This is a genomic window from Nocardia lijiangensis NBRC 108240 (assembly GCF_001613045.1).
Lineage (GTDB): Bacteria > Actinomycetota > Actinomycetes > Mycobacteriales > Mycobacteriaceae > Nocardia > Nocardia lijiangensis.
Genome location: NZ_BDBP01000039.1, coordinates 1 through 57,671 on the forward strand (window position 1 = coordinate 1; position 57,671 = coordinate 57,671).

Genomic DNA, 57,671 nt, shown 5'->3' on the forward strand with positions numbered 1-57,671 from the left:
CCGCCGCGCCCGCCAAGGCTCCGGCGGCTCCGGCCGCCGCGTCGCAGCTGGCGCACCTGCGCGGAACAGTCCAGAAGGCCAGCCGGATCCGGCAGATCACCGCCACCAAGACCCGCGAATCGCTGCAGACCACCGCGCAGCTGACCCAGGTCCACGAGGCCGACGTCACCAAGATCGCGGCGCTGCGTGCGCAGGCCAAGCGCGCGTTCAAGGACCGCGAGGGCGTCAACCTGACGTTCCTGCCGTTCTTCGCCAAGGCGGTCGTCGAGGCGCTCGGCGTGCACCCGAACGTCAACGCCTCCTACGACGAGGGCACCAAGGAGATCACCTACCACGCCTCGGTGCACCTCGGCATCGCCGTCGACACCGAGCAGGGCCTGCTCTCCCCGGTCATCCACAACGCCAGCGACCTGTCGCTGGCCGGTCTGGCCCGCGCCATCGCCGACATCGCCGATCGGGCCCGCAACGGCGGCCTGAAGCCGGACGAGCTGGCGGGCGGCACCTTCACCATCACCAACATCGGCAGCCAGGGTGCGCTGTTCGACACCCCGATCCTGGTTCCGCCGCAGGCGGGCATGCTCGGCACCGGCGCGATCGTCAAGCGCCCGGTGGTGGTGACCGACGAGACCGGCAACGAGTCGATCGGCGTGCGCTCCATGTGCTACCTGCCGCTCACCTACGATCACCGGCTCATCGACGGCGCGGACGCCGGTCGCTTCCTGACCACGATCCGCCACCGCCTCGAAGAGGCCGCGTTCGAGGCCGATCTGGGTCTGTAACCCGGGGAAGGTTCGTCCCGCATGAAGGTCGTGATCGCCGGTTCGTCCGGGCTGATCGGGACGGCGCTCGTCGCGGCATTGCGCCGCGACGGGCACGAGGTGGCCCGTCTGGTGCGCCGTCCCGCCGCCGCCCGCGACGAATTCGTCTGGAATCCCGCCCGCGCCGAGCTCGACGAGCGGGCGCTGCGCGGGGCCGACGCGGTGGTCAACCTGTGCGGGGCGAGCCTCGGCAGGCGCCGCTGGAACGGCAGCTTCAAGCAGGAGCTGCGCGACAGCCGCATCACCCCGACCGACGTCCTCGCCAACAGGGTGGCCGCCGCGGGCGTGCCGGTGCTGGTCAACGCCAGCGGCGTGCACTACTACGGCGGCGCCACCGGCGACCGCGTTGTCGACGAATCCTCCCCCGCCGGTTCGGGTTTCCTGGCCACGCTGTGCCGTGACTGGGAAGCCGCGACCGGCCCCGCCAGCGCCGCGGGCGTGCGCACGGTGCTGGTACGCAGCGCCGTCGTGCTGTCCCAGCACGGCGGGATGCTCGGCATGCTGCACCCGCTGTACTCGCTGGGACTCGGCGGGCGGCTGGGCACCGGCCGCCAGTACACGCCGTGGATCTCGATGGACGACGAGATCGGCGCGATCGTCTTCGCGCTCACCAACGACAGCGTGTCCGGTCCGATCAACGCGGTCGGCCCGGCCCCGGTCACCAACGCCGAGTTCAACCGCGCCCTCGGCCGCGCGCTGCACCGCCCCACCCCGCTGGTGCTGCCCGCGTTCGCCCTGCGCGCGCTCGTCGGAGAATTCGCCGACGAAGCCATCCTGCGCGGGCCGAGGGCCATCCCCACGGCCCTCGAAGACGCTGGCTACCCCTTCCGCCACCCCACGATCGGCTCCGCCTTGGCCGCGACAATCGGCCGCGATTCCGACGACAGGTGAGCCATTCCGCACCGCCACGTGACGTTCGCGGGGCCGTGAGCAAAGCCCATTCGTTGACGCCAACTATGGGCAGCTCACGAACCACAGCCATTCGCTGACCGGCCCGGACAGGCGGCGCTGCGAGGTCGCTCAACCGCCGCGGCCCCCGATGCCCAGCACACAGGTGACCGATCCCGCATTGCCGCGTCTCCCACGACGCGCAATGATCGAATGTCGAACACCGACCGAAGGCCGCGTCGGCAAACACCGCGCACAACGCACAGCGCGGGCGATGCCGACCTCCTTCGCAGAACCACGGAGAACCTCGTTGACCGCCATGGACACCCGCCACGCCACCGTCATCCGCGACGCGCGCGAAGGTGACCTGCCCGCGATCCTCGACATCCACAACGCCAACATCGCCACCTCCACCGCCATCTGGGACATCGACGAAGTCGGCATCGACGAGCGCCAGACCTGGTTCCGCACCCGCACCGCCGCGGGTATGCCGATCCTCGTCGCCGAGATCGAGGGAGAGGTCGCCGGATACGCCAGCTACGGCCAGTGGCGGCCGAAGGTGGGATACCGCTACTCCGTGGAGAACTCCGTCTACATCGCCGACCGCTTCCAGCGCCGCGGCCTGGCCAGCGCCCTGCTCACCGAATTGATCGACCGCGCCGCGACATCCGGCCGCGTGCACGCCATGATCGCCGCCATCGAATCCGGCAACACCGGTTCGATCGTGCTGCACGAACGGTTCGGATTCATGGTGGTCGGCCAACTGCCCGAAGTAGGCCACAAATTCGGCCGATGGATGGACCTGACATTGATGCAGTTGACGCTGCCGGTCGACGCGCGGGACTGACCCGGTTCGACATTTCCAGCCCCCATCGCCACAACGACATGCCGCAACCATGTGGCATCCACCACACCAACCCGCTGTCGGCGACGCTCCCCCTGGGCGTACCGTCAGGGGCGTGAACGACACGCGCACCACCTGGTCCGCCCGCTTCGATCGCACCCCGATCGTCGTCGAGGATCTCGGTCTCATCGACTACCACGCCGCCTGGGACCTGCAGCGAACCATCGCCGCCGACCGCGCCGAAGGCACCGGCTCCGATCACCTGCTGATGCTCGAACACCCCTCCGTGTTCACGGCGGGCCGCCGCACCGAAGACGAGGACCTGCCCATCGACGGCAGCCCCGTGGTCCAGGTCGATCGCGGCGGGAAAATCACCTGGCACGGCCCCGGTCAACTCGTCGGCTACCCGATCATCCGGCTGGCCGAGCCCGTCGACGTCGTTCACTACGTCCGCCGCCTTGAGGAAGCGCTGATCTCCGTCTGCCTCGGCCTCGGCGTGAACTGTGGCCGCATCGAGGGCCGCTCGGGCGTCTGGCTGCCCGCCAACGACCTCTACCCCGAACGCAAGATTGCCGCCATCGGCGTGCGCGTGCAGCGTGGCGTTGCCCTGCACGGCATCTCGTTGAATTGCAATTCCGCCATGGACGGCTTCCAAGCCATCATCCCGTGCGGCATCCGCGACGCGGGCGTCACCACCCTCACTGGCGAACTCGGCCGCGAAGTGACGGTCGCCGAGGTCAAGCCGCTGGTCGCCGACGCGATCGTGCGCGCACTCGACGGCGAGCTTCCCGTCAGCGACCACGACCTCCCCCGGACCGCCTACAGCCCGATCACCGGCGCCGAGGGCTCGGCGAATTCGGCCAAGGCCACCGACGGCACACCCGGTACGACCGAGGCAGCCGCAGCGAAGGCCGTGGACAGCACGGGAACCAGCAGCGCCTCCGCACCTACCGACATCGCGGTCCCGAGCACCCCGGCAGCGGCCGACACCCAAGGCGTAAGGTCGATCAAGTGACCTCAGTCGACACCCCGACACCGCACAGCGCGTCCGCACCCAACGGCCGCAAACTCCTACGCATCGAAGCCCGCAACGCGGAAACCCCCATCGAGCGCAAACCCAAGTGGATCCGCACCCGCGCCACCATGGGCCCCGAGTACACCGAACTCAAGGGCCTGGTGAAGCGCGAGGGTCTGCACACCGTGTGCGAAGAAGCGGGCTGCCCCAACATCTTCGAATGCTGGGAAGACCGCGAGGCCACCTTCCTCATCGGCGGCGAACAATGCACCCGCCGCTGCGACTTCTGCCAGATCGACACCGGCAAACCCGCCGCCCTCGACCGCGACGAACCCCGCCGCGTCGCCGAAAGCGTCCAGGCCATGGGCCTGCGCTACTCCACCATCACCGGCGTCGCCCGCGACGACCTGGAAGACGGCGGCGCCTGGCTCTACGCCGAAACCGTCCGCGCCATCAAGGCTTTGAACCCCAACACCGGCGTCGAACTCCTCATCCCCGACTTCAACGCCGACCCCGACCAGCTCGCGGAGGTCTTCTCCTCGCGCCCGGAGGTCCTGGCGCACAACCTCGAAACGGTCCCGCGCATCTTCAAGCGCATCCGCCCGGCCTTCCGCTACGAGCGCTCCCTCGCGGTCCTCACCGCAGCCCGCGAAGCCGGTCTGGTCACCAAGTCCAACCTCATCCTCGGCATGGGTGAAACGCCGGAGGAGGTCACCCAAGCCATGCGCGACCTCCACGAGGCGGGCTGCGACATCCTCACCATCACCCAATACCTCCGCCCCTCCCCGAGGCACCACCCCGTCGACCGCTGGGTCAAGCCGGAAGAGTTCGTGGAGCACTCGAAGATGGCCGAGGAAATCGGCTTCGCCGGAATCATGGCAGGCCCCCTGGTCCGCTCCTCCTACCGAGCAGGCCGCCTCTACGCCCAAGCCATGAGCCACCATGGCCGCGAAATCCCTTCGGCCATGGCCCATCTCACCGAGGAAGGCACGGCCTCCCAGGAAGCCTCCTCCGTCCTCGCCCGCTTCGGAAGCGAAGGTACTTAGACCTTCCCCTGTCCGCGGGGTGAAGCTCAGCCGTGGCTAGCGAAGTAGTGGACAGGCCCTGTGGTCGGCACACGTCGGTCGACATAGCAGGTACCGCAGCCTTGAGCCACGCAAGACAGGTACACAAACCGGTGACGTGCAACCGATCCAGCGCGTCCGGTGGCGCGGGTGAACAGCTCACCGACGCCGCGTGTCCTTGATACGCCGAATCCGTGTCAGCGCGCGGCTATTGCACGCGTACTTCTGGTGCACCGTTGGCCGTAAACCACTCCTCCAGTTGCTGGCCCGCGAGAAGTCGATCATGCTCCACCAGTACCGGTCCCCACACGACCCCCTCGGCGCCCGCGACCTTTGCACCCGACAGTCGTGCTTCGGTCAAGCGGGTCGGAGAAGGGCCGAAGTGACATCCGCGGAGGTCTGCACCGCTGAGATCGCACTCTCGCAGGTTGGCGGAGCTCAGTTCGCACTCCTGCAGATCGGCCCGACGCAGATCGGATTTCACCAAGCTTGCCCGAAACAGGTTCGCGCCAGTCAGTTTGAGACCTTCTCCTTCGCAACCGTCGGCTTCAGCCTTGTGCAGATTTGCCCCAGCGAGGTTCGCGTTTCGCAGGTTGGCACCGAGTAACGTAGCCCGGTCGAGGTCGGCGCCCGCAAAATTCACACCTTCTAGGTCGGCAACCGCGAGGTAAGCGTCCGAGAGATCGAGGTCGGTCAGATCTGCACCTCGAAAGTCCAACCCCGCACCGCCGAGCGCGCCGCGGGCGCCATCTTCGGCCGAGACGCGAATCCGAAGGTACTCGGCCAAAGCGGCGCATGCGTCCCCATCGACCGGCCATGCTCGAACTTCATAGGAACGCTGCCTGAATTGCTCCACCACGGCTCCACCTTACACGCGATCAGTTTCCATGGATCACCACTTTGCCAGCCCATTCGGGGTGTCTGGCAACAACTTGTTCAACACTCTGCAATCCGGCTGTCGACAAGTTCTGCGGATCGATCATTACCGATTCGCCAGTGGCCAATTCATCCGCGACCATTTTCTCGAAGTCGGCCTCATTATAAGCTCCCCGCATCGTTGGAGGCATCGGTTGGCCAGCTTTTGGTCCAGCCGATGCCGGGAACGTATCGGTCGGTTGCTTCATATCCCAATGCTTTCCGTCACCGTCAACGAAATCGCCGGTATCCTTGCCGTTCACCATCGGCGCTCGTGTCACGGGAGGCGTCAACTGGCCATTTCGCTCCATAGCGAGCGCAACCTCCGCTTCGCGCCTGGACTTGTCCGAGATATTGCCGCCATGTGCTGGATCCTTCGCCATCTCTTCCAAGCGCGCCTTGTACTCCGGCGTTCCCGGTGTATTACTGGCATTCGCTCTGGTGTTCTTGTCTTTGCTCCTGAATCGTTCGAGCAGTTTGGCTTTGAGGTCCTTGATGCGTTGAATAGAGCTTTTGGATCGAGGAGTGGCACGGGTGACGGTTACGGAACTCCTGAGTTTTTTGGTTCTGAGGAGTGTGCGAATGAGGTCGACGAATCTATCGAGAGATTTGGCGGTTTTAGCGACTACGACGGCAGCGCCGAGGCCCAGGGTGACACTGGACGCGACGATGCCGATAATGGCGTTTTCGACCACTTCCCGCGCCATCGACTTGACCATGTCTTCGAGGAGTTTCACCAAATCGGCGCGCAGGTCGTCGAGAGCTAGCTTCTGGTCCTCGCAGGCTTTGGCGAGTTCGCCGTAGACGCCGATGAGGTCTTCGGCGGCGGCTTTCAACTCGCGCAGGTCTTCGTCGAAGAAGTTCACTTCAGGAGAAGTGACTTGCTCGAACATCGCGGCGGCGCGTTCGAGTTGGCCTGGGATGGCGGTGACAGTCGCATTGGTGGCCAACCCGTTCCACACGTTCTGGGATTTGACGAGCTTTTCGGTGTTGCCGTCGGGGACGGGTATACCGACCTTTGCCGCCAGCTCGAGCCCATCGTCGATCAGCCCCCGGCCTTCGCCACCCGCTGACGGTGGAACAAGCAGGCTAGTGAGTTCTTGCGGGGTGAGAGTGAACGACGGGTTGAGGTTCGGTTGGGTGGGTTCGGGTTGCCCGCTTTTGGGATCGTGATCGGCGAAGGCGTAGTTGTAGCCCGCGGCTTTGAGGACCTGGGCGTAACCGTCAATGGCGGTCACCAGGTCGATGGACATGGCGTAGGCGTCTTTAGCTTGCTGGTCGTAGGATTCGCCCCATTGCTTGCCTTCGCCGACGCTGCCGGACATCAGGGCGGTGTCCCCGAACGACCGCATTGCGGTTTTGAACGCGTTGAACAAGTCGGAGGCGGCTTTGGCGCAGAGGTCGGCGGCGTCGTAATAGGTTTGGGTAGGGACGTTGAGAACGGTCCCGGTCACGGCTGCCCGCCGGTTCCTCGGCCCAGCATTTCGAGGTTTGTAGTGACAGCCGCGTTGTAGCGGTCGCGGGCGGCGATCGCGGCAGCGCGCATCGCTTCGATACCTTCGGCGACATCCCGAGCTCCGGTCAACCATTGCGTGAACGCGTCGTTGGCGGCGGTCGCTGACGGACCGGTCCAGCTCGATTGCAGCGCCGACGTGCGTTGCTGGATGCCGGTGAGGCTCTCGGTGAGGAACCCGACAAAACCTGCCAGGCGGGCGGTGATGTCGTCCAGTTCGTTCAGATCGACCCGAAATGATTCACTCATGCGATGTTTCCCTCCCCATGAATCTCACGGCAGATCAAGTGAGTTGGTGTTCGCCGCGCGCGAGGCGTCGAGCTCGGTGTGGGCGTTGGCGACCACACCGAGGAGCTCGGCCAGCGCGGTCAATGAGTCCAGAACGGTTTCGGCGCCTTGACGTGTTTCCTCCCAGCCCGCACCGAACGCAGTCGCAGAGGAGCCGGTCCAGTTCTCCAGCAACGTAGTGATTTCCGTGTCGAGGGCACGAACCCCAGCGACCAACTCCTGGGCAGTCAACTGCACATACCGGCCAGCATCTGTCACCTCGGCCGGAACGACGTCGAACGACCCATCCCACGCATTCGGCTCAGCCACGACCACCCCCTGTACAGACAAGATCTTGTCGAAGCTACACCATCTTCGCAGGTCACTGCTATCCAGTTGACACCCAAAGCGATCGCTTAGTACTCCAGCCAGACTTCGTGGCCTGTGGTGACGGTGCCGGCGGTCGTTGGGGCTGCTGGTAGTGGGGCGGCCACCGCGTGATCAGGTTGTGTTTGTGTGGGACACAACTGGATTGGCGGTGGCCGCGGCTGACGTCTTAGACCCTGATCGGTGGCGGGCCGAGTTCGAGGACCTGGCTGTGCGGGTCGGGAGACGGTTCGCTACCGTCATCGCTAACGATCAACGCACCGACGAACCGGCACCAGAAGGACTGATCGCCCTCAGCCGCAACGAGATTCGGCATCACCCAAGCCATTCGCGACCTGCATGAGGCGGGCTGCGACATCCTCACCATCACGCAGTACCTCCGCCCGTCCCCGAGGCATCATCCGGTCGACCGCTGGGTCAAGCCGGAAGAGTTCGTGGAGCACTCGAAGATGGCCGAGGAAATCGGCTTCGCCGGAATCATGGCAGGCCCCCTGGTCCGCTCCTCCTACCGAGCAGGCCGCCTCTACGCCCAAGCCATGAGCCACCACGGCCGCGAAATCCCCTCGGCCATGGCCCATCTCGCCGAGGAAGGCACCGCCTCCCAGGAAGCGTCCTCCGTGCTCGCTCGCTTCGGGAGTTGATTCCCGACCGTCACGTTGACGCATAGCCCGGTTCGCTGATCAACGATTCAGCGGCTGGACCGCAACTCTGTCCGACGGCGTCTGCCGCCAACTGCTGCGGCGCACGGTCGCCGGGGTACCGTCCCTGCGCTGTCCACGCAACGGACATCGAACGGAGTGGTCGTCTGCCGGAGGGAGCACCATCCCGACATTCATCGGGATTCGTTCAGCTCACACATGGCGGTCCGAGCCCGAGCGTCCGGGACCAGCCCAACTATTCGCTCGACCGTGAAAAGAACCGGGCGACAAGGGCCTACCACGCGAACGGCGCCATCGGGGCGAGGCCCAGATCGGCGAGCGCGGCCGCGCCGGAGGCGGCATGGTCACCGCCGGCGAGCAAGCGGGTCCGCGCCGACTGGTAGCGGCAACCGGCGGCGTCGAACGCATCCGCTGTCGCGAGGAGTCGCTGCCGGTCGCGAGCGAGTAGCGCGTCGGCTCGGTCCACGATGGCGACGGCGACGGGGTTCCCGGCCACGATGGTCCTGGCCTCGATCACGCGGTCGCCTGCGTCAGGACTCCCAGCGAGTACGGCGGCTTCGGCCCGAAGTGCCACATACCAGTGAAGCCAGATCCACGTGACCCATCTCCACACCTCCCCTGGCTCCGGCGACATCCGGTGCAGCGCCTCCTCCGCCTGCCCGCGATGGAGCATGGCCAGCGTGTCGAAGACCGCGCCGTAGCCATGGGTGCGCCACGGTGAGGCGCCGATTCGGCGCAGGACCGCTTCCCATTCGTTGCGGGTGTCGTGGTCGTCGCGCAGGTCGTGGATCATCGCCACACCGGCCACCGCCGGACCGAGAATCTCCCTGGCGGGGCTGCCCGCGCGCTCCCACGCTTCGAGGAACCGGACACTGTGGGTGAGTATCTCGCCGACGTTGCCCACCAACGCCTCGACCACCAGCAGCCAGCTGGTGGCACGATGGCCGACCTCGGCCAGCAACGGGTGCTCCGCAAGTTGCCGCGCCCACCGGCGGGCGCCCGGCAGGTCGCCCGCACCGAGGCCGGCCTCGGCGGCTTCGCCGAGCGCTTCGATCAGCTCGTGGGTGGCGGCCGGAGTGGGCGATGCGGACTCCAGCAGCGTGATTCGCTGCCGCGCCGTGGCCGCGGCAGCGAACGTATCACCGGCCCAGCTCTGGGCGCCGGCGAGCGTGTCGAGTGCGGCGGATTCGGCGAGTGGGTCGCCGGTGCGGCGCGCCAGCTCGACCGCGCGTTCGGCGCACGCGATCGCCGGTACGGCATCGGCGGCGGGAAGCTGGGCGGTGAGAGCCTCGGTAAGCACCCGCCCCGCCTCGGCCAGCGCCACCGCCGCCAGCGCGGCGGGGTCGTCGCCCGCCAGCTGCCTCGCCTCCGTGATGAGTGCGCTCGCCTCCTCCGGTGGCAGGGTGCGAACGAACTTGCTGGAGAAGCGGTATGCGTTGGCGGCGGCGGTCGCCAGGTCGCGGGCGGCCCCGGCGGTGTCGCCTGACCGGTGGGCGGCGTCGGCGGCCGCACGGTTCAGGCGATACATATCGTCGCCGCGCATCTGGCATCCGGCCGCGGCGGCGGCGTGACGCAGCATCGAGGCGGCGGCCATGTCGTCCGCGAGCACGGCCGCCTGCTCGTAGCGCATCTGGGATTCGCCGATCAGGTTACGGCTGAAAAGCAGATCTGCCAGGTGCCGGGCGAGCCGGTGCGCGTCCGTGCGCTGCTCCGGCCGCTCGGCCGCCCAGCTCATCGCGGCGCGGAAGTCGTCGGCCACCGCGTCGAACCGTGCGCGCCTTCCCTCTCCCACCTCCGCCAGGTTCGCGGCCTCGACCAGGCACCAGCGCACGTGCCGAGACCGGGTGTCGACCAGCTCACCGGCCTCGGCGAGTTGCTCCATCCCGTACTGCCGGATGGTTTCCAGCGCCCGGTATTCGGTCCCGCTCGCCGAGGCCGTCACCACCAGCAGGCTCTGCTCGGCGAGCCGAGCCAATCCGTCTGCCACCACGCCTTTCTCGGACTCGACCACCTGCGCCGCCGCCCCGATGCCGAACGACTTCATGAACACCGACACTCGGCGCAGCAGCATTCGATCGTCCGGCTCCAGCAAAGCATGACTCCAGTCCAGCGCCGCCCGCACCGAGCGGTGCCGGTCTTCGGCGCGGGAGCCGCCCGCGAGCATCCGCAGTTGGTCGGACAGCCCGGCTTCGAGGCCGTCCAGCCCCAGTGTGGTCCAGCGGGCGGCGGCCAGCTCGATCGCCAGCGCCACCCCATCCAGCCGCTCGCAGAACACGGCGACCTGGTCGCGCAGTGCGTGATTCGGCGGCCAGCCGCTCGCCGCAGCACGGTCCATGAACAACGCGACCGCATCCGAATCGCCCGCGCCCGCCAGCGACATCGGCGCGACCGGGTACACCCGCTCGAACGGCACCATCAGCCGGGCCCGGCTGGTCGCCAGCACCGTCACCCCGGGACAGGTCGCGAGCAGCCGTTCGACAAACAGCGCGACCCCATCGCGCACATGCTCGCAGTTGTCCAGCACCAGCAAGGCGCGCCGGTCGGCCAGCGCCGCAAGCACCGACTCGTCCATGCCACGACCCGGCTGCTCCCCGAGGCCGAGCGCGAGCGCGACCGTACCGGCGACCACGCGCATGTCCTGGTTCGTCACCGGTACCAGATCGACGAACCACACCCCATCGGGATACGCACCGGCCGCGTCCGCGACGACCGCCAACGCGAGCCGGGTCTTGCCCACTCCGCCTGGGCCGACCGCGGTCACCTGGCGATGCTGCTCGAGCATCGCCAGCAACTCGGCGCGCTCGCGCGTCCGTCCGATGAACGACGTCAGCGGCGTCGGCAGCACCGGAGCCGTCCACGACCGACCGGCACCGGCCGACTTCGAGGCGTACTGGGCGAGCGCCCGCCGATCCGGAACCTCCAGCTTGCGCAACAGCGAGGACACGTGGCTCTCCACGGTGCGCACCGAGATGAACAGCCGAGCACCGATCTCGGCGTTGCTCAGATGCTCCCCCACCAGCGCCAGCACCTCGGCTTCCCGCGTCGAGATCTCCACCGTTGCCGTCATGACCCTCAATCTTCCATCGCTGTGTCGTGATCCTAGGCCCTGCCTAGAAGTTCGGCCGGATGCATCCGTGGCTGAGGCGCCGGATGGGACTTCGAGACAGGGCCTGGTCCGCGGTCGGTCCGTGGTGGCTGTCCGTGATCCGTGGACGGTTCCGTGGTCGCCACGGATGTGGTTAGGGGCCGCCGGAAGAGAAGCTGTGAATACGTCCGGTTCACCAATCGGCACAACGCATTCAGGAGTGATCATGACCAGCTCTTCCACCCAGGGAATCAAGACCGTGCTGCATCCGGTGTCCGACCTGGCGGCCGCAAAGACGGTGTACACCGCACTGCTCGGCGTCGCGCCGCACACCGACTCGCCCTACTACGTCGGCTTCGAGGCCGAGGGCCAGCACATCGGACTGGTCCCGGACGGCGGACCACAGAGCATGACCACCCCGGTGGCCTACTGGCACGTACCGGACATCGACGCCAAGCTGGCCGACCTGACCGCCGCGGGCGCCACCGTGAAAGAGGCCCCGCGCGAGGTCGGCGGTGGCCGCCGGGTCGCCACCGTCACCGACAACGACGGCAACGTCCTCGGCCTCATTCAGGACCGCTGAGTACGGACCACCGAACCACCATCAGCCACACCCCACCGCCCTGCGCATCCAGGGCACCCACCACAGACACCTACAAACCGAAGGAACTGCCATGACCTCCATCGACTACATCACCCTCGAAACCCCTGAGCCCGGCGCCGCGGAGATCTACGACGCCGCCTTCGGTTTGGGCGACATGGTGCGAGTCCGCACCGCGGCGGCGCCGACGACCGGCTTCCGTGGATTCATCATGTCGCTGGTGGTGTCCCAGCCCAGCACCGTCGACAGCCTCGTCGGCACCGCGCTCGACGCCGGCTTCACGACGCTGAAGCCGGCGAAGAAGAGCTTCTGGGGATACGGCGGCGTCCTCCAGGCCCCCGACGGGGCGATCTGGAAGATCGCCACCTCGCAGAAGAAGAACACCCTCCCCGCCACCCGCGCGGTCGACGACGTCGTGCTGCTGCTGGGCGTCGACGACGTCAAGGCCAGCAAGCAGTTCTACATCGACCACGGCCTGACCGTCGGGAAGAGCTTCGGCAGCAAGTACGTCGAGTTCACCGCCCCGGACTCGCCGGTCAAGCTGGCGCTCTACGGCCGCCGCGCCGCCGCCAAGGACGCGGGTGTCTCGCCGGACGGCACCGGATCCCACCGGATCGTCATCGGCACCAAGGCCGGGATGTTCACCGACCCCGACGGGTTCGCCTGGGAGACCGTCTGACGTCCCGGGTCGACGGCCCCGACTACACCGGTCCCCCCATCGAGACCATCGCTATCAACCACTGACACAGAAGGATTCCGGCTGATGACCACCACGAAGACCAAGTCCGCGGTCGCGTTCACCGACGAAGAACGCACCGCGATGAAAGAGCACGCCCAAGAGCTGAAGACAGCCGCCCGCCGCGGTTCCCGCGCCACCAAGGCCGACGGCGAGCAGGACGTGCTCGCGAAGATCGCCGAAATGACCGAATCCGATCGCGTCCTCGCCGAACGAATCCACGCCGTCATCACCGCGAGCGCACCGGACCTGACGCCGAAACTCTGGTACGGCATGCCCTCCTACGCCAAGAACGGCAAGGTCGTCTGCTTCTTCCGCAGCGCGGAAAAATTCAAGTCGCGCTACGCCACACTCGGTTTCGAAGACAAGGCGAACCTCGACGACGGCACCATGTGGGCGACATCGTTCGCGCTGACGGCGTTGACCGCCGACGACGAAGCGATGATCGGCGAGCTGGTGAGGAAAGCGGCCCGCTGAGCGCCATCGGCCTGCCACCGTCTCCGGTGGCAGGCCGGCCCGCGCTTCCACCAACGGCCCAGCCGTTTCGGGCAACGATCGAGCTTCTGCTTCCTCACCCAGGACACCAACCTGAAGACCGGCAAACGCCCACCTGCCGGCTACCTCCCGGAGGTCGAGAAAAAGCACCCCGGAGCCCTTGCGTCGCAATGGATCCCGATGGAGCCGAACCTCTGGCAGGTGGACCGGTATCGCGACTTCCTGGAAGCTCGCCGCCAATTGCTGGCCGGCTCGGCACAGCGGTTCCTCGAGCAGCTGCGCACCGGGACAGCGTCCGGCGAGACACTCCGCCAGCCCGTCCACGTCGAGCCCGAAACGACGGATGACCCCCGGGTCGTTCGAATGACGACGCCGTGCTCCGCGATTACCGTATTGCGGTCCGGCTCAGCGATGCTCGGCCGCGCGGGTGAATCGCGCGCCCCATTCCTGCACGCGGTCCACGAGCACCGCTGGGCTCAGCACGCGGAACTCGGCGCCCACGGCTCCCAAGGCCAGTAGCGGCCAATGCAGTTCGTCGGCGGTGAGGTCGATGCGGGTGCGGTTGTCCGGGAGAGCGGTGACGGTGCACCACCGGCCGATGCGGGAGCGGACGAGGTCAGCGGGCGCTTCGATTTCGGCGGAGACCTCGTAGGACGGTCGGAGGGAGCCGATTCCGTTGCGGACGAAGGTGGCGGCGTCGGGGGCGGGGAGATCACGGGGGCGGAAGCGGGCGCCGGTGGGGAGGGAGCCGGTGATGCGATCGACGCGGAAGCTGCGCCAACCGTGGCGGGTGAGGTCGTAGGCGACCAGATACCAGCGGCGACCGAGGGAGACCAGGCGGTGGGGTTCGACCTCGCGGTCAGTGGCGGCGTTGCCGGCGGCGGTGTAGGTGAAGCGCAGGCGTTCCTCCGCGCGGCAGGCCATCGCGAGGTCGGTGAGGACGGCCGGGTCGACGTCGGCGAGCGGGACGGTCCAGCCGGTGGAGACGGTCATGGCGCGCAGGGCGTCGACGCGGCGGCGCAGGCGGGTCGGCAGGACAGTGACCACCTTGGCCAGGGCGCGGATCGACGGTTCGGCCAGACCGTCGACGGCACCCTGGGAACCAGCCTGAAGACAGACGGTCAACGCGACGGCTTCATCGTCGTCGACGACGAGCGGGGGCAGCGCGGCGCCCGCGGCGAGCTGGTAACCCCCGTCGACGCCGGGGCGGGCATCGACGGGGTAGCCGAGGTCGCGCAGGCGGTCGATATCGCGGCGCAGGGTGCGGGCGGAGACGTCCAGGCGCTCAGCCAGTTCCGTACCCGGCCAGTAGCGATGGGTCTGCAGCAGCGACAGCAGTCGCAACGTGCGCGCACTCGTATCAGCCATGTTCTCAGTATCGCGGACATTGCGGACGGAAACTGGCCGCAATTGCTTCTACCTTGGTATTCACACCGACCAGGAGAGGAACCCGCTCATGACCACCGCCACGCTCCCCCAGCTCGACTCCGAACGCGCCGACATCCTCGAAACCCTCACCAAGGCACGGCACTTCCTGCGTTTCACCGCCAGCGGTCTGACCGACGAGCAGGCCGGCCTGCGCACCACCGCCAGCGAACTGTGCGTAGGCGGGCTCATCAAGCACGTGACGCTGGTCGAGCGGGAATGGGCGCAGTTCATCGTGGAGGGGCCCACGGCGCAGCCGGACTTCGAATCGATGACCGAGGCGGATATCGCCGAGTGGAGCAGCCAGTTCACGATGCTGCCGGATGAGACCTTGGCCGACGTTCTCGCCGAGTACGAGAAGGTCGCGGCCGAAACCGACCAGCTGCTGCGCGAACTGCCCGACCTCAACGTTTCGCATCCGCTGCCGAAAGCGCCGTGGTTCGAGCCGGGTGCGCGGTGGAGCGCGCGACGGACGCTGCTGCACATCGCCACCGAAACCGCCCAGCACGCAGGGCATGCCGATATCATCCGCGAATCGCTCGATGGTGCGAAGTCGATGGGCTGAGCGGAAACCGATTGTGTCGAGAGGGGTTTGGGCACTTCGGGCAATCGTGACGAGTTCTTATCCGTTCTCGCGCGTTTGCCGCATGATTGTCACAGCATTCCCGAGGGCCGCGGCAATGCCGTCCTTGGCCGCCAAGACCTGGGGCCGCATCTCTTCGGGGCTGATCTCGAGATGCACGCAGCATTCCAGCTCTTTCGAAGAACGCCCACCGGGCCGACGACTCTGGGCTCAATCCGACTGTTCCCGCGCTGCCCTACCGGCCCCGAAAGACGGCGACCGCAGCTTGGGTCACGGCGATGATTTTGTCGCAGCTGTCGCCGATGACTTCCACCGCATTCATGTCATACACAATGCTGGAGTCCACCGGAGGTAGTGGGCGAAGTAGGCCCACGAAAACCTTTATCCGACAGTAGCCTCCGCTGGTGCTCTCCACCGCGGGGATACCGTCGACCAAGACCCGCCGCTTCCCGTCCGAGACAGGGTACGACGCACTTGTCGCTTGGGCCCGGGTCGTGTTGGAGTGCAGGATTCGGATCTTTTCGGTGTATCGATCCGGGCGGTCGAGGATGAAAGCGCATTCGTACTGCGAGGTTCCATCGACCACGTACGGCGTTTGGTTCGGTACGAACGCCGCCAAAGCCGCGCACGGGTCCGCGGTCGCCGCCAGGCTGCGAACCGCCGCCGCCGGAGCCGGTTTGGCATCGATAAGCCGAGCCGACGCTCCGACGATCTGCTCGAGTACCGAGCAGTCCCCCTGCCCACCGGGACCCAACCCCTGTGTGTACACGATCGCGGCCGTAGAACCGTCGGTGAGTTGGCCGATCGGAAACGAGAATTGGCACAGGCCGACAGTCAGCGCGCTCGCGTTCCGCCCGGCGATCTCGATCGGCCGTTGATCCGACGAGCGCGTGCGTACAGGCGACACGAGTTCGATCTCGATGGTCACATCGTTGGCCCGTTTGTCCTCGGTCGGCCAGTCGAACATCACGACACATCGTTCGAGAGGTTCGGCCGGAACGATCCTGGCAGGCCCAATAGCAGAGATCGACGCCTCGTCGATCAGGCCACACGGGTCGATGGTGCGCATCTCGTCGAATACGACGAGATCCGCTAGAGCTGTTGTCGGCTGGACATGGTCGCGGTATCCGGTAGCAACGGAAAAGAGTGGTCCACCGAGGCCGATCTCCGGCGCCGCCGCGAAATGCGGCGCAAGGGACACGGCGATCGCAGGACCAGTTGCCGAATTTTGGAGCTTCCCGTCCCCGGATTCGCGCGTCGTACATGCGCTGAGCAGCGCAATCGCACCAACCATCGCGAGCACACGAAGGATTGACTTGCCAGACAACATCCCGCCCCTTTGAGTTCCGATCGACAGAACATGGATCGGGTGAGCATAGTTCGCGGGGAGATAAGGCGAACGATCCACCGAGACACCCAACGATCACAGCAGAACTACATCGCATGCCCTGGGCGGCGTCCAGCCACCTCCGCCGCCCCGTACACCACGGGGTAGGGCAAGGGTATCGGCACCCTCTTGAAGCCGGTACCTCGCGACGCTCAATACGGTTCGCGCAAAGCGGCTTCCACCATGTCCCCGCTGACCGGCTCGTGAAGGATGTCGATTTCGGGGAATGGGTTCCCATCGTTTCACGCGATCGCGTCCGGATCCGATGTGGAGTCCGGCAGCAGCGCGGGAACCGGGGAACTCGATGTCATGACCGGCTGGACTGCCTCCCGATGTCGAAATCCTTGTCGGCGAGTGTCCGGATCCGCCGACCGGACGCAACACCGAAGCGGTGAGCGTCCGGCCAACAGGTCACATCCGTTGCGGTGCGGCGATTCCCAACTGCCCCAACCCGAGTTCGAGAGTGCGAGCGGTCAACTGGCACAGTGCGATTCGGTTCGAACGGATCGGCTCGCCTGCCGCAATGACTGGGCACGAGTCGTAGAAGCTGGTATAGGCGCGAGCAAGATCGTAGAGATAGCCGGCCAGCCGGTGCGGCTCCAGCGCTTCGGCGACCTCGCCGAGGACGGTTCCGTAGCCGTCGAGGGCCAACGCAAGCTCCCGCTCCGCCGGTTCGAGTGGACCGAGAGTGTCGACCGCAGCTCGGGTCGTGGCGCCGGCCTTGCGCAGGATCGAACACACCCGAGCATGGGCATACTGCAAATAGACGCCGGTGTTGCCGTTGAGCGAGGTCATCCGGCCCGGGTCGAAGCTGTAGTCCTTGACCCTGGAGGTCGACAGATCCGCGTACTTGACCGCACCGATACCCGCTTGCTCAGCGATGGTGTCGAGTTCGGCCGAAGTCAGGTCGGGGTTCTTCTCGGCGACAACCGCACGGACACGCGCGACGGCTTCGTCGAGCAGGTCCATCAACCGAACCGTTCCTCCAGCACGGGTTTTGAACGGTTTGCCGTCCAGCCCCAGGATGGTTCCGTAGGCGACGTGGTCGACACCGATCGCGTCGGTGAGCCAGCCCACTCGCCGTGCCGCTTCGAAGACCAGCTGAAAGTGCAGTGCCTGACGTGAGTCGGTGACATACAGCAGCCGGTCGGCGTGCAGGGAGGCGATGCGGTACCGGATGGTGGCCAGGTCAGTGCTGTCGTAGCCGTAGCCGCCGTCGCGTTTGCGGGCCATCAGCACGGCAGGCTGGTCGTCGGGGCCTTTGACCTGTTCGGACAGCACAACGATCGCGCCGTCGCTGTCGACCGCCACGCCCTTGTCGACGAGTTCGGTGACCGTGTCGGCCAACTGGTCGTTGTAGAACGACTCGCCGATGTAGTCACCGGGTGTCAGCAGGACACCGAGCCGGTCATAGATCGCACCGAACGCTTTCTCGGACTCGACAACGATCTCCCGCCATCGTGCGACAGTTTCGGGGTCACCGGCTTGCAGGGCAACCACGCGGTTCCGCGCCCGGTCGGCGAAGGAAGGATCGGAGTCGAACTGCGCGCGGGCAGCCTTGTACAGGCTGTCCAGCGCCGATACCGAGCTGATGTTGGTGTCGAGTTCCTCTGTGTGCCAGGGTGATTCGGGATGTTCGTCGATGTATTGGATGAGCATGCCGAACTGGGTGCCCCAGTCGCCCAGGTGGTTCGCGCGGACGACATCAGCGCCGAGGAAGCCGAGCACCCGGGCCAGGCTGTCACCGATGATGGTGGTTCGCAGGTGGCCGACATGCATCTCTTTCGCCACGTTCGGGGCCGAGTAGTCGATGACCACCCGACGCCCGTCCTCCGTGGTCGGGACGCCGAGCCGAAAATCGGCCAGTCGCGCGGCGACTGTCTCCCACACTGCCGAGTCTGTCAGGGTGATGTTCAAGAACCCTGGGCCAGACACCTGCACATCAGCGATCACCCCATCGGTGACATCCACGTGGGTGGCGAGCTCGCCGCCGAGTTGAGTCGGCGGCATACCGACCCGCTTCGCCAACGGCAACGCGGCATTGGACTGGAAGTCGGCATGATCGGATCGTCGCACTACCGGGTCCGCATCCGCCGTTTCCGGACGGACTCGGGCGATCGCCTCCGACACAGCGGCAGCAACACGTCCGAGCAGCGGCACAACACCGGCAGAGTTCACCTCGGATTCCTTTCGATGGGGATGGTGAACCGATTGTCGCAGGTGCGTTATGCGGCATGGCCAGGGCCGACCTGTTCGCCGCGGGCATTGCACCGGCGGAACCGCGCGCCGTCGACGACCTCGACCATATTCCGCGTGACCAGCGACGCCAGCCCCGACTGCAGCCCGCCCGGCGAGGCCGCCGATGCGCCAGCTGCCAGAAGCAACGGCAGATGGCAGCAGAACAACAGCGGTCCCGCCGACGCGCAGGTGCGCGAGGATGTGCTGCGCCCAGGCGAGTTCGGATTCGCCGCGCGGCGGCACCGAATACTCCCAGCGGAGATCGAGCGCAAGCCGGTCTGAGCCCCAATCACGTTGCGCATAGGGCGGGTTGGCGAGCACGGCATCGAACTCCTCACCCGGGGGAACGTCGGCTGAGAGGCTGTCGCCGGTGCGGATGTCGACCGTAGCTGCGGGGACCTGCGCGAGCAGTAGAGCGGCGGTCCGGACTGCTTCGACAGGAGGGTGCCGATGGCACAGACAGGATCGACCAGGCTCTCTGACCAGGTGCGCGTTCAGACGAAGTGTCACTCCACCACACACAATTCGCGGGCGCCCATGGCGGCAAACCATTCCTTCAATTGCTGACCCGCGAGGAATTGACCGTCGACCAGCACCGGGCCGCGCACCTCACCGCGGGCATCAGCGACCTTGGCACCCGACAGTTGCGCTTCACTCAGGCGGGTAGGCGTTGGGCCGAAGTGGCATCCCCGGAGATCCGCGCCACGAAGGTCTGCGTGCCGGAGGTTGGTTGAGCTCAGTTCACAACCACGCAGATTCGCCTGGCGCAGATCGGATTTCACGAAGCTGGCCCGGAGGAGATTCGCGCCGGACAGGTTGACGCACGCTCCTTCACACCCGTCCGCCTCGGCCTTATGGAGGTATGCACCGGATAGGTCGGCGTTTCGCAGTTTTGCACCGAGCAGCGTGGCCCGGTCGAGGTCGGCTCCCGCGAGGTTTACGCCGTCGAGATCGGCCACGGCGAGATGGGCATCGGAGAGATCGAGATCGCGGAGATCTGCGCCGTGGAAGTTCAAACCAGCACCGCCGAGTGCACCACGAGGCCTATCACCTGGAGCGGTACGGATCCGAATGTACTCCTGCAACGCGGTACACGCGGCTCGGTCGACCGGCCATGCGCGCACCTCGTATGAACGTTCCCTGAATTCGTCCACTACTGCTCCACGGTACCCATTCAACTGGCTATACCGACGGGCCCCATCGCCCCACCTTCCGACCCATTGCGGTTGCTTAAATAACCACACGCCATAGACAACTTTCGGCCAACCCATACACGTCCGCACCTGACGAGCCCTCGATACGAAAGCAAGCACATTGATTCCCTCGACATCCCGGAGCGAATTATCGTCTAGTACTGCATGATTCGTGGTCAGAACCGTGGCAAACCGTCGGCCGCAACACAACTGACTGGAGCACAATGAAGTACATCGTCACACTGGCTTCCGCCGCGATCGCGGCATTTAGCTTCGCACTCGCAACCCCACAAGCGGCCGCCGCCGAACCGTCCAACTGCCACGCCTCCTACATCCCCTGCCTGCCCAACGTCAGCGACGTGGACTGCGAGGGCGGTAGCGGCAACGGCCCCGTCTACACCGGCCGCGTCCAGGTCATCGGACCCGACGAGTACGGACTCGACCGCGACGGCAACGGCATCGGCTGCGAGTGAACGAAAGAGGTGCCCGCCCCGGCGCGGGCACCTCACACAACCGCGACAGCGATCTCCGCGCACACCGGAGAAATCAAGTTGTCGGCCCCAGTGGATACGGTGCGGGCAGCACTATCGTCGACACCGCCCGACACCTGCGGGCAAATACTGGAACATGCTGGACTTCACTGGAATATATGGATACGCTCGCGCCGTGACCGACCCCGCGGAGCAACTCGAAGCGCGCATCGCCGAGCTGCGCGCCGCGGTGCGGCGTGCGGTGACCGCCGGGGATCGCGTGAGCGCCCGGCAACTTCGGGCCGAGTTGCGGCGCACCGAGGACGCCTGGGATTCGGCCGTACTCGGGGGCGAGGCACCGCAGGCAGAGTCGCCCGCGGAGCGAACGGAAGCGGACGCGATGCCGATCCGCGAGCACGTCCATCGCGCACTCACACTGATCGGTGCGCCCGCGTCCCCGAAACTGGTTCTGGCGGTCCATGAATCGTTCTTTTCCGGCGCGATCGCTCCCGCTCGGCTGACCAGCCTGCGTCGCGACGAGGAGCGGTCGTTCCGCGCTTCACCGTTCACGCGCCCGTACTACCTCTGCGCGGCTCTCACCGCCGATCACCTCTCCCCAGCACGCGGGCTGATGGCGGTGAGCACTTGGCCGTTGGCGCAGCGGATGATCGGGCCTCTCAGTCCGCGCGTGGATCTGCTCACGGCGACTATCCGGCTCGCGGAGAACATCACCGCTCAGCCCGACTGCGGACCTGGTGCGCGGCGGGTGTTGTGGAAGCTCTCGGTTTCTGTTCCCGGCGTGCAGGGTTCGCCGGACGCGATCGACGCTCTCGCGGTGATCGGCGCCGCCACAAGGGAGCTCGCGGTACACCGCGAGGATGACGCCCGCCGCCGCGCCGAGGCCGCGCGGCGCGCGGATCAGCAGCTCGACGAGGCCTCCCGACTATTCGGTGTCCGGCTCGGTGTGGCCGGAAGACGACGAAACGAGGTGGGATGAACACACTTACGGCACGGCTGGATGAGCTGCGTGGTGCAGCGCCGGCGTGCCGCCACAATGCCCGCACCATCGCGGCGTTGACGGCGAACCCCGGCTGCGCGCGGCGCGCACTGCTGGACGCGGCGGCGGCCGACAAGGCCGCCATCGCCAGGGAGCTGGGTTTTCCACCCCGATTCGGTCAGTCGCAGTTCGCGATCACGCGCGGTAATGCGTTCGAAGCGATGGTGAAGGAGAACGGCTGCGCCGAGCTGCTCGCGTTGTTGCGCGACAAGCTTGACCTCTCCCTTCCCGAGGCCGGCTATCACGACCTGAATTCGGTCGGTGACAACGCGGGTAATGCCTTGCGCTACAAGCGGACCCGTCAGCTGCTCGCGCACGCGATCAGCTCCGGCGAGGGCACGCTGTTCGACCATCCGATGCTGCGGCTCGATATCGCGGGCGCCACCGCCTATCTGGAGCCGGACGTGGTCGCGTTGCAGATAGGCGGTCGCTTCCACGTGGTGGAGATCAAGTCGTTCCCCGTGATCGACGGGCAGGCGGATCCGGAGCAGGTCGCCGCCGCGGCGCGGCAGTCCGCTGTCTACGTCATCGCGCTGCGCGAACTCATTGCCGAGATCGGCGAATCACCGGACCTGGTGTCGCACAATGTGATCCTGGTTTGCACCCGGGATTTCACCAACCGGCCCACCGCCGAGCTGGTCGACCTGCGTAAGCAGATCGCGGTCGTGTCGCGTCAGTTGTCGCGGCTGACGGCCATCAGCGAGCTGATCGAAACCCTACCGGAGGGTGTGTCGTTCGCGCCCGGCGAGCACTTGGCGAAGACGATCGCCGATATTCCCGCCCGCTACGCCCCCGAATGCATGTCGTCGTGCGAGCTGGCTTTCGCCTGCCGCGACGCCGCGCGGACGAACGGCTCGGTGGACGCGCTCGGCCGCGGTGTCTGCGACGACCTCGGCGGCCTCGACGACATCGACACCGTGCTCGCCGTCGCCGACGGTTCGCGCGACCTCGGGCCCGAGTTCGCCGACATCACCCGGATGTTGCGGGAAGCCGACCGGCTTTGGCTGGAGATCGCGGGATGAGCGAACGGAGTGAGCGAATCGTGTGCCATCGTGCTTCGCGCATGCCGGAGCCGAACGTCGGCGAGGTGCAGGCATGAGCGAAAGAAGTGAGCGAACCATGTGCCCGCGCGCATCGCGCATGCCCGAGCCGAGCGTCGGCGAGGAGCAGGCATGAGCGAACCGATCAACAAGCGGAGCAAATGCATCGCTCGCTTGTGTGCGACACGCGTGCCGACGCTGAGCGACGGCGAGCCTCGAACATGAGTGCCCTGACCGCCCTCGCCCGCCTGCACGCCGTCCGCGCGGGCCACGCCCAGCCAATCGCCGACGTCCGCCACACCTACCTTTCGGACAACCCGCTCGTCCTGGTGCCGCTCAAGCTGGCAGGTGAGGCCGCCGCACCGCTGGCAGTCATGGTGGGAACCGACCCCGCCGCACCGACACTGCTGACCGTCCCGCAGCCACGCGACCGGGTGCTGCGCCTGCGTTTCCTCGCCGAACTCGCCGAGATCGTGCTCCCCTACCTCGCGGCCTACGCCGAGAACACCGAGGAGCTGACCACCAAGTCGGGCGAAACCTACGAGCGGTGCCTCGACGCACCTCAGCTGTGGGTGCCGAACTCGGGCGGCGTGGGGTTCCTGAAACTGCTCGGCCGCTCGGTGCGTTTTCACCGAACCGAGGGCGACAACCCTGTCCCCGAATCGCTTCCGCTGTTCGGCCGTTGGCTCACCTGGTTCTGCGATCGCGCCGAGCATCCCGGCTCCAGCACGCTGGTCCCCCTCACCTCGGTGCTCTCGGCGCATTGGGCAACCGGCCAATCCGCGCTCGAGGATGCCAATCTGGCGGCGCTGCTCGGGTGGATCGCTCCCCCGCCCGGCAGCACGGGCGCCGAGGCCGCCGCGCGGGCCGAAGACCCGCTGTCGGTGCCGCCCGCCGGTCCCGCCACCGACCCCGGCTTCGACAACGAAGAACTCGCCCCGCTCATTGCCGCCTACGACGCGGCCGAGGACAACGAGGCGAAATCCCTTGCCGCACGGCGCATCGAGCGCGCGCTGCACGCCCAGGTCGAGCCGACCTGGCAGCTCATGTGGCAGGGGCTCGCGCTGCTGCGTGAACGTACGGCCGGTGCTCGAGTCGCCCGGCGGTGGAACGAGGACGTCGGGTCGTTCTCTTACTTCGCCGGATCGGTGGCCGAAGGTGTGCCGCAAGCGCGGCGGGATTCGGCGGTGTCGGCCGTGCGGAAGTTGCTCGATCGTGAGCGGGCGCTCGAAAAGTACGAAGCGGAACGGGCTTTCGACGATCCTCGGATCATGCTCGAACATCGGCTGGCCGGAACGGCTTTCGTGGGCACCGTGATCGGTGTCGATCCGGCCCGTGTGGTGATGAGCGAGAAGAACCGTCCTCTGCTGCGACCGATTCTACAGGTGCACACCGCCGATCCGGTCATCGTGGCCGAGGGCGACGAGTTCTGCAATGTCGACAATCCCAGCCAGACGGGAACGGTGTTACCGATGGAGGGCGATCACGAATACCTCGTGCTGGAGCTGTCCGGCGGGATGGGCACCGGCAAGGTCGCCCGCCCGGGGTCGGTCCCCGACCTCGGCGCTACCGTCCGCTTCGCCGGTTTCAAGATCGGGAGCGGCGGACCGCCCGCGAAGCTTCCTGCCCGCGAAGACACTCCGTGGACACACGGCGGCCCGCCGCCGGAGTGGACGCCGGAGTCCGAACCCATCGAGGAACTGTGATGCGAACAGCGGACGCGGCCGTCGACGGCATCCTCACCGACCTCGCCGACACCTCGCACCGCGCGGTCGTGGTCGATTCGCCGCCAGGGGCGGGCAAATCCACGCTCGTGGTGCGTGCGGCGCGACAGCTCGCCGAATCCGGTGGGCAGCACATCGTCGTCGCCCAGACCAACGAGCAGGTCGACGATCTCATCGACCGCCTCGCCACCGCCGACCCCGCGCTGAGTATCGGAAGGCTCTCCCGCACCGGGTATCTCAAGCCCGACCGCATCGACCGGCCGAACGTGACCGTCGGGCAGAAGATCGCGGACCTCACCGAGAGCACCATTCTCATCGGCACCGCCGCCAAATGGGCGACGATCGATGACGGACGCTGGCCGCACGCGATCGTCGACGAGGCATATCAGATGCGGTCGGATATGTTGCTGCGCATCGCGAATCGCTTCGACCACGGACTGTTCGTCGGTGACCCCGGTCAGCTCGATCCGTTTGCGACCGTCGAGGTCGGCCGGTGGGCGGGCCTGGATTGGGATCCCACGACGAGCGCGGTCAGCGTGATGCTCGCGAACAACGATGACATCCCCGTGCACAGCCTGCCCGTGTCCTGGCGGCTGTCCGCGACGGCGGCGCCGGTGGTCTCGAAAGCGTTCTACCCCTTCAACGAATTTCGAGCGGGCACCGGAATCCACGACCGTCGAATGGAATTCGCGGCCGCCGGTCTGCGCAGCCCTATCGACGACGTGCTCGACGAAGCGGCCGAACACGGGTGGGGCTGGTACGAATTGCCCGCCCGCCACACACTGCGCACCGACAGCGAAGCCGTGCGCGCGATCGCCGAGATCACCTGCCGCCTGCTCGAACGCAGTGCGACCGCCCATTCTGAACAAGGCTCCCGCCCGGTGACAGCCGAACGTGTCGCCGTCGGCACCGCGCACCGCGACCAGGCCGATGCCGTGCGCACCGCACTGCGCGGCACTCTGGCCGAAACGGTCACCGTCGACACCGCCAACCGCCTGCAAGGCCGCGAATACGATGTCACCCTGGTCCTGCACCCCCTCTCTGGCCGTCGCGACGCCAGCGCCTTCCACCTCGAAGCGGGGCGTCTCTGCGTCCTCGCCTCCCGTCACCGTCACGCCTGCATCCTTGTCGGACGCGCAGGTATCCCCGAACTCCTCGACGCCCACCCGTCCGCCGAACCCGTGCACCTGGGCGTTCCCGTGAAGTTTCCCGACGGCTGGGAGGCCAACCAGGCCATCCTCACCCACCTGTCCCACCACCGCGTCCCGGCAAACGTCTGAGGCACTCTCCTCAACGAGGACACATGACCACCGATCTCCGGACCGCCATCGGCGAGATCGTTTCACTGACGCCACAAAGATGGCTTCAATCCCGATCTAACGGACGCTGGAGGCGATGTCGTCGAAGGCAGCGGTTACACGCGTGACGAGCCCGCGCCGACATCTATTGCCATGCCCGCGACACCACCCATTGAACCCCGGTAGTTGTTGCGTACCAATACAATTGGATACAGTCGTGCGCCGACACGGCATGGGGAGGGAACATATGTGGGAATTGCTGCTCACACCGATCGCCTACGGATGGGCGTTGGCATGCAAGCTGTTCCAGCCGAGATATCGGCTCGCACCACCGGACAAAACCATCGACGACTTCGGCACGGCCCGCACAGCAGTCGGTCTCGGAATCAACCTTCTCGTCATCGGCAAGTACTCGGGGAACGTGGTCGAAGGAATGGTCTTCGGTTCCATACAGCGGCTGACGCTGTCCGCGGCGATCGCGTTCCCTGCCTGCCTGATCGCCATGGCCGTTATCGTCGCGGCAACCGAGTCGGCCCACCGAGCCACCACCGCCCGCCAAATGATCCATCCGCTGCGAACAATGGGAATCTGCGTTGCCGGCGTCGCCTCCTTCGCCGCTGTTCCGATACTGATGTCGACATTCGACGGGCAAGCCGGACCCGTGGTGGGCTTGATCGTGCTGGTGGCGGTCGTCGCCTTCACTCTGGCGATCGTGCCATTCCTGATCCGCGCCGCATTCCTGATCACCAAGCACTGGTTCAACGCCGTCGACGGACACCTGCTACTCGGCCCCACCGTGGCCGTGGTCGTGACCTGGACGGTCGCCATCATCGACCTCACCACCCGGGAAACGACACTGCTGCCCACCTCCATCGATCTCACCCTGCTCCTCGGAGGGTGCGCCACGATCACCATCCTCGCCGTCATGGAAGGCCACCGCGCACACCAGCGTTACGGCGTCACCTTCCGCTCGGGAGCATGGCCGCGCGGCCTGCGCCCGTGACACCGATCGGATCATCCGAGAAGGAACTGCAACAGCCCAGATGGTGAACGCTCGTTCGTGCGAATCCGACAATGACGTGATCACTGATGCGGATCGATCTCGATATAGAAGGAACCTGATCGCAGGTCGGCACGTCCAACCTTGCTATGGGGAACTTCAACGGAAAGAAGAGCAAGGAACTCCATACCAGCGACCCGCAACGTCGGGTCAGACGCCAGAACCATCGGTGTGACGGTTGCCGGGTGCGAGTCAATCGAAGAAAAGAGCCGATGTGATGGGACGCCACGTTTCGCGGCGTCCCCTACCGGCGAGCATGGACTCGAGCGCTACCCGCCCCTTTCAGCATTCGGGCGGGAACGGAAAGCAGACGGGCGGCACGGACATCGGCCCCGCTTCGGACTGCTCGGCGCCCTGCGCCGGCGGCGGCACGACTTCCGACTGCGGAACGGGTCTGGGTGATTCGTCCGCATTGCCAGGCCGCGCCGAGCAGGTGGAGGCCATGAGCCATATCGCACAGAGGGTGAGGGCGACGACGGCGCAGGCAGCCAGTTGCTGGGCACGATGGTTGTCGCGCAATACCGAAACCCCGGGGCCCTCCAACGTTTGCGGAACAGAAATCGTCCGCCCGAGGATCTCGACGCTGCGCCGAGCTTCCGGGGCGGGTGCTGGCCGGAGGCGACGCAGCGGTTTCGGCTCGCTCTCCGGTGTGATCCGGACTCGTTCGCGAACGGCCGTCGAAGTTGCTTGCGGGCGGGGACTTTCGGTGTCCGGCAGTATCCAGGACGACCAACGATCGGTGAACTGCGATTCCGTTGCGCTGTCCGGAAGTGTGGACGGATGCTCGGAGCGTGCGGGGCTGGGGTCGCCCTTGATCAGCACCACGTGTCCCGACGACTGCATCTCGGCCAGCTCGGAGCGAGACGGACTGGCGTCGTCCTCGACCAGTACCACTTGTCCCGATGACGACTGCGTCTCGACTAGTCCGGAGCCCGACGGGCCAGCGTCCCCCTCGACCACCGCCACGTGCTCCGACGACGACTGCATCTCGACCAGTCCGGAGCCCGACCGGCTGGTGTCACCCTCGACCAGCACCACGTGCCCCGACGACTCCAACTCGGCCTGCTCCGAGCCCGACCGGCTGGTGTCACCCTCGACCAGCACCACCTGTCCCGACGACTCCATTTCTGCCTGCTCGGAGCGAGACGGGCGGGGCTCGTCCTCGACCAGCACGACGTGCCCCGACGGCTGCATCCCGACCAGTCCGGAGCCCGACGGACCAGCATCACCCTCGACCAGCACTACGTGCCCCGGCGATGCCTGCACATCGGCCTCGTCCAAGTGTGACGACCGCGAGGTTTCCAGGGCAACCGCGGAGTGTGTGGCTTCCGCGCCGACCTCCGGAGCAGGAGCCGGTACTTCTGCCGATCGCGGGCACGCGGCTTCCGCCGTCTCCGCATCCTCCGGTTCGATCAAGGGCGCGTGTCCGCCACCTTCGGATCTACGTGGTTTCCGGATCGGTTCGACGTCGGGGTCCGGCTCGATCCAGGGCGGCTGCTCCTCACGCGGCCGCCGGTCCTGCACCTTGTCGAGAAGTTGCTTGCGTACCCGTGGAAACCCCTCGGCCACAAGCTCTTCGATCGTGACCTCGTCGCCGAGATTCAGCTCGTCCAGCAGCGCGTGAACGTCCTCGGCGGTCCATACGAACCGTCGGCCCGCGGTGCGGTGGAACCAGGCACGCAGTTCACCGGGCGTGGAGCCGAGCACGACGCCGCATCCGTGTCGCCGCGATTCGACGTTCAACGTCACGGTCGATTCCCGTGGCGGCACAACGACGACCAGGCCGTCGACGAACGCTTCGGGATGACGCGGGCTCACCAGCGCCTTCAAGTTGAAGACGTTGCTCGTGACCTGGTCGAACGGGCTCGTGTCCTGGTCTCGGACGTGGATCGGATCGCCCTCGAACCCCGACAGCCGCCAACGACCGTTGGCCTGAATGGTGAGGGTTCCGTTGCTCGCCTCCGGAGCCATGCCCTTGACCTCCAGGACCACCACCGCTCGGGGCGTGATCACCACCAGGTCCGCTTCCTGCGCTCGACCCTTGCGATCGCGCTCCGGGATGTAGCAGCCCGAAATGGCCAGGCCCACAATCACGTACTGGCCGGTCCAGGTCCGCATCCACTCGAGCACTCGCTGCTCGGATCTCGGTATCGCCGTTCGTTCGTTGATGACCAGCATCGACGGCCACCTCCATCGCGTCCACGCCACTCGACGGTTCAACGTTATTCGCCGCCGCCGCGCCTCGCGAATCGAAAGGCACTGTAAGAGCAGGGGATTGGCGACACGGGGGCAGGCAATGGCGGCATGTCGGCAGGACACGCCCGCGCTGCCCTCGTCGTGCGTTCGGGAGTTCGCCCACATCCGACGAGGTCGGTCCGCCCCTGCCAACCGAAACGAATACCTTCCCGAGTTCGACAGACCTGACAACCTGTTCGGCCACATCGAGTCCGAGGAGTACCGACGTATGAGACGCATCGTGAGGAAGATTGCCGGGGTCGCGGCGGCCGCCGCTGTGGCGCCGGTCGTGTTGGCGGCGACCGCGCAGGCCGAACCGGGACCGGTGTACTTCAGCGTGGGCAGCACCAACTGCGCGATCTACGACAACGGCGCTGTCGGTTGCGATCTGGGGTCGCCGACGCGGTTGCAGTACAGCTTCCTGCCCTTCCTGCTGACGGTGAACGAGATCGTCATCGACCAGCAGTGGCTGCCCGCGCACCCGATGTTCGATGCCGGGACGCCGTACACGCTGCCCGGCGGCAATCCGTCGCTCAACGATGTGAAAACCGGCGACGGGCAGTGGGGTCCCTTCATCGAGTACGCGGGGGCCCGGTGTTCGGTCGGCTTCCACGGCAGCTTCGGTTGCCAGTCGAAGGGACGGTCGTTCACGTCCTGGAGTGGGACGATCTCGGCCTGAAAAGCGTCGGACCACAGAGCCGGAAACGCTGAACCCGCTGGCACCCAGGGGAACTCGGTTGCCAGCGGGTTCGGGACGGATCAGGCGCGGCGCCGGGCGACGAACCAGATCGCCACCCCGATGCCGATCACCGCGACCACGCCGACACCGATGCCGACGATGGCGACCCACTCCGTGTTCGAGCTCGAACCGCTCACGACCACCGGCTTCTCGGCGCCGGGCCCGGACTGCTCGCCGAGGACGTCGGCGCTGCCGGTCGTGTAGGTCGGCCCCGCTTCCGGCGTACCGGCGACGGTCAGATCGAGTTCGACCGGAGTCGGCGGCATTGCCGTCGCGCCGGACGGCATACCCACCTTGACCGCGATGTAGTACCACCCGGCCACCGCCTGACGTTGTACCTCCGAGTCGTTGGCGTCCCGGTTGGCGTAGCGGATCGGCACCGACGCGAGTTTCAACTCGGCGGCCGTCCGGCCGGTGTAGGCGCCGGTGTCGGAGTCGACCCGGCGGCCGAGCGGTGAGTACAGCGTCGTCTCGACATTCGTGGCCGAGGTGTACCCCGCCCCTCCCGTCTCGCCGAAGCGCACCCGGTACGCCAGGCCCTGGCCCCAGTCCAGCCGCACCTTGTAGAAGACGTACTCGCCGGATTGCACGGTGTCGGTGTACTTGCCGCTGCCCTCGAGTGTCGAGGCGACGGTGAACGACCCGCCACCGCTGACCGGCTGCACGGCCCCAGCCGGATCGGTGAACGTGGTGGCCTCGCCGAGCGTGGGCGTCCCCGGATCGGTGACGCCGGGTTCGATGCCGACGAGGATCTCCACCGGCAGTCGTGCGGGCGCGCCCCGCGGTGCGATGTCCCAGTGGAGCTCGTAGTAGTACCGGCCGCCGCCCTTGCACTTGTCCGAGCTGCCACCGGACGGTGTCGCGGCCGCACCCTCGAAGGTGCTGCTGACGGTGATCGCGACACCGTCGCTGGCACGGCCCTCCAGCTCCCGTTCCCTGACGTTGCAATCGGTACCGTCGCGGCCGTAGACGCGCAGTTCCAGCACACCCATGTCGTCGGTGATGGATACGCCGGTCGTCCGCGGGAACGAGACGATGCCGGTGAAGTAGGCGGTCGCGCCCGCGGGCACATCCACGGCGTAGAAACGCTTCTCGTGCTGGCCGATGGTGTCGAGGTACTGACCCGGCTTCGCGACCGGCGCTGTCTGGTAGCCGTCGGTGCCGGTGATGGGCGTACCGGTGGCCTGGTAGTTGCGCAGGGCGGCCGAACTCACCCGGGGCAGAATGCGTTTCAGCGCGGCGCCGTCGGCGGCGTCGCTGTAGCTGCCGCCGGTCGCCTGGGCCATGCAGGTCAGCTGGGCACGCGCCTTGTCGTCGACGGCGAAGCCGATCGAGTGGACGACGAGGTCGACACCCTTCTGCTTCAGTTCCTTGGCGACGTCGCACGGGTCGGGCGGCGCGCAGGTGTCGTCACCGTCGGAGACGAGCACGATCGAGCGCGGCCCCGAGGACGGCAGGGCGTCGGCGGCTTGGCGCAGCGCGGTGCCCATGGGCGTCCAGCCGCGAGCCTGGATACCGTCGACGGCGCTGGTGAGCGCGGGCTTGTCGATGGTGTTCGGCTGCCGCAGGAGCTGGACGTCGCGGCAGCCCGCTGCCTTGTCGGCTTCGTCGTTACTGGTGCCTGTGCCGTAGGTGGTGAGCCCGACCTTCGCCTCGGCAGGCGCCGATTCGACGAAGGTGCGCACGGCCTGCTTCGCGGAATCCATCATCGTGCCGCCCTGGTCGGGCCGCTGCATGGACCCGGACGCGTCCAGGATGAGCATGGTCGGGGCGTACTGCGCGGGCTCGGCGTGCGCGACGGCCGATAGCGCTGCAGGCGCAAAGGTGAGTGCCGCGACGGTCAGTGCCGCGGTCAGCGTGCGGTATCTCGACATTGTCCTCGATTTCGTCTGCCAGGATGAAACCGGACAGACGTTACCGATAGAGCGACTCCACCTACCACCCCCAAAACAGTTGGCACAAGCCACCGTCCGCTGTCGACCAAGGATGCCGAGCACTCGGTCCGCCGCCCACTCACGCCACCGGACTCAGATGATCTTGTCCACCAGCCGTCCGGCAACTCGACGACCGCGAACCCCGTCGGCCCAGCTCCTCGCCCTTCTCCCCCGATTCGTGGACGCACAGCTCCCGATGGTGGGAAGCTCGATATGACCGCGGTGTCGAGGCGAGGAAGCGTGACACATGGTGGACAAATCGAGTGGACCTGCCGGGGGCAACGGCAGAGTAGTGACGGTGGATCGGCCGGAACGCATTCGGAATGTGGTCCTGGTCGGTCACAGCGGCTCGGGGAAGACGACGCTGGTCGAGGCGATGGCCCTGACGGCGGGCGCGGTGAATCGCGCGGGGCGGGTGGAGGACGGCACGTCGCTGTCGGACTACGACGAGATCGAACATCGGCAGCACCGGTCGGTGCAGGTGTCGGTGGTGCCGTTGGCGTGGCAGGAGATGAAGGTCAATCTGGTCGATACGCCGGGATACGCGGATTTCGTCGGTGAACTGCGGGCGGGGTTGCGCGCGGCGGACGCGGCGCTGTTCGTCATCTCGGCGGCGGAGGGCGCCGAGGGGGTGAGCGGGGCGACCCGTGCGCTGTGGGAGGAGTGCGCGGCCGTCGGCATGCCGCGGGCCATCGTCATCACGCACCTGGACACCGCGCGCGCGGACTTCGACGAGATGGTGCAGACGTGCCGGGAGGTGCTCGGTGGCGGAGCGTCGGAGAACATCCTGCCGCTGCATCTGCCGGTGTACGGGCCGCGTGGCGTGGACGGGCATCGTCCGGTCACGGGACTGATCGAGTTGCTGCCGCACTGCGTGGTCGACTACGCCTCCGGCGAAGGAGTGCGTGGCGAGCCGTCGGCGGAGCAGGCTGCGGCGCTGGACGAGGCGCGCAACCGGCTCATCGAGGGCATCATCGCCGAGAGCGAGGACGAGTCCCTGATGGACCGCTACCTCGGCGGCGAGGACATCGAGCAGGGGACGTTGGTCGCCGACCTGGAGCGCGCGGTGGCGCGCGGCAGTTTCCACCCGGTGCTGTTCGGTGCGCCCGCTCCGGAGGGCGCGCGGCAGGGGTTGGGCACGATGGAGTTGCTCGACCTGATCACGGGCGGCTTTCCCGCACCGACCGAACACGTCGTCTCTGCGGCGCCCGCGTCCAATGGCGCGGCGCCGACCCCGCTGGCGTGCGACCCGAACGGCGCGCTGGCCGCGGAGGTCATTCGCACCGCGTCGGATCCGTACGTGGGCCGGGTGTCGCTGGTGCGCATCTTCTCCGGCACCCTGCACGCCGACGACACCGTGCACGTCTGCGGGCACGGCTTGGCCGACCGCGGACACCCCGACCACGACGTGGACGAGCGGGTCGGTTCGGTGACGGCGCCGTTCGGCAAACAGCAGCGCCCGCTGGGCGAGGCCATCGCGGGCGACATCGCGTACGTCACCAAGCTGGGTCACGCCGAGACCGGCGACACCCTGTCCGGCACCGGCAAGCCACTGGTGATCGAACCGTGGCCGATGCCGGATCCCTTGCTGCCCATCGCGATTCGCGCGCACAGCAAGTCCGACGAGGACAAGCTCTCGCAAGGGCTGACCCGGCTGGCTGCGGAGGATCCCGCCCTGCGTCTCGAGAACAACAGCCAGACACACCAATTGGTGCTCTGGTGCCTCGGCGAGGCGCACCGTGATGTCGCGCTGGAGCGGCTGCGCACCCGGTTCGGGGTGCAGGTGGACACCGTGGATCACAAGGTCGCGTTGCAGGAGACGTTCGCGGGCACGGCGAAAGCGCGCGGCAGGCACGTGAAGCAGTCGGGCGGGCACGGGCAGTACGCGGTGTGCGAGATCGAGGTGGAACCGCTGCCGGGTGGTTCGGGGATCGAGTTCGTGGACAAGGTGGTCGGCGGCGTGGTGCCGCGCCAGTTCATTCCCTCGGTGGAGAAGGGAGTGCGTGCGCAGGCGGCGCGCGGCGTCGCGGCGGGGTATCCGCTGGTGGACGTGCGGATCACGCTCTTCGACGGAAAGGCGCATTCGGTCGACTCCTCCGATGCCGCGTTCCAGACCGCGGGCGCGCTGGCGCTGCGCGAGGCAGCGGCCGCCGCGGGCATCGATCTTCTCGAGCCGTACGCCGAGGTCTGGGTCGTCGTCTCCGACGACTACCTGGGGCCGGTGCTGAGCGATCTGTCGAGCCGTCGCGGACGGGTGCTCGGCACGGAACCGCACGGGACCGGGCGCACCCGAATCCGCTCCGAGGTGCCGGAATTGGAACTCAGCCGCTATGCGATCGACCTGCGTTCGCTCTCGCACGGGACCGGGGATTTCAGCAGGATGTACGTGCGTCACGAGCCGATGCCGTCGCAGCTCGCCGGGGCGCTCCGCGAAAACGGTAAGGGCTGAAAGGGATTCGACGGCCGTAAGTCCGGACCGGCCACACGGCTCGGCGCCAAGCGGATCGGCGCTACGCGGATCGTGGACGCGCTCGCGGCGGTCGGATCGGCGGTCTCGCAGCGGTCGTGGCGGTCGAGTCGACGGTCGCGGCGGTCGGATCGACAGTCGTAGCGGTCGGATCGACAGTCGTAGCAGTCGGATCGACAGTCGTAGCAGTCGGATCGACAGTCGTAGCAGTCGGATCGACAGTCGTAGCAGTCGGATCGACAGTCGTAGCAGTCGGATCGACGGTCGCGGCGGTCGAGTCGACCTCGGCCGCGGCGGTCGAGTCGGCGGTGGCAGCGATCGAGTCGACGGTCGTAGCGATCGAGTCGACGGTCGTAGCGACGGTAGTGCTCGGCGGCGGGCCCGGCCGCGGTGGCGCCGACACTCACCGCCGACACCCAACGCGGGCCTGCTGAACTACGACGCGTGGCCGGATATCGCGTGCCTGGCCGCTCAACTTTGGGTGGACCGCCCTCCGCGATTTCGCCGCACTCCACGAGTCCGTCGAGGACGACATCGCGGCAGGGACCATCGCCGCGGAGCGGGCGACGCGCGCCGCGATCGACAGGCTCGCCGGGCAGGGGACGTTGGTCGCCGACCTGGAGCGCGCAGTCGCGCGCGGCAGTTTCCACCCGGTGCTGTTCGGTGCACCCGCGCCCGAGCGTGCGCGGCAAGGGCTGGGCACGATGAAGTTGCTCGACCTGATCACGGGCGGCTTTCCGCCCCGACCGAACACGTCGTCTCAGCGGCGCTGTTCGGGATGCACAGCGCCTGGTCCTCGATCCCGGATCTCGACTATTCCGAGCGGGACAGTCTCCGGTTCCTCGGGCACGGGATGGAACCGGAGGAGGAGTACCTGGACGGCAACGACATCACGGCGCGACGAGAGCAGGTCGACCGGCTCTTACCAGCAGATCCGGCCTTATGCGCGGCGGCGGTGGACGCGATGCGGGACGGTGGCTACCGACGTTCCGCCGTCGTCGCGCTCCGGTTCGAAACCGTCCACCGTCCCGGCGCAAATGATGAGCTCGGCGGCCACTATTCTGAAACACATGGCAGCAGGCAAGGGCGGGAACCCGTCGAAGGAAGCGAAGGCCGCGGCGAAGGCGGCGCGCAAGCAGGCGTCGAAGGAGCGGCGCCAGCAGCTCTGGCAGGCGTTCCAGATGCAGCGCAAGGAAGACAAGCTCCTGCTGCCCCTGATGATCGGCGCGGTGCTCGGCATCACCCTGCTGTTCCTGGTGATCGGACTGATCTTCGATCTGCAGTGGTTCCTGCTTCCGGTGGGCATCCTGCTCGGCGTGCTGGTCGCGTTCATCGTGTTCGGCCGCCGCGTGCAGAAGAACGTCTACGCCAAGGCCGAAGGCCAAGCGGGCGCGGCCGCGTGGGTGCTGGACAACCTGCAGGGCAAGTGGCGGGTCAGCAACGGCGTCGCCGCAACCACCCAGCTGGACGCGGTGCACCGCGTGATCGGCCTGCCCGGTGTGATCTTCGTCGGTGAGGGTTCGCCGCAGCGACTCAAGGCACTGCTCGCCCAGGAGAAGAAGCGCACCGCGCGGCTCATCGGCGACACCCCGATCTACGACGTCGTCATCGGCAACGAGGAGGGTCAGGTCCCGCTGAAGGAACTCCAGCGCTACCTGACCAAGCTGCCGCGCAACATCGACACCAAGCGCATCGACAACATCGAAGGACGGCTTGCCGCCCTCAGCTCGCGCAGCGGGCCCGCGCTGCCGAAGGGGCCGATGCCCGCGGGGGCCAAGATGCGCGGGGTGCAGCGCACCATTCGCAGGCGCTGAGTTCGGTTTTAGGAGAGGCCCGTGTCCCACAGTTTGGGACGCGGGCCTTCGTCATTTCCGAGACCTCGAGACCATCTCGCCTGATCAGGCGGTCGGCGGCCGAGGATGTCGAAAATCCTTTCCCAGAACGGGAACACCTCGCTCATCTATAACTGTTCAAAGTTTATTGAGAGGTTAGAGACCGTTCGCCATCGACTTCGAGGAGAGAGCAATGACCGTCGTGCACCACCGGACCGCCCAGATCCAGGACCTCACCGTCTTCTACCGCGAGGCGGGCAACCCCGCGAATCCCACCCTCGTCCTGCTCCACGGATTCCCGACCAGCTCGGCCATGTTCCGCAACCTGCTGCGCGACCTCGCGGACGCCTACCACCTCATCGCGCCGGACCACATCGGCTTCGGCCGGTCGTCCATGCCGCGCGTCGACGAATTCGACTACAGCTTCGACAAACTGACCGAGATCACCGCCGAACTCCTCGACACCCTCGGCGTCGACCGCTTCGCCCTCTACATCCAGGACTACGGCGCACCGATCGGGTTGCGCATCGCGAGCCGCCACCCCGAGCGGGTCACCGCGATCATCAGCCAGAGCGGCAACGCCTACATCGAGGGCTTCACGCCGTTCTGGGAGATCCTGTTCGCTCACGCCAAGGACCGCGCCGCCAACGAGACCGAGGTACGCAAGCTGCTCGAACTCGACGCCACCGAATGGCAGTATCTGCACGGCGTCCCCGAGGACCGCCGCGACCGCGTCAGCCCCGACACCTGGACCTTGGACCAGGCCTATCTCGACCGCGCTGGCAACAAGGAGATCCAACTCCAGCTCTTCTGGGACTACCAGTTCAACCTGGACGGCTACCCGACGTTCCAGAAGTACTTCGCCGAGCACCAGCCGCCGGTGCTGATCACCTGGGGCGAACACGACGAGATCTTCGGCCCCGACGGCGCCCGCGCGTACCTCCGCGACCTGCCGAACGCGGAACTGCACCTCCTCGACGCCGGGCATTTCGCCCTGGAAACCCACGGGGACGAGATCGCCGATCTGATCCGCGACTTCCTGCGGCGCACGCTTCGATAGTGCTCATCAGCCTGGCTACGGAGAATCGAGCGGAGAGAAAAGGTGGTCGACACGCCGTGGCGAACCACCCTTTCTCTCCGCTCGATCACTACCGAGACGGGCATTCGCCGAGTGACACCTCGAAACCAGCCGCTCGCTTCCGGGGAGCAGCAGGGCTCGCGGCGCAGCCGGAGGTGGGTGGCGCTACTCGAAAGCGCTTACCGCGGCGCGCTCAGCAGCGCGCCCGTGTCGGCGCCCAACCTGCGCGCAACGTTCGAATGGCGGCCGTCACTAGCGCGACTTGACCAGCGCGGTCCCGGTCGCCCGATCGTGCATACCGCGTCCATCCCCATCGGTGAACAACGCGGGCACCACGAACACCAACAGCACCTGCCGTGCCAGCGCCCGCACGAACCCGACCGGCGCGGCCGCATCGATCCGGATGACCCGCAACCGCAGGAAGTACTGCCCCGGCGTGAAGCCGAACAACGAGACCGCGGCCACGCCGATGACGAACCAGATGAGCAGCGGAAGGTTCGCGTTCACACCGCGCACGATCAGAGCGGAAACGCCGACCGCGATCATCCAGTCGACGAACAGGGCCGCGATCCGGCGGCCCATCCCGGCCAGCGAACCGGCGCCCTCGCGGGGCAGGCCGAGGTGTTCGCCGGGAAACTCGGGCGTAGCCGGGTCCCCGGGGTCCGCCGAAGGTCCGGAAAGCCAGGATCCGGTGATACGCGCCATGGCCTCCAGAATAGGCGGCTACCCTCTTCCGCCAGGCACCGCATAAGGGGAGTTCAGCGTCACGCGGCGCGCGGCGGATGGCAGGATTACCATGCTGGGCGAGACCGGGTGGCCATCGCCACTCGGCAAGCCGCACGTGTAACACTGGCGAAACACAGCCTTGACTGTAGGGAAACACCGCATCCATAGCGTCTGGTCGCGACGAACCCATGCAATCGACACTGGCTGGGAACCGATCCGTAAGGAGAACAAGTGACGTTCAGCACGGCCGATGAGGTCATCCAGTACATCAAGGAAGAGGACATCGAGTACGTCGATATCCGCTTCAGCGATCTTCCCGGTGTGCAGCAGCACTTCTCGATCCCGGCCAAGGCCTTCACGGCCGACCTCGCCGAAGAGGGTCTAGCGTTCGACGGTTCGTCCGTTCGCGGCTTCCAGTCGATCGACGAGTCGGACATGCTCCTGCTCCCCGACTACAGCACCGCGCGTATCGACCCGTTCCGCGCCGCCAGGACGCTGAACCTGAACTTCTTCGTCCACGACCCGTTCACCCGCGAGGCCTACTCCCGTGACCCGCGCAACATCGCGCGCAAGGCGGAGGAGTACCTGCGGTCGACCGGCATCGCCGACACCGCGTACTTCGGTCCCGAGGCCGAGTTCTACGTCTTCGACTCGATCCGTTACGAGTCGAACATGAACGGCGCCTTCTACGAGATCGAGTCGATCTCGGGCTCCTGGAACACCGGCGCGGAGTTCAACCCGGACGGCACCCTGAACCGCGGCTACAAGGTCCGCAACAAGGGTGGTTACTTCCCCGTCGCGCCGTACGACCACTACGTCGACCTGCGCGACAAGATCTCGACCAACCTGCAGAACGCGGGCTTCGAGCTCGAGCGCGGCCACCACGAGGTCGGCACCGCGGGCCAGGCGGAGATCAACTACCGCTTCAACACCCTGCTGCACGCTGCCGACGACCTGCAGCTGTTCAAGTACATCGTGAAGAACACCGCGTGGCAGGAAGGCAAGACCGTCACGTTCATGCCGAAGCCGCTCTTCGGTGACAACGGCTCGGGCATGCACGTGCACCAGTCGCTGTGGAAGGACGGCAAGCCGCTGTTCCACGACGAGGCCGGCTACGGCGGTCTGTCGGACATGGCGCGCCACTACATCGGCGGCATCCTGCACCACGCGCCGTCGCTGCTGGCGTTCACCAACCCGACCGTGAACTCCTACCACCGTCTGGTTCCGGGCTACGAGGCCCCGATCAACCTGGTGTACTCGCAGCGCAATCGCTCCGCCGCGGTCCGCATCCCGGTCACCGGCAACAACCCGAAGGCCAAGCGCATCGAGTTCCGCGCGCCGGACTCCTCGGGCAACCCGTACCTGGCCTTCGCCGCCATGCTGATGGCCGGCCTGGACGGCATCAAGAAGAAGATCGAGCCGATGGCCCCGGTCGACAAGGACCTCTACGAGCTCCCGCCGGAGGAGGCCAAGAACATCCCGCAGGCCCCCACCAGCCTGGCGTCGGTCATCGACCGCCTCGAGCAGGACCACGACTACCTCACCGAGGGCAACGTCTTCACCCCGGACCTGATCGAGACCTGGATCGACATCAAGCGCACCCAGGAGATCGCCCCGGTGAACCTGCGTCCGCACCCGTACGAGTTCGAGCTCTACTTCGACGTGTAAGTCGTCGTACGGCAAGACGTTTCGAGCCCTTCCGCACTTCGGTGCGGGAGGGCTCGTCCCGTTTTCGACGGAGAATCAATTCAGGTCCACCGGCTGTGGTCGCACTACTTGTCGGTCGATCTCGACGGCCGCCCGGACCTACGCTGACCTCGCGGGGTTGACCTCGCGACTACGCCGATGGGTTGTGGAAGTAGTGGTCTCGGTCGAGGTCATCGATGAGCCCTGGGCCGGTTGGCTGCCAGTCCAGAAGCTTGCGGGTCACGGTACTCGAGACTCGGACGTCGGACGCCAAGAAGCGGGCCAACCAGCCGAAATGTTCGTCTGCCTCGTTGTCGGGTATCGAGGCCGATGGCAGGTTCAGATGGCGGCCGATCACTTCGGCGATGGCGTGGACGGGTATTCCTTCCTCGGCAACCGCGTGCAGCACCGCTCCCGCCGGGGCCTGCTCCAGTGCCAGCCGGAACAGCCGGGCGACATCGAGCCGGTGCACCGCGGGCCAGCAGGCGGATCCGTCGCCGATATAGCCGGAAACGCCAGTGCTCCGGGCCATGCCGATCAGGGCCGGGACGAAGCCGTGATCCCCCTCGCCGTGCACCGACGGAGGAAGTCGCAGTATCGATGAGCGCACGCCGCGCGCGGCGAAGGTGAGCGCCGCCTGCGCACCGGCGTTTCGAGGGGACGCCGAGGGTGCGTCATGTTCGGTCGCCACTCGCCCCGCCGGAAGCCCGAGCGTCCCGGAGGCGATGACGAGAGGGCGACCCGAGCCTTCGAGCGCGGCACCGAGCGCCTCGATCGCACGTCGGTCCGTGCGCGCGGCACCCACGTAATCGGCGAAGTCGTGGTTGAACGCTAGGTGAATGACCCCGTCGGACGCGGCCGCGCCGTCCCGCAGGCTGTCGAGATCATCGAGAGCGCCGCGGTGCACCGCCGCGCCTGCCGCCGTGAGGACTTCGGCCGAGATGTCCGAGCGAGCAAGCCCGATGACCTCATGGCCCGCGCCGATGAGCTCGGGAACGACTGCCGAGCCGATGAAGCCGGACGCACCGGTTACGAAAACACGCACGATAGAACCTCCAGGTGGTCAGCTGGTCGAGACCGTTGCCTCGCACCAGGACAGCATGATGTCAGCCACTGTCATCACCAACTCTAGCGCTGATGTCAGCTACTGTCATCAGGTAGGATCGCGACATGGGTCGATGGGAGCCGAACGCGCGCGGCAGACTCGAGCAGGCGGCCCTGGAGCTCTACCTCGAGCGCGGATTCGAACGAACCACAGTGGCGGAGATCGCCGGACGAGCCGGGCTGACGGAGCGAACGTTCTTCCGCCACTTCGCCGACAAGCGCGAAGTGCTGTTCTCCGGTTCGCTACAGGAGCTTCTGGTCGCCACCGTTGCCGATGCCGCCGAGTCCACGCCACCGATGGCCGTCGTCGCCGCGGCACTCGAGGCCGCCGGTGCCGTACTCGAGGCACGTCGCGAACTGTCCCGGCAGCGCCAGGCTGTGATCGCCGCGAACCCGGCGCTACAGGAGCGCGAGCTGATCAAACTCGCGTCACTCGCCGCCGCGATAGCCGCGGCGTTGCGCAAACGCGGCGTGCGAGACTCGGCCGCGAGCCTCACCGCCGGGGCGGGGATCGTTGTCTTCAAGATCGCGTTCGAGCGCTGGATCGGTGACCGCGAGCAGCGGGACCTGCCACAGCTCGTCCGCGAGTCGCTCGACGAACTCAAAGCCGTCACCGCAGACGAATAGGCCACCGCGCATGACCGATCCCCCGAGACAGCAATCGAGCCGAGAGCGAACGCCGTCACCGACACCCGCTTGCCTCGACTCGGCGGGCACCGAATGGTCCGAGTCACAGCGCATCCGGGCCAGTCGACCTGCGGCGAGCGGCAGCTACCCGCTACACCATGACCGGCACCTGGACTAGCAGCCGCGGCACGGAAAGACCAGATCCCGTTGGGCGGGTTGGAAATCCCGGTGAGTGAGTGGCCGGCGACGAAGCTGAGAAGTTCCTTAGAACACGTTCTAGTGTCGCCCGGCATGAAGATTTCATTCATTGCTCTCATCGGCGCGACTCTCAGTGCGCTGGCTTTGGTTTCGACGCCCGCGGTGGCCGAGCCGGCGGTGGAGGCGTCGGCGGCTCGGATCGAGTTGCAGGGGGCCGTCAATGTCCGGGATATCGGCGGGTATCGGACGTATGACGGGGCCAAGGTCAAGTCCGGCAAGGCGTTTCGGGCCGATTCGCTGGAGAAGCTGACCGATGCGGATGTGCAGAAGCTCGGGACGTTGAATCTGCGTGCGGCGGTGGATCTCCGGACGCCCGCCGAGGTGCAGTTCGCGGGACAGGACAAGCTGCCCGCGGGTGTTTCGGCGGTGGCGCGGCCGATCGATGACACCGGCCTGTTCCAGCAGATGCTGCAGGCGATTCAGTCGCGGGATCCGCAGAAGCAGGAGGAGCTGCTGGGCAACGGGCGGGCCGAGCAGATCATGGCCGGGGTGTATCGCAGTTTCCTGAGTGAGGCCTCGCGCAACGCTTTCGGGCAGACGATCCGCGACGTAGCGAACTCCGACCGCGCCACGCTCTACCACTGCACCGCGGGCAAGGACCGCACCGGCTGGCTCACCTACGTGATGCTGCGGGCGGTCGGCGTGCCGGAACGCACCGCGCGGCAGGACTACCTGCTGTCCAACCAGTACCGCGCGGCCGCCGACGCCAAACTGCGCGAGGACGTGAAACGCGCTGGGCTGATGCAGAACCCGGAGCTGCTGATCCCGCTGCAGGAGGTGCGCGACGCCTACCTGGACAACGCCATCCAGCAGATGGAACAGAGCTACGGCGATTTCGGCAAGTTCCTCACCCAGGGACTCGGCCTGGATCCGGGCACGATCCTGAAATTGCGTAAGAACCTCGTCGGCTGACACCTCCGATCCCGAGCCCTCGCCACACGGGTGGCGGGGGCTCGGCGCTGTCCGGCGTCTCAGTTGTCCGCGCCGGGCCTCGGCACGAGCCCGAGGACGGTGAGATCCAGATCACCGGATGCCTCGGTCCAGCCCATGGCGCGCAGCTCGGTGGGCGCGCGCACGCCGAGCGCGTGGTGCAGGCCGAGGGCGACGGACCGGGCGAATTCGACGAGGACGTGATCGGCCAGCGGCCAGAACAGGCTGCGCTGCCAGTTGTCGATCTCGCGCCGGGAAACCGGTTCCTGCCAACCGAGTTCGCGCAGCATCCGCTCGGCGTCGGAGGACATCGGCTGGGCCAGATAGTGGTTGCCCGCGAGTTCGGCGGACAGTTTGATGTCGTACTGCACGAACTGGACGTAGCGGTTGCCTGGCGCGGCGATGATCAATGTCGCACGCGAGGGCAGCTGGGCCAGACAGCGGGCCAGTGCCTGCACGAATCGGTCCCAATCCGTGGTCACCGGCTCGCCCATCTTTCCCCCGGTCGATCGCACTGGCCCGATCATACGCCGACCTGCCTGAGACACCAGACGAATCTCCTTGGCGGGACCAAAGGTTCGCGAGAGTGATGCCTTCCGGCAACAACTACGGCAGCCGACGCGTCACCGGCAGGCGATCGCACCCCAGATTCCGGGGCTGGACGCCAGCCCAGGTGAGGCACCATAGTCCTCTGGTGCGAGTGGGTTCTGTGGTGGCGAGGGTGGCGGCCGGGGTGGCCTTGATGCTCGGGATGGCGACGCCCGCGGCGGCCGAACCACCCGGCGTGCCGTTCACGTGGTGGCAGACCTACCTGACCGCACCGGACGGCACCCGCCTGCACGCGGACGTCCTGCGCCCGCCCGGCCTCGCCGACGACGCCAAGACACCCGTCCTGCTCACCGTGAGCCCGTACCGCTCGCACCTGGCCTACCTGACCCATCCACTGCCGGAGGGCGGTCCGTCCGTAGAGAACTTGCCGGTCGATGACGCGCTGCGGGCGGGCTACACCTACGTGCTGGTGGATCTGCGCGGGTTCGGCGGCTCGAACGGGTGCCCGGACTACGGCGGGCCCGGCGAACGGTCGGATGTGGTCACCGCGGTGGAGTGGGCCGCATCCCAGCCCTGGTCGACCGGGCGGGTCGGCATGACCGGCACCTCGTACGAGGCGTGGACCGGCATGCTCGCGCTCGCGGCGAAACCCAAGGGCTTGGCCGCGGTGGCGGCGTTCGCGCCGGTGGTGGATCCGTACTCGTATCTGTACATGCGCGGCGTCTCGTGGAAGTTCTCCGGAAAACCGGTGACGGACAACGGCATCCGCCCCGCCGATCAGGTCGGTCTGGAACATCTCGCCATCGCCTCCACCCCGGCGCACTGGGACGACTCCCCCGAGTATCAGGCGAACGCGGTGAGCATGCCGCCGGGCTGCGCCGAGCGCTACGTCGACCTCACCACGGACCACGATGCCGTCAACCCCGGGTGGCGCGAGCGCGACCTCGTGGACGACCTGCGCGGCAACACCATTCCGCTGTTCGTCAGCCAAGGTTTCCTCGATGCCAATACCCGGCCGGACCGCGTCTTCGAGATGTGGCAGGGTCTCGGCCCCGGCGAGCACCGTGCCTGGTTCGGCCAGTGGGGCCACACCGATTGCCACACCAAATGCGGCACACCGTTTTTCGATGCCGAACTGATGACGTTCTTCGACCGGCACGTGGCGGGCAAGGACGTCGAGGTGCCCGGTCCCCGGGTCAGGGTCGGTCAGTTCGACGGCGGCTGGCGCTCCGAAACCGCCTGGCCGCCCGCGGATTCGACGCGCATCTCGGTGCCGCTGCGGACCGGCTCCTACACCGACCGCGGCCTGCTGCCCGGCCGGGATCGCGAGATCTGGTCGGTGTCACAGCCGTTGGCGGAGCCGATGCACCTGTCCGGCATGGCGACGGCCACGCTGCGGCTCACCGGTCCCGAGTCGGCCACTGTCGCCGTCGAGCTCTACGACATCGCCCCGGACGGCCGGGCCACCATCATCACCCGCGGCATCGCCCCGGTGCGCCCCGACGCCGAGCTCCGGCTGCTGGCTCAGGACTGGCCGCTGGCCGCGGGGCACCGGCTCGGCGCGAAGATCACCGATGTGATCGACGATGTCTGGTCGCACGCACCGAGCAACGCCGCCGTCACCGTGCACGACGCCCGCTTGGAGCTGCCGGTGCTCACCACCCCGCGCGGCACCGACCTCACCGGCGGCACGCCCGACATGCACGCCAGGTGGCGCGGCGAGAAGAGCTTCCCGGTCGGTGCGGACCTCCTGAACAACCCGGCGACCTCCATCGACCTGCCCGCCGCACAGTGACGCAGAAGGCCATCCGCCGTGACACCGCACGCACCGACCGACCGGTACCGTTTTCCGGTGTTGAAGAATGCAGTGATGCCCACGAACACGCCGCCCCCGACCGCCTCATGACGCCCGAGACCACCCCCGCCGGGGTCGACGACCGCGTCGCCGAGCGGCTCGCCGCGGCGCTGCGCTGCGCGACGGTCTCCACCGAGGACTCGACCGGCGCCGCAGACGCCGCGTTCCAGGAACTCGCCGCGCACTTGGAGCGCTCGTTCCCGCTGGTGCACGCCGAACTCGAGCTCGAGCTGTTCGGCCACAGCAGGCTCTACCACTGGCCCGGCGCCGATCCGAGCCGGGTGTCGGCGATTCTGCTCGCCCACCAGGACGTGGTGCCGGTCGACGACGCGCGACGCTGGACGTATCCGCCCTTCGACGGCGTCGTGGACGACGAGTTCGTGTGGGGTCGCGGCGCCATCGACGACAAGAGCAGGCTGATCGCCATCCTGGAAGCGGTGGAGGCCGCGCTGGCCGCGGGCGTGCGACCCCGGCACACCCTCTACCTCGCGTTCGGGCACGACGAGGAGATCTTCGGTGACGAGGGCGCCGTCCGGATGGCGGACCATCTGCGGCGACTCGGCGTGCGCGCCGACCTGCTGCTGGACGAAGGCGGCGTGATCACCGAGGGCGTAGCCGACGGCGTGGACCGCCCGGTGGCCTCGATCATGCTGGGCGAGAAGGGATATGCCACCGTACGCCTGCGGGTGCAGGAGACCGGCGGGCATTCCTCGATGCCGGGCAAGCAGACCGCCGTCGGCCGGATCGCCAGGGCGGTGGGGCGGGTCCAGGATCATCCGATGCCACTGCGGCTGACGCCGGTGATCGCCGACATGCTGACCCGGCTGCGCGCGGTGATGCCGGAGACCCGCAGGCGCCTGTTCGGCATCGCCGGTCTCGCCACTCCGATGATCACCCGGATCATGGCCGCCCGCCCGCAGACCGAGGCGCTGGTGCGCACCACCACCGCCCCCACCGTGATCAGCGGCGGCGTGAAGGCGAACGTGCTGCCCCAGCGCGCCGAGGCGCTCGTCAATTTCCGTATCCTGCCCGGTGATTCGGTGGCCGGGGTGCTCGCGCACTGTCGCAAGGTGATCCGCGATCCCGGCGTGCAGCTGGAGCTGGTCGGGATGTCGTCGGAACCGTCGCAGACCACCGCGCCAGGGCCCGCGTTCGAGCTGGTCGCCCGGCTGGCCGAGACCATCGTCCCCGGCATCGCGGTCACCACCGGCCTCGTGCCCGGCGCCACCGACTCGCGCCACTACGACGATCTCGCCGCCACCCGATGCAACTTCGCGCCGATCGTGCTGACCGAGGCCGACCTGGCGACAATCCACGGAACCGACGAGCGCATCTCCCGGGTGAACTACGCTCGCCTCATCGAGTTCAATCGGCGACTGATCGAGGAACTCGCGCACGGATCAACCCGAGAGGAGCGCAGGTGACCCGCACCGAGAAAGGCGAATTCGAGGGCACGGGCAGCAGGATCGCCTGGCGCGCATGGCTTCCCGAGACCGAGACCAAGGCCGTGGTGGTGCTGGTGCACGGTATCGCCGAGCATTCCGGCCGGTACGCCCACGTCGGAAAACGGCTGGCCGATGCCGGTTTCGCGGTCTACGCGCTCGATCACCTCGGCCACGGCAAGTCGGCGGGCAGCAAGGCGAACATCGGCTCGATGGCGGGCTCCGCCGACAACGTCGAGGGCATGCTCGAGATCGCCGCGCGCGAACAGCCCGGCGTGCCGAAGTTCCTGCTCGCCCACTCGATGGGCAGCCTGATCGTGCTGTATCTGGCCACCCGCGCGCCGATCGACGTGACGGGCATCGTGCTCTCCGCCCCGCCGCTGGACATCCCGGTCGGCAACCCGGTGCAGCGACTGGTGGCGCCGGTGCTGTCCCGGCTGACCCCGAATCTCGGTGTGCTGAAACTGGATTCGTCGATGATCAGCCGCGATCCCGCGGTGGTCGCGGCCTACGACGCCGACCCGCTGGTCTACCGCGGCAAGCTCCCGGCCCGCACCGGCACCGAGATTCTCAACGCGACCGACACGGTCAAGAAGCGGCTGGACAAGCTCACCGTCCCGCTGCTGGTGCTGCACGGCACCGCGGACGTCCTCGCCGCGCCGTCCAGCACGGATCTGATCGAGCGCGGCGCGGCCTCGAAGGATCTGACGGTCATCCGCTACGACGGGCTCTACCACGAGGTCTTCAACGAGCCGGAGCAGGACCGGGTTCTCACCGATGTGGTGACATGGCTGGAGGAGCACATTACCGAGCCGTAAGATCCGGTCATGGGAACCACATCGACCGGATCCGTCGCGTTCATCCGCGCCACCTGGCACAGCTCGATCGTCGGCAAGGCTCTGGAGGGCTTCACCACCGAATACACCGACCTCGGCTTCGACCCGGCCACCATCGACGTCTTCGAGGTGCCCGGCGCGTTCGAGATTCCGCTGCACGCCAAGCGGCTCGCCCAGACCGGCAGGTACTCCGCGATCGTGGCCGCCGCGCTGGTGGTCGACGGCGGCATCTACCGGCACGATTTCGTCGCCTCGGCCGTGATCGACGGGCTCATGCGCGTGCAGCTGGACACCGACGTGCCGGTGTTCTCCGTCGTGCTCACCCCGCACCACTTCCACGAGCACAGCGAGCACGTCGACTACTTCACCGGGCACTTCGTGACCAAGGGCGCCGAGGCCGCTCGCGCGCTGGCGACCACGCTCAGCTCGCTGCGCGCGCTGCCCGCCGCGGCCGAATAGCTCCGGCCGCGGCGCGCCCGCTCACTTGAACTTGGTCATGCAGGCCTGCTCGCCGTCGAGCACGCCGGTGCGGAACGCCTCGAGCCGCTGGTAGCCGCTCTTCACGACCTTGCCGTCCACGTCGGCGGCGGCCAGCCCGTCGGCGAGCAGCCCGGAGACGGCCTCGTCGAGGTCGTTCGCCGACAGGCGGGGGTCGCTGGCCGGCTCGCTCAGCTTGGTGGTGAACGCGCCGCTGAGGCAGGCGGTGCGCAGGCCCGCGGTCTCCGCGCCGGTCAGCGAGAGCTTGCGCTCCTGCTGCACGGCGAGCATGTAGCGGGAGACGAACACGACGAAGGCGTTGTAATCACCCTGCACGACCGCGGACAGCGGCTCGTCGTCGCCGTCGAGCGGGCCGACGCGCTCGGCCAGTTCCGGGATGTCGGTGCCGATCGTGTTCGTGCTCGGGCAGTACGAAACCGGTTCGGTGGTGGTGACTTTCGAGCAGTTGCGCACCACGCCGGAGTAGTCGAACTTCGGTGCGGCGGCGAGCGGGAAGTTCTTGGCCAGCGCCTGGCTCACACTGGTCAGCGAGGCCTGGTCCACCGGAAGCTGCTGGCTCTCCTCGTCGTCCACCTCGAAGGTCACCGGCAGGTCGCCGCGACGCTGCTTGATCTCCTTCTTATCGATCCGCTTGCAGGCTTCGGCGCCCTCCGTGTAGCCGAGCTGTACCGCGGTTACCCGCTCGAACGCCGAACCGTGCACGTTGTCGGGGTCGCTGGGGTCGGTGTCGCGCACCGCGATGGTGGCGCCGAGCACGCCGTCCAATCCGTCGGTCATGTTCATGGTGAAGTGCGCAGCGTCGCCCTCGGCGACATGCCGCAGGAACACGCCCGCCAGGCAGTCGGCCTGCTGCTCCTTGACCAGCGCGCCGGTGAAGAACCCGGCGATCTTGGCCTGCCCCTGGATGGCGTGCCCGTACTCGTGCGCGAGCACCATCACCACGGCCATCGGACCGTATTTGTCCTCCAGCAGCGGCAGCAGGACCCTGCGGTCCCAGCCGATGGTGTGGTCGAGCCCGCAGTAGGCGGCGTTGACCAGCTTGTAGGTGTCGGCCTTGCAGAACTTCACCGACTGCTCCTTGGGGGCGCGCGCGTCCCAGGAGATGTACTTGTTCACCGGCTTGAAGGTGCCGGGAAAAGTCTTGGCGTACTCGGTCTTCCAGTACTCCTCGATGTCGCCGATGGCATTGAGGGCGAGCCGGTCGACCGCTCCCCCGTCGCCGTTCTCCGCCGTCAGCGGCGCGTCCGGCACGCCGCGACGCGGCCCGCTCGGGCCGGTGCTGGTGGCCGCGCCCGCGACCATCCACGGGTTGTTCGGATCGATGGCGGTGGCGTTCTCCGAGCTCGTCGTCTGCGAACTCCCGCAGCCCGCGAGCGCCGCGCCGACCGCCACCAACACCGCGATCGCAGCGAACCGCAGCCGTTTGGTCCTCATCAGATATTCCTCCCCGGTCCTGCGCGAGTCCTCGCCCGCGCCGCCGCCGGACGGTGGTCTACCCACACCGCCGGTCGAGCGTTCACATGGTAATCGCTGACATCCCCGCGCGCGTATCGCGTTGCGCGCCCTGCCTTCAGGAGCCCGCGCAACCACCTGCGCGCCGCGTGAACGTCACACACTCTCCGCACGCCCCACACAGGCGATGCCTATGTAGGGCATGCATGCGGAGTGTGCGAACGGCGGTCGGCAAGGCCGTTCGAGCCGCGTCGTTCAGGCGTCGAGGCGCAGTACGGCGAACACCGCGCGGTGATCCGATCCCGGGATGGACACGCTTTCCATCTGCTCGGCGGTGCCGCCCGCGACCAGGATGTGGTCGATCCCGATCACCGGTCCCCAGGCGCGGTCGGTCGGGTAGGTGGGCAGCGGGCCCGCGCCCGCGAGATCGGCGGCCGAGTCGAATCGGCCGCGCACCAGATCGCGGAAGGCCGAATGATCGCGTGTCGCATTGAAATCCGCGCCGACGACGGCCGGACCGGTTTGCGCGTCCAGGATTTCGCGGACGCGGCGCATCTCCGCGGTCCACGCCGCGAAGTCCAGCGGCGGCGGCATCGGATGGAATGCGTAGACCGCGACCGGGCCGATCTGCGGGTGCTCCATCGTGGCCGCGAGATTGGCCATCACGAAGCCGTCGTATTTCCTGGTGTCGCGCAACGGGTATCGGCTGAAGATGCCGCTGCCCGATCCCCAGGTCCCCGGCTCCAGGTAGTGGTACGGGAGCTCACCGGCCAGTTCGGTGGTCAGCCGCGCGGCCGATTCGGCCGTCAGTTCCTCCAGGGTGAGCACGTCCACGCGGCGCTCGCGCACCTCCCGCACCACCACGGGCAGGTCGGCGCCGCCGAACAGCAGATTCGACTGGAGCACCCGGATCTCCGGGCCGCTCGCCGCCTGGCCGTCCGCCACGAACAGCGGCAGCTGCGTCCACAGCACCGCGACCGCGACGACGCCCGCGGCCGCCGCGCTGCGCCATCCCCTGGCAACGACGAACAGCAGCAGTCCGACGATCGCGCCCAGCATCAGATACGACGCCCCGGAGGCGACGAGCACCGGCAACCGCCGCTCCCACGTGCTGAAATACAGCACGACACCCACGATTCCGACGACGAGGGCGCACCAGCCCAGACCGAGCAGCACCCGGTTCACCCAAACACGCATGCGATCGACCCTAGGTGGATTCGCCTGGAGAAACCTTTCGCGCCGCAGAACGCCACAGGATCCGCACAATTCCTACACTGGCGGCAAAGTTCCGCGGAAGGGGTTGGCGATGTACGTCGAAGAATTCACGGCCGTCGGGCCGCTGTCCGCCGACGAAGCCCAGGAACTCGCGGACATCGCGGGCCGCTACACCTCGCGCATCACCGTCAGCTGCGGCGGGCGCGACGTGCACGCGCTGGTCCTGCCGGTGGCGTGGGACGAGCTGCCGATTACCGCGGGCAGCCGGGTGACGGTGACGGTGGAGGGCGGACGGCGAGGACCGGAAGAGGATCGCCAGGCCCTACGCGATTTCGTCGGCCGCATGCAGGGCGTCGGCGACTGACCCCTCACGCACCGAAGACCCGCTCCACCACCGCTTTCGCGCGCCGCGTGATGCGCATGTAGTTGTCGAGGAATTCGCTGCCGTCGTCGTTGCGCCAACCCGCCACCCGCGCGACCGCCGAAAGCAGACGGCCGGGGCCGGGCAGCTGGTCGGTGGCCTTTCCGCGCACCAGGACCAGCGCGTTGCGCGCCTTGGTCGCGGTGAGCCAGGCATCGCGCAGCAACTCGACGTCCTCGGCGTCCAGCAGTTTCGTCTGCTCGATGACGTCGAGCGATTCCAGGGTGGAGGTGTTGTGCAGCGCGGGCACCTCGTGGGCGTGACGCAGCTGCATGAGCTGCACGGTCCATTCGATGTCGGCCAGACCGCCCCGGCCGAGCTTGGTGTGCGTCGCGGGATTCGCGCCGCGCGGCAGGCGTTCGGAGTCGACCCTGGCCTTGATGCGGCGAATCTCGCGCACCGCCTCCGCCGAGACGCCGCCCACCGGGTAGCGCACCTTGTCGATGACGTGCAGGAAGCGCAACCCGACCTCCTGATCGCCCGCGATCCGGTGGGCGCGCAGCAGCGCCTGCACCTCCCACGGCTGCGCCCACTGTTCGTAGTAGGCGCGGTAGGCCGCGAGGGTGCGCACCAGCGCGCCGTTGCGACCCTCCGGCCGCAGGCCGGCATCGACGTGCAGCGGCGGATCGGTGCTCGGCGCGCCCAGCAGCCGCTGCACCTTCTCGGCGACGCCGATGGCCCATTTGACGGCCTTGGTCTCGTCCTCGCCGGGGCGCGGATCGCAGACGAACAGCACGTCCGCGTCGGAGCCGTAGCCGAGCTCCATCCCGCCGAGCCTGCCCATGCCGATCACCGCGAAGTCGGCGGGCGCGGGCGCGCCGGTCTCCGCCTCCGACGCCCGGATCACCGCCGAGAGCGACGCCTCCAGCACCGCCACCCACACCGACGACAGCGCCCGGCACACCTGCGGCACCTCGAGCATGCCGAGCAGGTCGGCCGAGGCCACCCTGGCGAGTTCGTGCCTGCGCAGCGAACGGGCCGCCGCCACAGCGCGTTTCGGATCCTCGTAGCGGGAGGCCGCGGTGAGAATGCCGCGCGCGACGTCCTCCGGCTGCGGGCTGAGCAGCAGCGAGCCGCCAGGACCGTCGGCGTACATGCGGATCGTTTCCGGCGCGTTGATCAGCAGATCGGGCAGGTACTCCGAGGAGCCGAGCACGATCATCAGCCGCTGTGCGATCGCGCCCTCGTCGCGCAGCTCGCGCAGGAACCAGATCTGGTCGTCCAGCCCCTCCGACACCCGGCGGTAGGCGAGCAGGCCCGCGTCGGGATTCGGTGTGTCACCGAGCCATTCGAGCAGGGTGGGCAGCAGCAGCGCCTGGATGCGGCCCTTGCGCGAGACCCCGCCGGTGAGCGCCTTGAGGTGGCCGAGGGCGTTCTCCGGCGCCGCGTAGCCGAGTGCGGCCAGCTGCCGGACGGCGGCGTCCGGGCTCAGCCGCAGCGCGGCGGAATCCATCCGCGCCACCGCGTCCAGCAGCGGACGGTAGAACAGCTTCGCGTGTAATCGCCTCACCCGCACCGCGTTTCGGCGGATCTCGGAGGCGAGCACGCCGACCGCGTCCTGCCTGCCGTCGGGACGGATGTGGGCGGCGCGAGCCAGCCAGCGCATGCCCTCCTCGTCGTCGACCGCGGGCAGCGTGTGGGTGCGCTTGAGCCGCTGTAGTTGCAGCCGGTGTTCGAGCAGGCGCAGGAATTCGTAGGAGGCGGTCAGGTTCGCGGCGTCATCTCTGCCGACGTAGCCGCCCGCGGCGAGCGCCGTCAATGCCTCCACCGTGCCCTGCACGTGCAGTGATTCGTCCACCCGGCCGTGCACCAATTGCAGGAGCTGCACGGCGAATTCGACGTCGCGCAGGCTGCCGTGGCCGAGTTTGAGTTCACGCTCGCGCAGGTCGGCGGGCACCAGGTCCTCCACGCGGCGGCGCATCGCCTGCACATCGGCGACGAAATCGGGGCGCTCCGAGGCGGTCCAGACCATCGGCATCACCGCGTCGCGGTACTGGCGCCCGAGCTCGAGGTCGCCCGTCATCGGACGGTTCTTCAGCAGCGCCTGGAACTCCCAGGTGCGCGCCCAGCGCTTGTAGTAGGCGAGGTGCGACTCCAGGGTGCGCACCAGGGCGCCCTGCTTGCCCTCCGGGCGCAGCGCCGCGTCCACCTCGAAGAAGGCCAGGCTGCCCACGCTCATCGTCTCGGCGGCCAGCCGGGTCGCGATCGCGTCGGCGGGCTCGGCGACGAACACCACGTCCACGTCGCTGACGTAATTCAGTTCGCACGCACCGCTTTTGCCCATCGCGATCACCACGAGACGCACCGGGCACGGCTCGTCCTTGCAGACTCGCGCGACCGCGACCGCGAGCGCCGCGGTGAGCGCGGCGTCGGCCAGATCGGTGAGATGCATGCCGACCACCTGATACGGCAGCACCGGCTCGTTCTCGACGGTGGCCGCCAGATCCAGCGCGGCGAGCACCATCAGCTGATCGCGATAGCGCCTCCGCAGCAGCGCCACCGCATCGGGCCCGGCGATACCTGCGCGGAACAGCATGGGACCGGCATTCGGCCCCTCTTCGGGCACCGCGTCGACCGCGTCGAGCAGGTCGGCGAGCACGTCCTCGCGCTTGGGCAGCTCGCCGCGGCGCAGCAGCTGCCAGGAGGCGGGCTCGGCCACCAGGTGGTCGCCGAAGGCGCTGGACGATCCGAGCAGCGCGAACAGCCTGCCGCGCAGGGACTTGTCGGAACGCAGCGCGGAATCCACTGCGGCCCAGTCGCTTCCGAGACCCTCGCGGAGCCGCATCAGGGTGTTCAGCGCCAAGTCGGCGTCGGGCGCCCTGGACAGCGACCAGAGGACGGGAATGCTTTCGACGTTGTCCCAGCCCAATTCGCGCAGCGAAGCTGCGGCTGTCGGCTCGAGCAATCCGAGCCGACCGACGCCGGGAACAGCTGAACGCGCAGACGGTGGCCGGACCATAGTCTAAAACTACATGCCCGGCTCGCGCGCCCAGGTCACAGTCCGAGGTACTCCTTGAGCTCGAACGGGGTCACCTGGCTGCGGTAGTCGGCCCACTCCCGGCGCTTGTTGCGCAGGAAGAAGTCGAAGACGTGCTCACCGAGGGTTTCGGCGACCAGCTCCGAGCGCTCCATCGCCTGCAACGCCTCGTCGAGGGTCCCTGGCAGCTCACGGAAGCCCATCGCGCGCCGCTCGGCGGTGGTCAGCGACCACACGTCGTCCTCGGCCTCCGGCGGCAGCGTGTAGCCCTTCTCGATGCCGCGCATGCCCGCGGCGAGCAGCACCGCGAACGCCAGGTAGGGGTTGCAGGCGGAGTCTGGGCTGCGGATCTCGACCCGGCGCGAGGACGACTTGTTCGGCGTGTACATCGGCACGCGCACCAGCGCGGAACGGTTGGACCGGCCCCAGGAGGCCGCGGTCGGGGCCTCGCCGCCGTGGATGAGCCGCTTGTAGGAGTTCACCCACTGGTTGGTGATCGCGCTGATCTCCGGCGCGTGCTCCAGGATGCCCGCGATGAACGCACGGGCGGTCTCGGAGAGGTTGATCGGGTCGTCGGGGTCGGCGAACGCGTTGTTCTCGCCCTCGAACAGGCTCATGTGCGTGTGCATCGCCGAGCCGGGGTACTGCGCGAACGGCTTGGGCATGAAGGTGGCCCGCACGCCCTCGTCGATGGCCACTTCCTTGATCAGGTAGCGGAAGGTCATCACGTTGTCGGCCATGGACAGCGCGTCGGCGTAGCGCAGGTCGATCTCCTGCTGGCCGGGCGCGCCCTCGTGGTGGCTGAACTCCACCGAGATGCCCATCGACTCGAGCGCGTCGATGGCGTGGCGCCGGAAGTTCGGGGCCGCGTCGTGCACCGCCTGGTCGAAGAAGCCGCCGGTGTCGGCCGGCTGGGGCGGGGTGCCGTCCTGCGGGCCGTTCTTCAGCAGGAAGAACTCGATCTCAGGGTGCACGTAGCAGCTGAACCCGACATCGCCCGCCTTGTTCAGCTGCCGCCGCAGCACGTGGCGCGGGTCGGCCCAGGACGGCGAACCGTCGGGCATGGTGATGTCGCAGAACATGCGCGCGGAGTGCTGGTGGCCCTTGCTGGTGGCCCAGGGCAGCACCTGGAAAGTGGAAGGATCCGGGCGGGCGACCATATCGGCCTCCGATACCCGGGCGAAGCCCTCGATGGCCGAGCCGTCGAAGCCGATGCCCTCCTCGAAAGCGCCCTCGAGCTCGGCGGGGGCGATCGCGACAGACTTCAGGTAGCCCAAGACGTCGGTGAACCAGAGCCGCACGAAGCGAATGTCCCGCTCTTCGAGCGTCCGCAGCACGAATTCCTTCTGGCGATCCATGTCCGCGAGCGTAAGCACCTGGCGTTAAATCCGTGTTACATCCGGGCTCGGGATTGCGTTTCGGGCAGGAGAGCGGCTATTCGGAACGAAGTTCACCGTCGGCATCGTGCGACGGTGAGGTTGGTGTGCCCTTGGCCCGCAATGCCTGCCGCCGATCCCTCGGGCGCGGAATCCCGGGACGATCCCGACATCGCCTCGGCAAGCCCCCTCGACGTCAGCACACCAGTCCGGACTCGGGAATCGTCAAGTCGACCAGATAGGCGATCACCGCGGCATCCAGGCACTGATTGCCCGCCACCAGCGCGGCGGTGTGGCGGTTGCCGTCGAAGGTGATCAGCGCGGCGTCCAGTTGAGCGGCCAGGTCGACACCCGCCTGATAGGGCGTGGCCGGGTCGTCGGTCGTGGACACCACGACGGTCTTCGGCAGGCCCTGCGCGGAGATGCGATGCGGTTCGCCGCTGTTGGGGACCGGCCAGCTCGCGCACAGTTCCAGCGCGGCCTGGCCGGTGCCGCGACCGTCGTCCAGGAACGGGGCGGCCTTGCGGTACTCGGCGTCCTGGCGGCCCGCCACCGCCGGATCGGTGACCCGCGGGTCGTCGACGCAGCGGATGGCGTTGAAGGCGTCCTGGGTGTTGTTGTAGGTGCCGTCGTCGCGGCGGCCGTCGTACATGTCGGCCAATTGCAGGAGGGTGTCGCCGCGGCCGTCGTGCAGTTCGTCCAGGCCGAGGGTGAGCACCTGCCACAGGTCGTCGGAGTAGAGCGTCTGGGTTACGCCGGTCATGGCGTCGTTGTAGCTGAGGCCGCGTGGGTCGGTGGTTTCGGCGGGCTGGTCCCACAGCGGGTTCACCAGGTCGCGGAAACGCGCGACGGACTGGGCCGGATCGGCGCCGAGCGGGCAGTCCGGTTCCTTCGCGCAGTTCTGGGCGTAGGCGTCGAACGCGGTCTGGAAACCCGCCGCCTGGCGCAGCGACTCCTGCACCGGATCCTGCGAGGAGTCGACCGCGCCATCCAGCACCAGCGCTCGCACCCGGTCCGGGAACCGCTCGGCGTACAGCGAGCCCAGTTTGGTGCCGTACGAGTAGCCGAGGTAGGTCAGCTTCCGGTCGCCGAGCACCGCCCTGATCACGTCCATGTCCTGCACCGCCTCGCGGGTGCCGACGTGGGCGAGCAGCTCGTCACCGCTGCGCTCGACGCATTTGTCGGCGTACTCCTTGTTCTCGGCCTGCGCGGCCGCGATGCCCTCGGGAGTGTTGTCGTCCGGACGTTCGGCGCGCTCGGAGTCGGCCTCCTGCGGCGTCAGGCACGCGATCGACGGCGTCGACGCGCCGACACCGCGCGGATCGAACCCGACCCGATCGAAGCGCTCCGACAGCGGCGTGCGATTGGCGATGCCTGCCATCGACAGCCCCGACACCCCCGGCCCGCCCGGGTTCATCAGCAGCGACCCGATCTTCGCCCCCGAGGCGGGGATCCGGCTCACCGCAATCTGCGCCGTCGGCCCGTCCGGATCCGCGTAATCCACCGGCACCGTGATCTTCGCGCACTGCGCGTTCGGCGGGAACCGATCGTCCGGATCCCCGAACCCCGCGCACTCCCCCCACTCCGGCGTCTGCCCGTAGAACCGCTCCAACCCGGCCCCCGGCGGCGGCATCGGCCCCTTCGGCTCCGCCCGCTCGACGGTGCACCCGGCCGCAACCACGGCCAGCACCGCCGCCACCAGCACACCACGCCCACGCCGCACTCGCATGGTTCGATCCTGCCAGGAGGGGTTGACGGAGCTGTCCACCCCCACGCGCCGCGGGCGCTGGTCGTTCCTCCCAGACCTCCCACACGCTTCGCAGAGAGTGCAACCTCTGCGAAGCGCGTGAAACCTCTGCGACGTCGGACGACGCACCCGAACTGTCCCGACGCTTCGTTGACGCGTGTGCCGCGTCCGAGCGAGTGGCGGTTCCACTAGTTCGGTCAACCCTTGTGCGCGAAGCCGTACTCCCAAAGGGAAATCTGCCAGATTCGCCCTTTCGATACCGCCACCTTGCTGAGCGACGTCGGCACGGCATAGTACGAATAGTCGCCGTCAACGCCCGTGGGTTCCACCTCAGTGCCGCGGTCGCGAAGGGTCCGCAACAAATCATCGAACTCCACGACCTCAGGAAAGCTCCCGCACATTTCTGCAATCACCGAAGGAACAGTTGTTTCGAAGCCGAGACGGTGTAGTTGGATAGAACAACTGCGGCAGACCCACATGGAGCTACTGCGCTCCACCCCGAATTCGACAAGACCGTAATCTCGGTTCATAACAGTCCGTCGCCTGTTGACATGGTCCACGTACCGCTCGCCCTCGAAAACCTTTTCGACATCGACCAGGCCGACGCCTCGAGCCAACCCGACGATTCGGCTGGAGGCGATTGCATCGGCAAGGAAGTCCAGATGGTCCATCCGCTGCCCCACTTCCTGGTGACTCACTCGTTCATTTGCGCAGAGCACTGCTGTGTCCCTCCACGGGTTCTCTTCAAGCAAGTCAGGATCGAGCCGCCTGCCATGCCTCGAAACCGGCAATCCCTCTTGCCAAGTCCTCCATAGGCTTGGGATCTTCCTCGATTTCAGCGGCACCGAGCGCGTACAGGGTCTTTGCGCTTTCGCGGACAGCGTCGAGGAAGTCGCCGAGACAGGACACGTCGACCTTTGTCCTG

48 protein-coding genes and 3 pseudogenes (1 of these 51 running past the window's edge) are annotated in these 57,671 nt (G+C 67.5%); 29 read left to right on the forward strand and 22 right to left on the reverse strand.

Annotation, left to right across the window (positions count from 1 at the left end):
* From sucB to lipA, 5 genes and pseudogenes are all read left to right on the forward strand, one after another.
* Positions 1-779 (forward strand): 2-oxoglutarate dehydrogenase, E2 component, dihydrolipoamide succinyltransferase (sucB, locus tag NL1_RS15565; protein WP_067840033.1); only part of this gene is annotated, 779 nt, incomplete at its 5' end.
* A 21-nt stretch (positions 780-800) separates the two neighbouring features.
* Positions 801-1,709: a TIGR01777 family oxidoreductase gene (locus NL1_RS15570; protein WP_067840036.1), complete on the forward strand. Its 909-nt coding sequence runs from the start codon at positions 801-803 to the stop codon at positions 1,707-1,709.
* A gap of 316 nt (positions 1,710-2,025) precedes the next feature.
* Positions 2,026-2,553, forward strand: coding sequence for a GNAT family N-acetyltransferase (locus NL1_RS15575; RefSeq protein ID WP_067840154.1), 528 nt, complete (start codon positions 2,026-2,028; stop codon positions 2,551-2,553).
* A 112-nt stretch (positions 2,554-2,665) separates the two neighbouring features.
* Positions 2,666-3,412: pseudogene (gene lipB, locus NL1_RS15580) on the forward strand (lipoyl(octanoyl) transferase LipB); the annotation flags it as partial.
* Between the two features lie 149 nt (positions 3,413-3,561).
* Complete coding sequence (lipA, locus tag NL1_RS15585) at positions 3,562-4,611, forward strand: lipoyl synthase (RefSeq protein ID WP_067840039.1); 1,050 nt, start codon at positions 3,562-3,564, stop codon at positions 4,609-4,611.
* Between the two features lie 226 nt (positions 4,612-4,837).
* On the opposite strand, the gene NL1_RS36560 is transcribed toward lipA, so the two are convergent.
* The 4 genes from NL1_RS36560 to NL1_RS15605 are packed head-to-tail and all read right to left on the reverse strand — an operon-like array spanning position 4,838 to position 7,654.
* Complete coding sequence (locus NL1_RS36560) at positions 4,838-5,488, reverse strand: pentapeptide repeat-containing protein (RefSeq protein ID WP_084510628.1); 651 nt, start codon at positions 5,486-5,488, stop codon at positions 4,838-4,840.
* A 19-nt stretch (positions 5,489-5,507) separates the two neighbouring features.
* Positions 5,508-6,998 (reverse strand): hypothetical protein, encoded by a 1,491-nt coding sequence (locus NL1_RS15595; RefSeq protein WP_067840045.1) that lies wholly within the window; start codon positions 6,996-6,998, stop codon positions 5,508-5,510.
* Complete coding sequence (locus NL1_RS15600; RefSeq protein ID WP_067840047.1) at positions 6,995-7,306, reverse strand: WXG100 family type VII secretion target; 312 nt, start codon at positions 7,304-7,306, stop codon at positions 6,995-6,997. The genes NL1_RS15595 and NL1_RS15600 overlap by 4 nt, the downstream gene beginning before the upstream one ends.
* Before the next feature lie 24 nt (positions 7,307-7,330).
* Positions 7,331-7,654: a WXG100 family type VII secretion target gene (locus NL1_RS15605; RefSeq protein ID WP_067840156.1), complete on the reverse strand. Its 324-nt coding sequence runs from the start codon at positions 7,652-7,654 to the stop codon at positions 7,331-7,333.
* 371 nt (positions 7,655-8,025) lie between these two features.
* Here NL1_RS15605 and NL1_RS36565 point away from each other — a divergent pair.
* Positions 8,026-8,352 (forward strand): annotated as a pseudogene (locus tag NL1_RS36565) (lipoyl synthase); the annotation flags it as partial.
* Positions 8,353-8,644: 292 nt separating this feature from the next.
* On the opposite strand, the gene NL1_RS15620 reads toward NL1_RS36565, so the two are convergent.
* Positions 8,645-11,437 carry an ATP-binding protein gene (locus NL1_RS15620; protein WP_067840054.1) on the reverse strand — a complete coding sequence of 931 codons (2,793 nt, stop codon included), beginning with the start codon at positions 11,435-11,437 and terminating at the stop codon, positions 8,645-8,647.
* A 244-nt stretch (positions 11,438-11,681) separates the two neighbouring features.
* On the opposite strand from NL1_RS15620, the gene NL1_RS15625 reads away from it, so the two are divergent.
* From NL1_RS15625 to NL1_RS15635, 3 genes are all read left to right on the forward strand, one after another.
* The gene (locus NL1_RS15625) at positions 11,682-12,038 is read left to right on the forward strand and encodes a VOC family protein (RefSeq protein WP_067840158.1); all 357 of its coding nucleotides are present in this window, start codon (positions 11,682-11,684) and stop codon (positions 12,036-12,038) included.
* A 91-nt stretch (positions 12,039-12,129) separates the two neighbouring features.
* Positions 12,130-12,735: a VOC family protein gene (locus NL1_RS15630; protein WP_067840056.1), complete on the forward strand. Its 606-nt coding sequence runs from the start codon at positions 12,130-12,132 to the stop codon at positions 12,733-12,735.
* Positions 12,736-12,819: 84 nt separating this feature from the next.
* The gene (locus tag NL1_RS15635; protein ID WP_067840058.1) at positions 12,820-13,269 is read left to right on the forward strand and encodes an iron chaperone; all 450 of its coding nucleotides are present in this window, start codon (positions 12,820-12,822) and stop codon (positions 13,267-13,269) included.
* Between the two features lie 423 nt (positions 13,270-13,692).
* Here NL1_RS15635 and NL1_RS15640 read toward each other — a convergent pair whose 3' ends face one another.
* Positions 13,693-14,655, reverse strand: a complete 963-nt coding sequence (locus tag NL1_RS15640) for a helix-turn-helix transcriptional regulator (RefSeq protein WP_067840059.1) — start codon at positions 14,653-14,655, stop codon at positions 13,693-13,695.
* A gap of 88 nt (positions 14,656-14,743) precedes the next feature.
* On the opposite strand from NL1_RS15640, the gene NL1_RS15645 reads away from it, so the two are divergent.
* On the forward strand, positions 14,744-15,277 hold the full coding sequence (locus tag NL1_RS15645; protein ID WP_067840061.1) for a DinB family protein: 534 nt from the start codon (positions 14,744-14,746) through the stop codon (positions 15,275-15,277).
* A 253-nt stretch (positions 15,278-15,530) separates the two neighbouring features.
* On the opposite strand, the gene NL1_RS15650 is transcribed toward NL1_RS15645, so the two are convergent.
* Together NL1_RS15650 and argS are read right to left on the reverse strand one after the other, a co-directional pair.
* Positions 15,531-16,625 (reverse strand): hypothetical protein, encoded by a 1,095-nt coding sequence (locus NL1_RS15650; protein ID WP_156094873.1) that lies wholly within the window; start codon positions 16,623-16,625, stop codon positions 15,531-15,533.
* Between the two features lie 468 nt (positions 16,626-17,093).
* Positions 17,094-18,860 carry an arginine--tRNA ligase gene (argS, locus tag NL1_RS15655; protein ID WP_169813587.1) on the reverse strand — a complete coding sequence of 589 codons (1,767 nt, stop codon included), beginning with the start codon at positions 18,858-18,860 and terminating at the stop codon, positions 17,094-17,096.
* A gap of 135 nt (positions 18,861-18,995) precedes the next feature.
* On the opposite strand from argS, the gene NL1_RS39485 reads away from it, so the two are divergent.
* Positions 18,996-19,202, forward strand: coding sequence for a hypothetical protein (locus NL1_RS39485; RefSeq protein ID WP_067840067.1), 207 nt, complete (start codon positions 18,996-18,998; stop codon positions 19,200-19,202).
* On the opposite strand, the pseudogene NL1_RS40205 reads toward NL1_RS39485, so the two are convergent.
* Together NL1_RS40205 and NL1_RS15665 are read right to left on the reverse strand one after the other, a co-directional pair.
* A pseudogene (locus NL1_RS40205) lies at positions 19,125-19,472 on the reverse strand (N-6 DNA methylase); the annotation flags it as partial. The gene NL1_RS39485 and the pseudogene NL1_RS40205 sit on opposite strands and share 78 nt — an antisense overlap.
* Positions 19,427-20,074, reverse strand: a complete 648-nt coding sequence (locus NL1_RS15665; RefSeq protein ID WP_162272735.1) for a pentapeptide repeat-containing protein — start codon at positions 20,072-20,074, stop codon at positions 19,427-19,429. The gene NL1_RS15665 and the pseudogene NL1_RS40205, both read right to left, overlap by 46 nt.
* Positions 20,075-20,337: 263 nt before the next feature.
* On the opposite strand from NL1_RS15665, the gene NL1_RS15670 reads away from it, so the two are divergent.
* From NL1_RS15670 to NL1_RS15695, 6 genes are all read left to right on the forward strand, one after another.
* Positions 20,338-20,586, forward strand: coding sequence for a hypothetical protein (locus tag NL1_RS15670; protein WP_067840070.1), 249 nt, complete (start codon positions 20,338-20,340; stop codon positions 20,584-20,586).
* 193 nt (positions 20,587-20,779) lie between these two features.
* Positions 20,780-21,580 (forward strand): hypothetical protein, encoded by an 801-nt coding sequence (locus tag NL1_RS15675; RefSeq protein WP_067840161.1) that lies wholly within the window; start codon positions 20,780-20,782, stop codon positions 21,578-21,580.
* A complete protein-coding gene (locus tag NL1_RS15680; RefSeq protein WP_067840072.1) occupies positions 21,577-22,662 on the forward strand; it encodes a hypothetical protein in 1,086 nt (361 codons plus the stop codon). Before NL1_RS15675 ends, NL1_RS15680 begins: the two co-directional genes overlap by 4 nt.
* Positions 22,663-22,901: 239 nt before the next feature.
* Positions 22,902-24,386 carry a hypothetical protein gene (locus NL1_RS15685; protein ID WP_067840074.1) on the forward strand — a complete coding sequence of 495 codons (1,485 nt, stop codon included), beginning with the start codon at positions 22,902-22,904 and terminating at the stop codon, positions 24,384-24,386.
* Positions 24,386-25,684, forward strand: a complete 1,299-nt coding sequence (locus tag NL1_RS15690) for an AAA domain-containing protein (RefSeq protein ID WP_067840076.1) — start codon at positions 24,386-24,388, stop codon at positions 25,682-25,684. Before NL1_RS15685 ends, NL1_RS15690 begins: the two co-directional genes overlap by 1 nt.
* Positions 25,685-25,949: 265 nt before the next feature.
* On the forward strand, positions 25,950-26,705 hold the full coding sequence (locus NL1_RS15695) for a hypothetical protein (protein WP_067840078.1): 756 nt from the start codon (positions 25,950-25,952) through the stop codon (positions 26,703-26,705).
* A 339-nt stretch (positions 26,706-27,044) separates the two neighbouring features.
* On the opposite strand, the gene NL1_RS15700 is transcribed toward NL1_RS15695, so the two are convergent.
* Entirely contained in the window at positions 27,045-28,940 is a 1,896-nt protein-coding gene (locus NL1_RS15700; protein ID WP_067840079.1) for a nuclease-related domain-containing protein, read from the reverse strand.
* A 286-nt stretch (positions 28,941-29,226) separates the two neighbouring features.
* Between NL1_RS15700 and NL1_RS15705 the strand changes: the two genes are divergently transcribed.
* Positions 29,227-29,676, forward strand: a complete 450-nt coding sequence (locus NL1_RS15705) for a hypothetical protein (protein WP_156094875.1) — start codon at positions 29,227-29,229, stop codon at positions 29,674-29,676.
* An 80-nt stretch (positions 29,677-29,756) separates the two neighbouring features.
* Here the strand turns inward: NL1_RS15705 and NL1_RS15710 are convergent, their stop codons facing one another.
* On the reverse strand, positions 29,757-31,610 hold the full coding sequence (locus NL1_RS15710) for a vWA domain-containing protein (RefSeq protein ID WP_067840081.1): 1,854 nt from the start codon (positions 31,608-31,610) through the stop codon (positions 29,757-29,759).
* Between the two features lie 307 nt (positions 31,611-31,917).
* Here NL1_RS15710 and NL1_RS15715 point away from each other — a divergent pair, with 307 nt between their 5' ends.
* The 3 genes from NL1_RS15715 to NL1_RS15725 all read left to right on the forward strand — a co-directional run bounded on the left by NL1_RS15715 (position 31,918) and on the right by NL1_RS15725 (position 37,029).
* A complete protein-coding gene (locus NL1_RS15715) occupies positions 31,918-34,119 on the forward strand; it encodes an elongation factor G-like protein EF-G2 (RefSeq protein ID WP_067840083.1) in 2,202 nt (733 codons plus the stop codon).
* Between the two features lie 1,088 nt (positions 34,120-35,207).
* Positions 35,208-35,951: a DUF4191 domain-containing protein gene (locus tag NL1_RS15720; protein ID WP_067840163.1), complete on the forward strand. Its 744-nt coding sequence runs from the start codon at positions 35,208-35,210 to the stop codon at positions 35,949-35,951.
* 211 nt (positions 35,952-36,162) lie between these two features.
* The gene (locus NL1_RS15725) at positions 36,163-37,029 is read left to right on the forward strand and encodes an alpha/beta fold hydrolase (RefSeq protein WP_067840084.1); all 867 of its coding nucleotides are present in this window, start codon (positions 36,163-36,165) and stop codon (positions 37,027-37,029) included.
* A gap of 270 nt (positions 37,030-37,299) precedes the next feature.
* On the opposite strand, the gene NL1_RS15730 is transcribed toward NL1_RS15725, so the two are convergent.
* A complete protein-coding gene (locus tag NL1_RS15730) occupies positions 37,300-37,752 on the reverse strand; it encodes an RDD family protein (protein WP_067840086.1) in 453 nt (150 codons plus the stop codon).
* 252 nt (positions 37,753-38,004) lie between these two features.
* Between NL1_RS15730 and glnA (NL1_RS15735) the strand changes: the two genes are divergently transcribed.
* Positions 38,005-39,441, forward strand: coding sequence for a type I glutamate--ammonia ligase (gene glnA / locus NL1_RS15735; protein WP_067840088.1), 1,437 nt, complete (start codon positions 38,005-38,007; stop codon positions 39,439-39,441).
* Positions 39,442-39,610: 169 nt separating this feature from the next.
* On the opposite strand, the gene NL1_RS15740 is transcribed toward glnA (NL1_RS15735), so the two are convergent.
* Positions 39,611-40,504, reverse strand: coding sequence for an SDR family oxidoreductase (locus tag NL1_RS15740; protein WP_067840090.1), 894 nt, complete (start codon positions 40,502-40,504; stop codon positions 39,611-39,613).
* A 125-nt stretch (positions 40,505-40,629) separates the two neighbouring features.
* Between NL1_RS15740 and NL1_RS15745 the strand changes: the two genes are divergently transcribed.
* The gene (locus NL1_RS15745) at positions 40,630-41,190 is read left to right on the forward strand and encodes a TetR family transcriptional regulator (protein WP_067840091.1); all 561 of its coding nucleotides are present in this window, start codon (positions 40,630-40,632) and stop codon (positions 41,188-41,190) included.
* 291 nt (positions 41,191-41,481) lie between these two features.
* Positions 41,482-42,360 (forward strand): tyrosine-protein phosphatase, encoded by an 879-nt coding sequence (locus NL1_RS15750; RefSeq protein WP_067840164.1) that lies wholly within the window; start codon positions 41,482-41,484, stop codon positions 42,358-42,360.
* A 59-nt stretch (positions 42,361-42,419) separates the two neighbouring features.
* Here the strand turns inward: NL1_RS15750 and NL1_RS15755 are convergent, their stop codons facing one another.
* Entirely contained in the window at positions 42,420-42,893 is a 474-nt protein-coding gene (locus tag NL1_RS15755) for a TY-Chap domain-containing protein (protein ID WP_156094876.1), read from the reverse strand.
* Positions 42,894-43,072: 179 nt separating this feature from the next.
* Between NL1_RS15755 and NL1_RS15760 the strand changes: the two genes are divergently transcribed.
* The 4 genes from NL1_RS15760 to NL1_RS15775 all read left to right on the forward strand — a co-directional run bounded on the left by NL1_RS15760 (position 43,073) and on the right by NL1_RS15775 (position 47,519).
* Entirely contained in the window at positions 43,073-44,722 is a 1,650-nt protein-coding gene (locus NL1_RS15760) for a CocE/NonD family hydrolase (RefSeq protein WP_245673294.1), read from the forward strand.
* Positions 44,723-44,829: 107 nt separating this feature from the next.
* On the forward strand, positions 44,830-46,206 hold the full coding sequence (locus NL1_RS15765) for a M20/M25/M40 family metallo-hydrolase (protein ID WP_067840168.1): 1,377 nt from the start codon (positions 44,830-44,832) through the stop codon (positions 46,204-46,206).
* Complete coding sequence (locus NL1_RS15770; RefSeq protein WP_067840095.1) at positions 46,203-47,042, forward strand: alpha/beta hydrolase; 840 nt, start codon at positions 46,203-46,205, stop codon at positions 47,040-47,042. Before NL1_RS15765 ends, NL1_RS15770 begins: the two co-directional genes overlap by 4 nt.
* 9 nt (positions 47,043-47,051) lie before the next feature.
* A complete protein-coding gene (locus NL1_RS15775; RefSeq protein WP_067840097.1) occupies positions 47,052-47,519 on the forward strand; it encodes a 6,7-dimethyl-8-ribityllumazine synthase in 468 nt (155 codons plus the stop codon).
* 21 nt (positions 47,520-47,540) lie between these two features.
* Here the strand turns inward: NL1_RS15775 and NL1_RS15780 are convergent, their stop codons facing one another.
* A complete protein-coding gene (locus NL1_RS15780; RefSeq protein ID WP_067840170.1) occupies positions 47,541-48,992 on the reverse strand; it encodes a neutral zinc metallopeptidase in 1,452 nt (483 codons plus the stop codon).
* 273 nt (positions 48,993-49,265) lie between these two features.
* Entirely contained in the window at positions 49,266-50,207 is a 942-nt protein-coding gene (locus NL1_RS15785) for an endonuclease/exonuclease/phosphatase family protein (RefSeq protein ID WP_067840099.1), read from the reverse strand.
* A gap of 109 nt (positions 50,208-50,316) precedes the next feature.
* Here NL1_RS15785 and NL1_RS15790 point away from each other — a divergent pair, with 109 nt between their 5' ends.
* A complete protein-coding gene (locus NL1_RS15790; protein ID WP_067840101.1) occupies positions 50,317-50,589 on the forward strand; it encodes an HPr family phosphocarrier protein in 273 nt (90 codons plus the stop codon).
* Between the two features lie 4 nt (positions 50,590-50,593).
* On the opposite strand, the gene NL1_RS15795 is transcribed toward NL1_RS15790, so the two are convergent.
* The 5 genes from NL1_RS15795 to NL1_RS15815 all read right to left on the reverse strand — a co-directional run.
* Positions 50,594-53,605, reverse strand: a complete 3,012-nt coding sequence (locus NL1_RS15795; protein WP_067840103.1) for a bifunctional [glutamine synthetase] adenylyltransferase/[glutamine synthetase]-adenylyl-L-tyrosine phosphorylase — start codon at positions 53,603-53,605, stop codon at positions 50,594-50,596.
* Positions 53,606-53,640: 35 nt separating this feature from the next.
* Positions 53,641-54,981 carry a type I glutamate--ammonia ligase gene (gene glnA, locus NL1_RS15800; protein ID WP_067840105.1) on the reverse strand — a complete coding sequence of 447 codons (1,341 nt, stop codon included), beginning with the start codon at positions 54,979-54,981 and terminating at the stop codon, positions 53,641-53,643.
* A gap of 214 nt (positions 54,982-55,195) precedes the next feature.
* Complete coding sequence (locus NL1_RS15805) at positions 55,196-56,728, reverse strand: alpha/beta hydrolase (protein ID WP_067840107.1); 1,533 nt, start codon at positions 56,726-56,728, stop codon at positions 55,196-55,198.
* Positions 56,729-56,943: 215 nt separating this feature from the next.
* Positions 56,944-57,444, reverse strand: a complete 501-nt coding sequence (locus NL1_RS15810) for a hypothetical protein (protein ID WP_067840109.1) — start codon at positions 57,442-57,444, stop codon at positions 56,944-56,946.
* A 55-nt stretch (positions 57,445-57,499) separates the two neighbouring features.
* Positions 57,500-57,671 carry the end of a hypothetical protein gene (locus NL1_RS15815; RefSeq protein ID WP_067840111.1) on the reverse strand. Its footprint extends 275 nt past the window's final position, so the window shows 172 of its 447 coding nt (coding positions 276-447); the start codon falls outside the window, past its right edge; it ends in the stop codon at positions 57,500-57,502.

What these genes read in the sequence shown, in the direction of transcription:
- NL1_RS15570 (WP_067840036.1), top strand. Translation starts at nt 801, where the DNA reads ATGAAGGTCGTGATCGCCGGTTCGTCCGGGCTGATCGGGACGGCGCTC.
- NL1_RS15575 (WP_067840154.1), top strand. Translation starts at nt 2,026, where the DNA reads ATGGACACCCGCCACGCCACCGTCATCCGCGACGCGCGCGAAGGTGAC.
- NL1_RS15600 (WP_067840047.1), bottom strand. Translation starts at nt 7,306, where the DNA reads ATGAGTGAATCATTTCGGGTCGATCTGAACGAACTGGACGACATCACC.
- NL1_RS15620 (WP_067840054.1), bottom strand. Translation starts at nt 11,437, where the DNA reads ATGACGGCAACGGTGGAGATCTCGACGCGGGAAGCCGAGGTGCTGGCG.
- NL1_RS15625 (WP_067840158.1), top strand. Translation starts at nt 11,682, where the DNA reads ATGACCAGCTCTTCCACCCAGGGAATCAAGACCGTGCTGCATCCGGTG.
- NL1_RS15630 (WP_067840056.1), top strand. Translation starts at nt 12,130, where the DNA reads ATGACCTCCATCGACTACATCACCCTCGAAACCCCTGAGCCCGGCGCC.
- NL1_RS15635 (WP_067840058.1), top strand. Translation starts at nt 12,820, where the DNA reads ATGACCACCACGAAGACCAAGTCCGCGGTCGCGTTCACCGACGAAGAA.
- NL1_RS15640 (WP_067840059.1), bottom strand. Translation starts at nt 14,655, where the DNA reads ATGGCTGATACGAGTGCGCGCACGTTGCGACTGCTGTCGCTGCTGCAG.
- NL1_RS15645 (WP_067840061.1), top strand. Translation starts at nt 14,744, where the DNA reads ATGACCACCGCCACGCTCCCCCAGCTCGACTCCGAACGCGCCGACATC.
- NL1_RS15650 (WP_156094873.1), bottom strand. Translation starts at nt 16,625, where the DNA reads ATGTTGTCTGGCAAGTCAATCCTTCGTGTGCTCGCGATGGTTGGTGCG.
- NL1_RS15670 (WP_067840070.1), top strand. Translation starts at nt 20,338, where the DNA reads ATGAAGTACATCGTCACACTGGCTTCCGCCGCGATCGCGGCATTTAGC.
- NL1_RS15680 (WP_067840072.1), top strand. Translation starts at nt 21,577, where the DNA reads ATGAACACACTTACGGCACGGCTGGATGAGCTGCGTGGTGCAGCGCCG.
- NL1_RS15685 (WP_067840074.1), top strand. Translation starts at nt 22,902, where the DNA reads ATGAGTGCCCTGACCGCCCTCGCCCGCCTGCACGCCGTCCGCGCGGGC.
- NL1_RS15690 (WP_067840076.1), top strand. Translation starts at nt 24,386, where the DNA reads ATGCGAACAGCGGACGCGGCCGTCGACGGCATCCTCACCGACCTCGCC.
- NL1_RS15695 (WP_067840078.1), top strand. Translation starts at nt 25,950, where the DNA reads ATGTGGGAATTGCTGCTCACACCGATCGCCTACGGATGGGCGTTGGCA.
- NL1_RS15700 (WP_067840079.1), bottom strand. Translation starts at nt 28,940, where the DNA reads ATGCTGGTCATCAACGAACGAACGGCGATACCGAGATCCGAGCAGCGA.
- NL1_RS15705 (WP_156094875.1), top strand. Translation starts at nt 29,227, where the DNA reads ATGAGACGCATCGTGAGGAAGATTGCCGGGGTCGCGGCGGCCGCCGCT.
- NL1_RS15710 (WP_067840081.1), bottom strand. Translation starts at nt 31,610, where the DNA reads ATGTCGAGATACCGCACGCTGACCGCGGCACTGACCGTCGCGGCACTC.
- NL1_RS15715 (WP_067840083.1), top strand. Translation starts at nt 31,918, where the DNA reads ATGGTGGACAAATCGAGTGGACCTGCCGGGGGCAACGGCAGAGTAGTG.
- NL1_RS15720 (WP_067840163.1), top strand. Translation starts at nt 35,208, where the DNA reads ATGGCAGCAGGCAAGGGCGGGAACCCGTCGAAGGAAGCGAAGGCCGCG.
- NL1_RS15725 (WP_067840084.1), top strand. Translation starts at nt 36,163, where the DNA reads ATGACCGTCGTGCACCACCGGACCGCCCAGATCCAGGACCTCACCGTC.
- NL1_RS15730 (WP_067840086.1), bottom strand. Translation starts at nt 37,752, where the DNA reads ATGGCGCGTATCACCGGATCCTGGCTTTCCGGACCTTCGGCGGACCCC.
- NL1_RS15745 (WP_067840091.1), top strand. Translation starts at nt 40,630, where the DNA reads ATGGGTCGATGGGAGCCGAACGCGCGCGGCAGACTCGAGCAGGCGGCC.
- NL1_RS15750 (WP_067840164.1), top strand. Translation starts at nt 41,482, where the DNA reads ATGAAGATTTCATTCATTGCTCTCATCGGCGCGACTCTCAGTGCGCTG.
- NL1_RS15765 (WP_067840168.1), top strand. Translation starts at nt 44,830, where the DNA reads ATGACGCCCGAGACCACCCCCGCCGGGGTCGACGACCGCGTCGCCGAG.
- NL1_RS15775 (WP_067840097.1), top strand. Translation starts at nt 47,052, where the DNA reads ATGGGAACCACATCGACCGGATCCGTCGCGTTCATCCGCGCCACCTGG.
- NL1_RS15780 (WP_067840170.1), bottom strand. Translation starts at nt 48,992, where the DNA reads ATGAGGACCAAACGGCTGCGGTTCGCTGCGATCGCGGTGTTGGTGGCG.
- NL1_RS15785 (WP_067840099.1), bottom strand. Translation starts at nt 50,207, where the DNA reads ATGCGTGTTTGGGTGAACCGGGTGCTGCTCGGTCTGGGCTGGTGCGCC.
- NL1_RS15790 (WP_067840101.1), top strand. Translation starts at nt 50,317, where the DNA reads ATGTACGTCGAAGAATTCACGGCCGTCGGGCCGCTGTCCGCCGACGAA.
- NL1_RS15795 (WP_067840103.1), bottom strand. Translation starts at nt 53,605, where the DNA reads ATGGTCCGGCCACCGTCTGCGCGTTCAGCTGTTCCCGGCGTCGGTCGG.
- glnA (WP_067840105.1), bottom strand. Translation starts at nt 54,981, where the DNA reads ATGGATCGCCAGAAGGAATTCGTGCTGCGGACGCTCGAAGAGCGGGAC.
- NL1_RS15805 (WP_067840107.1), bottom strand. Translation starts at nt 56,728, where the DNA reads ATGCGAGTGCGGCGTGGGCGTGGTGTGCTGGTGGCGGCGGTGCTGGCC.